The organism is Bradyrhizobium sp. S69, from assembly GCF_009766005.1.
Lineage (GTDB): Bacteria > Pseudomonadota > Alphaproteobacteria > Rhizobiales > Xanthobacteraceae > Bradyrhizobium.
Genome location: NZ_LMUK01000050.1, coordinates 46,144 through 88,952 on the forward strand (window position 1 = coordinate 46,144; position 42,809 = coordinate 88,952).

The 42,809-nt window shown below is 62.7% G+C and carries 44 protein-coding genes and 2 tRNA genes; 26 read left to right on the plus strand and 20 right to left on the minus strand.

From position 1 onward, the window contains the following. The 3 genes from pheS to rpmI form a co-directional block, all read right to left on the minus strand. On the minus strand, positions 1-971 hold a 971-nt coding region (gene pheS, locus GSQ88_RS28675; RefSeq protein WP_159011162.1), incomplete at its 3' end, for a phenylalanine--tRNA ligase subunit alpha. 178 nt (positions 972-1,149) lie between these two features. Then, positions 1,150-1,509, minus strand: coding sequence for a 50S ribosomal protein L20 (gene rplT, locus GSQ88_RS28680; RefSeq protein ID WP_159011163.1), 360 nt, complete (start codon positions 1,507-1,509; stop codon positions 1,150-1,152). 79 nt (positions 1,510-1,588) lie between these two features. Continuing rightward, the gene (rpmI, locus tag GSQ88_RS28685) at positions 1,589-1,789 is read right to left on the minus strand and encodes a 50S ribosomal protein L35 (protein WP_159011164.1); all 201 of its coding nucleotides are present in this window, start codon (positions 1,787-1,789) and stop codon (positions 1,589-1,591) included. Positions 1,790-2,070: 281 nt separating this feature from the next. Here rpmI and GSQ88_RS28690 point away from each other — a divergent pair, with 281 nt between their 5' ends. Then, positions 2,071-2,481 (plus strand): hypothetical protein, encoded by a 411-nt coding sequence (locus tag GSQ88_RS28690; RefSeq protein WP_174248142.1) that lies wholly within the window; start codon positions 2,071-2,073, stop codon positions 2,479-2,481. A 168-nt stretch (positions 2,482-2,649) separates the two neighbouring features. Here the strand turns inward: GSQ88_RS28690 and infC are convergent, their stop codons facing one another. Then, positions 2,650-3,189 (minus strand): translation initiation factor IF-3, encoded by a 540-nt coding sequence (gene infC / locus GSQ88_RS28695; protein WP_159011203.1) that lies wholly within the window; start codon positions 3,187-3,189, stop codon positions 2,650-2,652. A gap of 302 nt (positions 3,190-3,491) precedes the next feature. Here infC and GSQ88_RS28700 point away from each other — a divergent pair, with 302 nt between their 5' ends. Both GSQ88_RS28700 and GSQ88_RS28705 read left to right on the plus strand, forming a co-directional pair. After that, entirely contained in the window at positions 3,492-4,289 is a 798-nt protein-coding gene (locus GSQ88_RS28700) for an alpha/beta hydrolase (protein WP_159011165.1), read from the plus strand. Between the two features lie 54 nt (positions 4,290-4,343). Continuing rightward, on the plus strand, positions 4,344-4,814 hold the full coding sequence (locus tag GSQ88_RS28705; protein WP_159011166.1) for a nuclear transport factor 2 family protein: 471 nt from the start codon (positions 4,344-4,346) through the stop codon (positions 4,812-4,814). Positions 4,815-4,821: 7 nt separating this feature from the next. On the opposite strand, the gene GSQ88_RS28710 is transcribed toward GSQ88_RS28705, so the two are convergent. The 3 genes from GSQ88_RS28710 to GSQ88_RS28720 all read right to left on the minus strand — a co-directional run bounded on the left by GSQ88_RS28710 (position 4,822) and on the right by GSQ88_RS28720 (position 7,682). Next, on the minus strand, positions 4,822-5,619 hold the full coding sequence (locus GSQ88_RS28710) for an acyl-CoA thioesterase domain-containing protein (RefSeq protein WP_159011167.1): 798 nt from the start codon (positions 5,617-5,619) through the stop codon (positions 4,822-4,824). A 58-nt stretch (positions 5,620-5,677) separates the two neighbouring features. Then, positions 5,678-6,817: a tRNA epoxyqueuosine(34) reductase QueG gene (queG, locus tag GSQ88_RS28715; protein ID WP_159011168.1), complete on the minus strand. Its 1,140-nt coding sequence runs from the start codon at positions 6,815-6,817 to the stop codon at positions 5,678-5,680. Between the two features lie 172 nt (positions 6,818-6,989). After that, positions 6,990-7,682: a glutathione S-transferase family protein gene (locus tag GSQ88_RS28720; protein ID WP_159011169.1), complete on the minus strand. Its 693-nt coding sequence runs from the start codon at positions 7,680-7,682 to the stop codon at positions 6,990-6,992. Between the two features lie 191 nt (positions 7,683-7,873). Between GSQ88_RS28720 and GSQ88_RS28725 the strand changes: the two genes are divergently transcribed. After that, a complete protein-coding gene (locus GSQ88_RS28725; protein WP_174248139.1) occupies positions 7,874-8,680 on the plus strand; it encodes an undecaprenyl-diphosphate phosphatase in 807 nt (268 codons plus the stop codon). A 157-nt stretch (positions 8,681-8,837) separates the two neighbouring features. Here the strand turns inward: GSQ88_RS28725 and GSQ88_RS28730 are convergent, their stop codons facing one another. Then, entirely contained in the window at positions 8,838-9,806 is a 969-nt protein-coding gene (locus tag GSQ88_RS28730) for a complex I NDUFA9 subunit family protein (RefSeq protein ID WP_159011170.1), read from the minus strand. A 146-nt stretch (positions 9,807-9,952) separates the two neighbouring features. Between GSQ88_RS28730 and GSQ88_RS28735 the strand changes: the two genes are divergently transcribed. The 3 genes from GSQ88_RS28735 to GSQ88_RS28745 all read left to right on the plus strand — a co-directional run bounded on the left by GSQ88_RS28735 (position 9,953) and on the right by GSQ88_RS28745 (position 12,838). Then, positions 9,953-10,039 (plus strand) — tRNA-Leu (locus GSQ88_RS28735). A 303-nt stretch (positions 10,040-10,342) separates the two neighbouring features. Continuing rightward, positions 10,343-10,702, plus strand: a complete 360-nt coding sequence (locus GSQ88_RS28740; protein WP_159011171.1) for a hypothetical protein — start codon at positions 10,343-10,345, stop codon at positions 10,700-10,702. Positions 10,703-11,095: 393 nt separating this feature from the next. Further along, positions 11,096-12,838 (plus strand): M23 family metallopeptidase, encoded by a 1,743-nt coding sequence (locus tag GSQ88_RS28745; RefSeq protein WP_159011172.1) that lies wholly within the window; start codon positions 11,096-11,098, stop codon positions 12,836-12,838. Positions 12,839-12,843: 5 nt separating this feature from the next. Here GSQ88_RS28745 and GSQ88_RS28750 read toward each other — a convergent pair whose 3' ends face one another. Then, positions 12,844-14,124, minus strand: a complete 1,281-nt coding sequence (locus tag GSQ88_RS28750) for an MFS transporter (RefSeq protein ID WP_159011173.1) — start codon at positions 14,122-14,124, stop codon at positions 12,844-12,846. A 441-nt stretch (positions 14,125-14,565) separates the two neighbouring features. Between GSQ88_RS28750 and GSQ88_RS28755 the strand changes: the two genes are divergently transcribed. The 8 genes from GSQ88_RS28755 to ptsN all read left to right on the plus strand — a co-directional run bounded on the left by GSQ88_RS28755 (position 14,566) and on the right by ptsN (position 22,156). Then, entirely contained in the window at positions 14,566-15,180 is a 615-nt protein-coding gene (locus GSQ88_RS28755) for a ribonuclease D (RefSeq protein WP_159011174.1), read from the plus strand. A 277-nt stretch (positions 15,181-15,457) separates the two neighbouring features. Continuing rightward, on the plus strand, positions 15,458-16,237 hold the full coding sequence (lptC, locus tag GSQ88_RS28760; RefSeq protein ID WP_159011175.1) for an LPS export ABC transporter periplasmic protein LptC: 780 nt from the start codon (positions 15,458-15,460) through the stop codon (positions 16,235-16,237). 5 nt (positions 16,238-16,242) lie between these two features. Then, positions 16,243-16,980 carry an LptA/OstA family protein gene (locus GSQ88_RS28765; RefSeq protein WP_502706776.1) on the plus strand — a complete coding sequence of 246 codons (738 nt, stop codon included), beginning with the start codon at positions 16,243-16,245 and terminating at the stop codon, positions 16,978-16,980. 90 nt (positions 16,981-17,070) lie between these two features. Then, positions 17,071-17,760 carry an LptA/OstA family protein gene (locus GSQ88_RS28770; protein ID WP_159011205.1) on the plus strand — a complete coding sequence of 230 codons (690 nt, stop codon included), beginning with the start codon at positions 17,071-17,073 and terminating at the stop codon, positions 17,758-17,760. 209 nt (positions 17,761-17,969) lie between these two features. Then, positions 17,970-18,992, plus strand: a complete 1,023-nt coding sequence (gene lptB, locus GSQ88_RS28775; protein ID WP_159011177.1) for an LPS export ABC transporter ATP-binding protein — start codon at positions 17,970-17,972, stop codon at positions 18,990-18,992. Positions 18,993-19,083: 91 nt separating this feature from the next. Then, entirely contained in the window at positions 19,084-20,769 is a 1,686-nt protein-coding gene (gene rpoN / locus GSQ88_RS28780) for an RNA polymerase factor sigma-54 (protein WP_159011178.1), read from the plus strand. Positions 20,770-20,846: 77 nt separating this feature from the next. Next, positions 20,847-21,458, plus strand: coding sequence for a ribosome hibernation-promoting factor, HPF/YfiA family (hpf, locus tag GSQ88_RS28785; protein WP_159011179.1), 612 nt, complete (start codon positions 20,847-20,849; stop codon positions 21,456-21,458). 236 nt (positions 21,459-21,694) lie between these two features. Next, positions 21,695-22,156: a PTS IIA-like nitrogen regulatory protein PtsN gene (gene ptsN, locus GSQ88_RS28790; protein WP_159011180.1), complete on the plus strand. Its 462-nt coding sequence runs from the start codon at positions 21,695-21,697 to the stop codon at positions 22,154-22,156. Positions 22,157-22,289: 133 nt separating this feature from the next. On the opposite strand, the gene ilvD is transcribed toward ptsN, so the two are convergent. From ilvD to GSQ88_RS28835, 9 genes are all read right to left on the minus strand, one after another. Further along, positions 22,290-24,131 carry a dihydroxy-acid dehydratase gene (ilvD, locus tag GSQ88_RS28795; protein ID WP_159011181.1) on the minus strand — a complete coding sequence of 614 codons (1,842 nt, stop codon included), beginning with the start codon at positions 24,129-24,131 and terminating at the stop codon, positions 22,290-22,292. A 537-nt stretch (positions 24,132-24,668) separates the two neighbouring features. Next, positions 24,669-24,935, minus strand: a complete 267-nt coding sequence (locus GSQ88_RS28800) for a BQ00720 family protein (RefSeq protein WP_159011182.1) — start codon at positions 24,933-24,935, stop codon at positions 24,669-24,671. Between the two features lie 51 nt (positions 24,936-24,986). Further along, entirely contained in the window at positions 24,987-25,412 is a 426-nt protein-coding gene (locus GSQ88_RS28805) for an Hsp20 family protein (protein WP_159011206.1), read from the minus strand. A gap of 271 nt (positions 25,413-25,683) precedes the next feature. After that, positions 25,684-26,769: a sn-glycerol-3-phosphate import ATP-binding protein UgpC gene (locus GSQ88_RS28810; RefSeq protein WP_159011183.1), complete on the minus strand. Its 1,086-nt coding sequence runs from the start codon at positions 26,767-26,769 to the stop codon at positions 25,684-25,686. A gap of 111 nt (positions 26,770-26,880) precedes the next feature. Continuing rightward, on the minus strand, positions 26,881-27,729 hold the full coding sequence (gene ugpE / locus GSQ88_RS28815) for a sn-glycerol-3-phosphate ABC transporter permease UgpE (RefSeq protein WP_159011184.1): 849 nt from the start codon (positions 27,727-27,729) through the stop codon (positions 26,881-26,883). A gap of 5 nt (positions 27,730-27,734) precedes the next feature. Next, the gene (gene ugpA / locus GSQ88_RS28820) at positions 27,735-28,616 is read right to left on the minus strand and encodes a sn-glycerol-3-phosphate ABC transporter permease UgpA (protein ID WP_159011185.1); all 882 of its coding nucleotides are present in this window, start codon (positions 28,614-28,616) and stop codon (positions 27,735-27,737) included. Positions 28,617-28,698: 82 nt separating this feature from the next. Further along, positions 28,699-30,009 carry a sn-glycerol-3-phosphate ABC transporter substrate-binding protein UgpB gene (gene ugpB / locus GSQ88_RS28825; protein ID WP_159011186.1) on the minus strand — a complete coding sequence of 437 codons (1,311 nt, stop codon included), beginning with the start codon at positions 30,007-30,009 and terminating at the stop codon, positions 28,699-28,701. A 224-nt stretch (positions 30,010-30,233) separates the two neighbouring features. Further along, positions 30,234-31,439: a CaiB/BaiF CoA transferase family protein gene (locus GSQ88_RS28830; protein ID WP_159011187.1), complete on the minus strand. Its 1,206-nt coding sequence runs from the start codon at positions 31,437-31,439 to the stop codon at positions 30,234-30,236. 162 nt (positions 31,440-31,601) lie between these two features. Then, positions 31,602-32,027 (minus strand): organic hydroperoxide resistance protein, encoded by a 426-nt coding sequence (locus GSQ88_RS28835; protein ID WP_159011188.1) that lies wholly within the window; start codon positions 32,025-32,027, stop codon positions 31,602-31,604. A gap of 156 nt (positions 32,028-32,183) precedes the next feature. Between GSQ88_RS28835 and GSQ88_RS28840 the strand changes: the two genes are divergently transcribed. Then, positions 32,184-32,642, plus strand: a complete 459-nt coding sequence (locus tag GSQ88_RS28840) for a MarR family winged helix-turn-helix transcriptional regulator (RefSeq protein WP_159011189.1) — start codon at positions 32,184-32,186, stop codon at positions 32,640-32,642. A 127-nt stretch (positions 32,643-32,769) separates the two neighbouring features. Here GSQ88_RS28840 and GSQ88_RS28845 read toward each other — a convergent pair. Both GSQ88_RS28845 and GSQ88_RS28850 read right to left on the minus strand, forming a co-directional pair. Beyond that, positions 32,770-32,845: transfer RNA gene (locus GSQ88_RS28845), tRNA-Ala, on the minus strand. 71 nt (positions 32,846-32,916) lie between these two features. After that, entirely contained in the window at positions 32,917-33,342 is a 426-nt protein-coding gene (locus tag GSQ88_RS28850) for a TIGR02300 family protein (RefSeq protein WP_159011190.1), read from the minus strand. A gap of 156 nt (positions 33,343-33,498) precedes the next feature. On the opposite strand from GSQ88_RS28850, the gene aroA reads away from it, so the two are divergent. The 10 genes from aroA to trpB all read left to right on the plus strand — a co-directional run bounded on the left by aroA (position 33,499) and on the right by trpB (position 42,774). Next, the gene (gene aroA, locus GSQ88_RS28855) at positions 33,499-34,836 is read left to right on the plus strand and encodes a 3-phosphoshikimate 1-carboxyvinyltransferase (protein WP_159011191.1); all 1,338 of its coding nucleotides are present in this window, start codon (positions 33,499-33,501) and stop codon (positions 34,834-34,836) included. Positions 34,837-34,846: 10 nt separating this feature from the next. After that, complete coding sequence (locus GSQ88_RS28860) at positions 34,847-35,452, plus strand: hypothetical protein (protein WP_159011192.1); 606 nt, start codon at positions 34,847-34,849, stop codon at positions 35,450-35,452. Next, positions 35,430-35,837: a hypothetical protein gene (locus tag GSQ88_RS28865; RefSeq protein WP_159011193.1), complete on the plus strand. Its 408-nt coding sequence runs from the start codon at positions 35,430-35,432 to the stop codon at positions 35,835-35,837. The genes GSQ88_RS28860 and GSQ88_RS28865 overlap by 23 nt, the downstream gene beginning before the upstream one ends. A 5-nt stretch (positions 35,838-35,842) precedes the next feature. Next, entirely contained in the window at positions 35,843-36,481 is a 639-nt protein-coding gene (gene cmk, locus GSQ88_RS28870; RefSeq protein WP_159011194.1) for a (d)CMP kinase, read from the plus strand. A 249-nt stretch (positions 36,482-36,730) separates the two neighbouring features. Further along, positions 36,731-38,431: a 30S ribosomal protein S1 gene (rpsA, locus tag GSQ88_RS28875; protein ID WP_159011195.1), complete on the plus strand. Its 1,701-nt coding sequence runs from the start codon at positions 36,731-36,733 to the stop codon at positions 38,429-38,431. A gap of 417 nt (positions 38,432-38,848) precedes the next feature. Then, a complete protein-coding gene (sppA, locus tag GSQ88_RS28880) occupies positions 38,849-39,817 on the plus strand; it encodes a signal peptide peptidase SppA (RefSeq protein WP_159011196.1) in 969 nt (322 codons plus the stop codon). Between the two features lie 180 nt (positions 39,818-39,997). Then, positions 39,998-40,303: an integration host factor subunit beta gene (locus GSQ88_RS28885; RefSeq protein ID WP_159011197.1), complete on the plus strand. Its 306-nt coding sequence runs from the start codon at positions 39,998-40,000 to the stop codon at positions 40,301-40,303. A 107-nt stretch (positions 40,304-40,410) separates the two neighbouring features. Further along, on the plus strand, positions 40,411-40,773 hold the full coding sequence (locus tag GSQ88_RS28890; RefSeq protein ID WP_174248140.1) for a lipopolysaccharide assembly protein LapA domain-containing protein: 363 nt from the start codon (positions 40,411-40,413) through the stop codon (positions 40,771-40,773). Between the two features lie 130 nt (positions 40,774-40,903). Further along, positions 40,904-41,563, plus strand: coding sequence for a phosphoribosylanthranilate isomerase (locus tag GSQ88_RS28895; protein WP_159011199.1), 660 nt, complete (start codon positions 40,904-40,906; stop codon positions 41,561-41,563). Further along, positions 41,560-42,774: a tryptophan synthase subunit beta gene (gene trpB / locus GSQ88_RS28900; protein ID WP_159011200.1), complete on the plus strand. Its 1,215-nt coding sequence runs from the start codon at positions 41,560-41,562 to the stop codon at positions 42,772-42,774. The genes GSQ88_RS28895 and trpB overlap by 4 nt, the downstream gene beginning before the upstream one ends. The last annotated feature ends 35 nt before the right edge of the window (positions 42,775-42,809 follow it).

The following is a 42,809-nucleotide window of genomic DNA, read 5'->3' on the forward strand; positions in this document are numbered from 1 at the left end:
TTCAGCATCGCGATACGGTCGATGCCCATGCCCCAGGCGAAACCCTGGTAGATTTCGGGATCGATGCCGCAGGCCCGCAGCACGTTGGGGTGCACCATGCCGCAGCCGAGAATCTCCAGCCAGTCCTCGCCCTCGCCAAAGCGAATCTCGCCCTTGTCGCGCCGGCACTGGATGTCGACTTCGAGCGAGGGCTCGGTGAACGGAAAGAACGACGGCCGGAACCGCATGTTGATGTTGTCGACCTCGAAGAACGCCTTGCAGAACTCGTGCAGGATCCATTTGAGGTGGCCAAGGTGCGACCCCTTGTCGATGACGAGGCCCTCGACCTGGTGAAACTGCGGCGTGTGCGTGGCGTCGGAGTCGATCCGATAGGTGCGGCCCGGGCAGATGATGCGGATCGGCGGCTGTTGCGTCAGCATGGTGCGGACCTGCACCGGCGAGGTGTGGGTGCGCAACAGCATGCGCGAGCCGTCTTCCTTCGGATTGAAGAAGAACGTGTCGTGCATCTCCCGCGCCGGATGGCCCTCTGGGAAATTCAGCTTTGTAAAGTTGTAGTCGTCGGTCTCGATGTCGGGACCTTCGGCGACGGCAAAGCCCATGTCGGCAAAGATAGTCGTCAGCTCATCCATCACCTGGCTGAGCGGATGGATGCGGCCGGCTTCCGCGGGCGCCTCGCGCAGCGGCAGCGTGACGTCGATGGTCTCGGAGGCCAGCCGTGCATCGAGCGCGGCCGATTTCAGGATATCGCGACGCGCGGTCAGCGCCTGCGTAACACTGTCCTTGGCGAGGTTGATGGCCGCGCCCTGCGTCTTGCGTTCGTCGGGCGACATCTTGCCGAGCGTCGAAAGCAATGCCGAGATCGAGCCCTTCTTGCCGAGGGCCGCGACCCGCACCGCTTCAAGCGTGGCTTCGTCGCTCGCGGCGGCGATATCAGCGAGGACTTGGGATTCGAGTTGAGCGAGGTCGGTCATGGCAACGGCCACCTTTTGGGAGCGCACTTGCGGTCCGGCAAAACGAGGCCGTCATCATCCGCGAAAGCGGATGATCCAGTAACCCCCGGGGTCAAGATGTAGCTCGGTGGTTACTGGATGCCCCGCTTTCGCGGGGCATGACACCGGAATTGTCAGACGTGGGGCAGCGATCGGAAGCTTACGCCGCGAGTGCGGCCTTGGCCTTTTCAGCGATCGCCTGGAACGCCACCGGTTCGGTGATGGCGAGATCCGACAGCACCTTGCGGTCCACGGTGATGCCGGACTTGGAGAGACCGTTGATGAAGACGCTGTAGGTCATGCCGAACGGGCGGATCGCGGCGTTGATGCGCTGGATCCAGAGCGCGCGGAAGGTGCGCTTCTTGCGCTTGCGGTCGCGGAAGGCATATTGGCCGGCCTTGTCGACCGCGGCCTTGGCGGCGCGAATGGTGTTCTTGCGGCGGCCGGAGAAACCCTTGGCGGCCTTGTAGACTTTCTTGTGCTTGGCGTGAGAGGTCACACCGCGTTTAACGCGAGACATGACTGGTCTCCTTTATGAAAAAATGGGTGACAGATCGCCGCGCGGACGCGGCTCGGCTAAAGTGGAAACGCGACCGCGATCAGGCGTTCGGCAAGAAATACTTCTTGACGTTATCGCCGTCGGTCTTGAACAGCACGCGGGTGCCGCGAAGCTGACGAATCTGCTTCTTCGTCCGCTTGATCATGCCGTGGCGTTTGCCGGCGTGGGCGGACATCACTTTGCCGGTGCCAGTCACCTTGAAGCGCTTCTTAGCGCCTGACTTCGTCTTCAGCTTGGGCATTTGGCTCTCCTATGGCCGCAGGAAAACGCGCCCAAAGGGGCGCTTTTGCGGCTAAAATGCTCGTTAGAGCGTTGAAAGTGCTAGGATATTTCCGAAATGAAATAACCCGCACGGACATCGACACGGCAGCCCTTGATCAGCCGGGCGATGAAGCTGGGGCTTATGACAGAGACAAATGAAATTGGCAACGCTGAACCGCGGAACCGAATCCCCCGACACATCGTCGGCCGCTGATCGCGGCGTAGCCCGAAAACGAGGGAAAAATGTCAATTTCAGCCCGAATGACGGCCGTTTTGGCCGATTCCAGCCGCTTCCGTGGGTCCAAGCGTATTTTGCTCGCAGGCCTTGCCGTTGCCATGGCCGCCGCGTCGCCGGGCGCCCATGCCAGGCCGGCCGTGACGGCCGGGGCCTATGATGGCACCTGGAACGTGGTGTTCTTCACCCAGGCGGGCAGTTGCAGCTCGACCAACAGCGTTCCGTTCGCGGTGGCCGGCCGAAGCGTCTCGTCGGCGGGCGGCGGCAAGGTCACTGGCGGCATCAGCCGCGGCGGTGTCGTCGCGGTCAACATCTCGGTCGGTGCATCGCACGCCAGCGGTAGCGGCCGGCTCGCCGGCAATTCAGGCACCGGCCGCTGGAGCGGTATCATCACCGGCGATAAATGCAGCGGCAGCTGGCAGGCGACGCGAAGCTGAATTCGTGGCGGCCCACGAAAACGGCCCGCCAGATCGTTCTGACGGGCCACATTCAAATTCGCGCAAATTCTCGAACCAAATTCAGATAGCGATCCTGCTCCATAGCGTTTTTCGAGCGAAGTGGATGCCGGTTCGCGTCAAGAAAACGCGTCAAAACAGGAATCCGGATCAACGCGGCGCCAGCACCATCACGACCTGACGTCCCTCGAACCGCGCATCCTGTTCGACCTTGGCGAACTCGGCGACGTCGGCCTTGACCTTGTCGAGCAGCTTGGTGCCGATCTCCTGGTGGGCCATTTCGCGGCCACGGTAGCGCAAGGTGATCTTGACCTTGTCGCCTTCCTCGAAGAAACGCTGCATCGCCCGCATCTTCACGTCGTAATCGTGATCGTCGATCATCGGCCGCAGCTTGATCTCCTTGATCTCGACGACCTTCTGTTTCTTGCGGGCTTCGGCGGCTTTCTTCTGCGCCGAATATTTGAACTTCCCGTAGTCCATGATCTTGCAGACGGGAGGACTGGTGTTCGGCGAAATCTCGACCAGATCCATGCCGGCCTCGGCGGCCATCTTGATGGCGGCCACGGTCTCGACCGTGCCGTGATTCAGGCCGGTCTGATCGATCAGCTGGATTTGTGCGTTGCGGATTTCATCGTTGGTGCGCGGCCCGTCTTTGGCGGCGGCGGGCGGGGCTCTGTTGGGACGGCGAATGGGTAACTCTCCAAGGTTGTGAACGAAGGCGATAGTTTGAAGGAATAAGGCTCAGCGAGCAAGCAAACTCGCACGTAGATGCTCGAAAACCGTCAAATGCGAGACATTTTGGTCACGGCGGACAACGCCGGCCGGTGCGAAATGTTCAGATCAGCCCACATAGAGCGCAAGCGCCCGCTCCGCAAGCGCGACCGCAAGCCGCGATCTGGTCTCCGTTGACGGCTGCAGCGGGCTCGACCAAACAGCAACCGACCGGCAAGACGTTCAAGAGATGAAAGATTCCTGCAAGTGATGAAAGATTCATGACCCAGCCATCGGCGTCCCCATCTGATCCGGAACCGGCTTTTATCGAGGTTGGCCAGGATGATTCCCGCCGCCGCATTGCGGTTCGTGCCCGGGACGGCGGCGGTCCGGGACTGTTCTGGCTGGGTGGCTTCCACTCGGACATGCAGGGCACCAAGGCGCTGGCGCTGGACCAATGGGCCGCCGCGCATCATCGCGCCTGCGTCCGGTTCGATTATTCCGGCCATGGCGAATCCGGCGGCACATTCGCCGACGGCACCATTGGGCGCTGGCTCGAGGAGGGCCTCGCGGTGTTCGACCGGTTTTGCGTCGGCCCGCAGGTCGTTGTCGGCTCCTCGATGGGCGGCTGGATGGCGCTGTTGCTGGCGCGCGCGATTATCCGGCGGGCGGAAAATCGCGCGGCGTTGGCCGGATTGGTGCTGATCGCGCCGGCGCCGGATTTCACCGAAGCGTTGATGTGGAAAGGCTTTTCGCCTGAGATTCGCCAGGAAATCGAGACCAAGGGAATGTGGCTGCGGCCCTCGGCCTATGGCGACGAGCCCTATCCGATCACGCGCGCACTGATCGAAGAGGGCCGTCACCATCTGCTGCTGGGCAGCGCCATCGAGGTCGGGTGCCCGGTGCGCATCCTCCAGGGCGCGCAGGATCCGGACGTACCATGGCAGCATGCCTTTGCGCTGGCGCAGCGGCTGCCGGCCGACGACGTGGTGCTGACCATGATCCAGGACGGCGATCACCGGCTGTCGCGGCCGCAGGACATCGCCCGCATCATCGCTGCGGTGGCGGAGATGGGGTGAGTTTTGTCATCGTCCGCGAACGCGGAGCATGACGGCGTCAAAGGAGAAACACGCATGAACCCTTCAACCATGCTCCGCACGTTCTGCGATGCGGTCGAACGGCGTAACGGCGCGGCGTTCGCGGCGCTGTTCGCCGAGGATGGCGTCTATCACGATGTGTTCTATGGCGCCTTCGCCGGCCGCGCGAACATCGCCGCGATGATCGACGACTGGTTTTATCGCACCGCTGAGGATTTTCGCTGGGACATGCATGCGCCCGTCAGCGACGGCGAAACGCTCTACGCGCGCTACACCTTCAGCTACCGATCGACGCTGCCTGAGGCGAACGGAGCGCGCGTCATGTTCGAGGGCGTCGCGATCATGAAGCTGCGCGATGGCGAGATCACCGAGTATCACGAGGTCGCCAACACCGCGCCGGGCTTCGTCGACATGAATTTCGCGCCCGAGCGCATCGCCAAGATCGCCGCCAGACAAGGCGCGGCATTAAGGGCACGCCCCGAGATGAAGCGGCATCTGGCGGAGTGATCGCCCGCTACGGCGGCGGCTTTGCCATCGGCTTGCGCTGCGCCAGCGCGGCCACCGTCGAGGTCCCGATCGGGCCCTGCTCGTCGTAGAGGGTGCACTCGCCGATCGCGACGCCGTTGGTGGCTTGATGGTTGGCGACCTCGAAGCCGATCCATGGCGTGACCGGAAGGCGATGCAGATACAGCGTCACGTCGCTGTTGATATAGCCAAGGCCATGATCGCCGGCATTGGCGAAGGGGCTGGCGAAATCCGCGGCGACCGCGACCCGCACGAACGGCGTTAGCGGCGCGCCCTCGACCAGGTCGCGGACTTCGCTCATCCATAGCCGGCGCGGGCCGATGGTACCCATCGCACCTACGATCGGCCGGGTGGTCCATTTGCCATTCATGCCGAGGCGCGGATCGGTGGGCGCGGGAATATCCGCCGGCGCCGGGACATCCCAGTTCGGCGTGGTCCAGACCACGCCTTCGGGATTTTGCGTCTGGCGCAATAATTGGCAGGAGCCGCGCGCCATGCTGACGCCGCCCGAGAAAAATTCAGCCTCGACCACCCGGATACGCAGGCCGTCGCGGACGATGCGCGACTTGATCTCGATCGGCGCGAAGCCCGGCAGGCGAAACATGTCCACCGTGAGCCGCGCCGGCACGAAATCGTCGGCGCCGTGGCGCTGTTCGATGACGAAAGCGATCAGCCCGATGACGACGCGCCCGTGCAGCGATTTCGGATCCCACGGGCCATTCGACGCTGGAGTCGGCAGATAGGCGTCGTGGACGGGATCGTGGGTAAAGAACGGTTGATTTGTCATGGCGCGGAACCATGGCGGATTCCACGCGATGAAATCAAGGGCCGCTTCGCGAAGGTCCTCATGATGAGGATGCAACATCCGCCTGAGAGAGCTGCCATTCCGCGCGCACGCTCTCGTTGGTCTCGGCGCCGATCGCATCGGATGCGAGCGCCGCAAATTCATCCGGCGCCATCAATTGCGACAGCGCCCAAACCGCGGCGCCACGAACCAGCGGGCTCTCGTCATCGAGCAGGCGTCGCGCCTCGTCCGCTAAAGCTGCATCATCGGCATTGCCGATCGCCGTCAGCACATTGCGGATAAATCGGTCGCGGCCGATCCGCTTTACTGGCGACTTGGTGAACAGGCTGCGAAAGGCCGCATCGTCGAGCCGGGCCAGTTCGGCCAACGGCGGTGCGCGCAAGGCGTCGCGCGCGGCGAGTTTTATCTCGCGGCCTTGTTGGGCGAACTTGTTCCACGGGCAGGCGGCAAGGCAATCGTCGCAGCCATAGATGTGGTTGCCGATGGCTTTGCGGAACTGGTGTGGGATAGGTCCCTTGTTCTCGATCGTGAGGTAGGAAATGCAACGCCGCGCATCCAGTCTGTAGGGCGCGGGAAACGCCGCGGTCGGGCAGATATCGAGGCAGGCACGGCAGGAGCCGCAATGATCGGTCTCAGGCGCGTCGCGCGGCAGATCCGCCGCGGTGAAGATCGCGCCGAGAAACAGCCAGGACCCGAACTCACGCGAGACAAGGTTGGTGTGCTTGCCCTGCCAGCCCAGCCCCGCCGCCTGTGCCAACGGCTTTTCCATCACCGCCGCGGTATCGACGAACACCTTGACCTCGGAGCCGGATTGCGCGGCCAGCCAGCGTGCCAGCGCCTTCAGCCGCTTCTTGATCACGTCATGATAATCGTCGCCTTGCGCATAGACCGAGATCGCGCCGCTGGTGCGGTGTTGCAGGATATCAAGCGGATTTTCGTCGGGCCCGTAATTGACGCCGAGCATGATCACCGAGCGCACGCCGGGCCACAACACGCGCGGATCCATGCGGCGTTCCGGCGAAGCCGCGAGCCAGTCCATGTCGCCATGGGCGCCTTCGTCGATAAAGGCGCGGAAATGCCGCGCCACCTCCGCGATCGCATCGGGATCGGTGACGCCGGCGCAGTCGAAACCGAGCGCGCGCGCTTCGTGGGTGAGAGCTTGTTTGAGAGGCAATGTCATGACGTCGGTGGTGCTTCACCTCTCCCATAGGGAGAGGTCGGCACGCGAAGCGTGACGGGTGAGGGGTTTTTGCCCAACGATAGTTCGTAACCCCTCACCCCAACCCTCTCCCAACGGGAGAGGGAGCCTGCCGTCATCGTTGAAAGTCCAATGCCTAATTGGAGAGATTGATTCAGAAGTCGAGATCCACGTAGGTGCGCGACGCCGGCACGCCCGCCAGCCATTCGCTCAGCAACGGACGGAACGACGGGCGGGATTTCACCCGCGCGTACCACGCCTTTGCCGCGTCGTCCTCGATCCATGGCACGTCGCCCAGATAGTCGATCGCCGAAAGATGCGCCGCGGCGGCGAGATCCGCATAGGTCAATTGATCGCCGGCGAGATAATTTCGCGTCTTCGCCAGCCAGCCGATATAGGCCAGATGATAGCGCACATTTGCCTTGGCGGCGCGGATCACATCCGCGGCCGGCGCGCCGCCGCCATCATCCTCGCTCATGAAGCGCTTGTAGATGCGCTCGGTGACCAATGGATTGGAGGCTTCCTCGAAGAACTTCTCGTTGAACCAGGCCATCAGCCGGCGCACCTCGATACGTTCGATCGACGTCGTCGGCATCAGCCGGCGATTGTCCATCTCGCCGCCATAGGTCTCATCGAGATATTCGGTGATCACCCCGGCACCGGGGACCGGTGGTATTCCTTCCGCGATCAATACCGGCGTGGTGCCGGCCGGATTGAGCGCCAGGAAAGCCTCGCGCCGCTCCCACACCCGCTCTTCCACCAATCTCAGGTCGAGGCCATGCTCGCCCAGCGCCAGGCGGATGAAGCGCGAATGCGGACAGAAGGGGTGGTGGAATAGCGTGAACATGAGCCCTTGATAATTTTGTGGTGCTTAACAAACCATCACCGCCTGACACGGCGCGTGTGACGCAAGTTGCGCGCCAAACTACCTAAGCGGTGGAACGAGGCAACCCGTGTTTTCGCATTTTGACGTTGCGGCGGACAAGCGAATAAGCGAGAAGAACCCGGCCTTTTTGCCTCATATAACGGACCTAAACCATGATGTCTGATACGTTGAGGGCGGTGATACTCGGCATTATCGAGGGCGTCACCGAGTTCCTTCCGGTGTCTTCGACGGGCCATCTGCTGCTGGCGGAACGGTTCTTCAATCTCGGCGAGGGCAGTTTCTGGAACAGCTTCACGGTGCTGATTCAGCTCGGCGCGATCCTGGCCATTCTCGTCATCTATTTCGTCAAATTGTGGCGGATTGCGCTTGGCGTATTTTCCAATCCCGATGATCGGCGATTTGTCATCGGCGTGCTGGTGGCGTTTCTGCCCGCGGTGGTGATCGGCCTGATCGCCGGAAAATACATCAAGGAATTCCTGTTCAACCCGTGGGTTGTGTGCTTTTCGCTGATCGTCGGCGGTGCGATCCTGCTGTGGGTCGATCAACTCGATCATAACCCGACCGAACATGACGCCACCAAATTTCCGTTGCCGATGTATCTCACCATCGGGTTCGCGCAGTGCCTGGCGATGATCCCCGGCGTGTCGCGTTCCGGCGCCAGCATCGTCGCGGCGATGATGCTGGGGGCCGACAAGCGCGCGGCGGCGGAGTTCTCGTTCTTCCTGGCGATCCCGACCATGGTCGGCGCGTTCGCCTATGACTTCTACAAGAATCGCGGCGAAATGAATGCCGATCATCTCGGCCTCGTCGCGATCGGATTCGTGGTCTCCTTCGTCACCGCGATCGTCGTGGTGAACACGTTCCTGAGCTACGTCACCCGCAACGGCTTTACGCTGTTCGCCTGGTGGCGCGTGATCGTCGGCACACTGGGCCTGATCGCGCTGGCGATGGGAAGGTAAAACACGCGACGCCCTGACGGCTGTCGTCCCCGCGAAGGCGGGGACCCATAACCCCTACCGTTGGTAGGAGCAGAAGGCCCTTGCTCCAGCGACACAACGGGAGTCCTCGCCGTATGGGTCCCGGCGTTCGCCGGGACGACGTGAGTATCTTTCTTACTTACGCGCTCTTCTTCTGGAACTGGCCCGTCGCGCGGAAGCGCCAGAGGTATTGCGGGGCGATCGCTTCCAGCGAATCGGCCGTGATGCCGAGGCCGTCCAGGGTCAGGCCAGCGGCCTTCGCGGCCTCTGACACGATGTTGTCGGATCGCAGCAGGGCCACCTGATCCGGCGTCAATTTCAGCGCGCCGGGTGCGAATTGCAGGAACATCGCCTGCAGTTTCGCCAGTCCGAACGGCAACGAGACCAGCAAACGATCGCGGTAGGTGGTGGCCAGGATGATCTCCATGATCTCGCGCATCGTCAGTACTTCCGGGCCGCCAAGTTCGTAGGTCGCGCCCGCTCTGGCCTTGCCATCGACGGCGTCCGCGACCGCGGTCGCGACATCGCCGACATAGACCGGCTGCATTTTTGCCAAGCCGCCGCCGATCAGCGGCAGCATCGGTGAAATTCGACCGAGCGCCGCGAAGCGGTTGGTGAATTGATCCTCCGGCCCGAATATCGTCGAAGGCCGCATGATGGTGGCCGAGGGCGTGGCCGCCAGCACCGCCTTTTCGCCGGCGGCCTTGGCCCGGGCGTAGCGCGCGGGCGAATTCTCGTCGGCGCCGATCGCCGAGACATGCACGACCCGGGCGCCGACGGCGCTGGCTGCCTGTGCCACCGTGCCGGCGCCCTTGCCCTGCACCGCGTCGAAGGTCTGGGCGCCGCCCTCGGCCAGGATACCGACCAGGTTGATCGCGACGTGGGACTCGCGCATCGCGGCCTCCACCGAGGCGGGATAGCGCAAATTGGCCTGCACGGCGTGGATCTGGCCGACCTTGCCGAGCGGTTGCAGGAATCCGGCCAGCTCCGGCCGCCGCACCGCGACCCGGATCCGGTAGTCGCGCCGGGCCAGCGCCCGAACCACGCTGCGCCCCAGAAAGCCCGATCCGCCGAAAACCGTGACCAGTGTGTCCTGATTCGATGCCATATCGCGTTCCTGCAAGCCAAAGGCGGGAGATTCACGAGGTGTTTAGCGCTTTCGCGCCGCGCCGTCATGCCCCCGCGTGCAGCATATTTTGGCGTCGGGTTCATCAATTTGACAAGCGCGCGACCGATCAATACTAACCGGCCCGGGCCCAGGTGGCGGAATTGGTAGACGCGCTGGCTTCAGGTGCCAGTGGCTTAACGGCCGTGAAGGTTCGAGTCCTTTCCTGGGCACCATTTTGCGTGGATTTTGCGCAAAATGGTGCCGATCCAACAGATCGATCAGTATGCGTCGCCGCCCGGCGACGATTGCCTTTCGCCCTCGATGGCGTCCTGGCTGCGGTGGCGAGTTCAACGCGCAGCGGTTGAGAGAGGCTGTTTCTTCGAAATTAGCGAGTCGCGTTGAAGCCTTTCACCAGCTTGCGACGGAGTCGAGCAGTGGCAAAGCCGGCATGGTATCGTGTCCTCGCGGCGGTCGTCTCCCTATGCTGGCTAACGGGCCTCGTTTTCCCTGCGCTCGGTACATGCCGCGATAGTAGCGTGACGTATTTTGACAACGCGACCATTGTTTTCTTCGGGGCCTTAGGACCGATGTTCGGAACGTTTGCGTGGTACGCAAACGTCTTCCTCTTCGTTGCCACCGTCCGTTTGGCGCTCGGACGTGCGCCGTGGCTATTGAGCGATCTTGCAGGCCTTGCATTGGCTCTTACGTCTTTTCGCATTGTGGAGTTGATGCACAATGAAGCCTTCAGTGAGCCGGTTTGCGCTTGGGGTATTGGGTTTTGGCTATGGCTTGCATGTTTTGTAATTGTTTTGGGAATATCCCTCGGCAATGCAATCGCTTGGGCGTTCAGGCCGTCACCTACACCGCTGCGCCACGATGAGGCGACTATTGAATAGCGCAGGTTTAAAAGACGGTGTGTGTTGCCGCCTCGCATCAGGGAGCCTGCAATCGGTTCGTCGCGATGTCGGCGCCTCAATGCTGCCTCGCTTTGCCGCGCAATAACACACCGTCGATTCTCTTCAGCTGTATCCCCCGAACCCCTGCCTTTCTCAAATCCTGCCACACTCCCGTAGAGCCGCCGACAGGGGCCATCGGGCCGCGACGGAGCGAAGCGTGCGGAATGCCTATCTCGAATCGGGCTGCGACCTGTCGCGACCGGCGGCGCGGGCGATTACGGCACCATGATCCTGCGATCGAGAAAGCAGAACGGCGCCGCAGACGGGGCTCCGCTGAACGCGAACTTTGCGCCCGATCTGGCCACACCTCCCGGTTTTGATTCCGATGCTCGCTTGGCATCCGATCCGCATCTCGCGCGCCGTGCCGTCGACACCAAGTGGCTGACCGCGCTGCTCTCGCTGGCAACCGTCGCGATCCTGATGCTGGGGGCGGTGGGGGTGTCGCTTCACTCCGGATTGTCGGTCGCGATGGCTCCGGTATTCCGGCACGCCACGACCGCCAGCAATTTGCAGCGGGCCGACCGGTTGCCGCCGGTCAAGGTCTCGCGCGAGGGCGACGTGATCCGCAGCCGCATCGAACAGCTCGCTGATGATGGCCACGGCACAACACCCTTCACCCATGTGATGGTGCGGCTGGCGCGGGCGTCCGGCGATCCGCGTGCGCGCGAGACCTCGGTCAATAAAGGTACTGCAGAGGCCACGATCAGTGCGGCGGCTGTGCCTGTGGCGCCTGACCGCGCGTCCATCGCGGTTGCGGCATCCGCCGCCGGCGAGACGCTGCCGCCCGAAATTCGTTTCGGCACATCGCAGCTGGCGCCGTCGGCGCAGGCCAGCGCTTTCGTCTCCGAAGCGGCGCCCGACTCGTTCGCGCTGCCCGGCGAGCCGATCAATCTCACGGTGATCGCGAAAGCCGCTGGTGCCATCGGCACCGAGCGACGCATCATCGTGGCGCGCTCCGGCGATACGCTGGACGGGATGCTCACCGCGCTCGGCGTCACCGTGCAGGACGCCGGCGCCATCACCAAGCTGCTCAAACCTCACTCATGGTTCGGCCGCGCCGCCTTCGCCGGTGGCGAGGTCGTCACCGTGCTGCAGGATCGTGCGCAAGATCCCGCGCAAGACCGCGCGCGGCCGCAGCAGGTCAGTCTTGCGCGCGAGGGCAAGCCGGAACGCGCCGCGGCGCTTTCGGACAACGGCACTTACGTCGCGGTCGCCCCGCAGCCGGATGCGGCGGCCGTTGCGCCGAACGCCGCGAAGGACGACGTAGCGCTCGATCGCAGCGCGCCCGGTGTCAAGCTGCGCGAGAGCCTCGACCGGCTGGCGCAGGACAACCGTGTTCCGCCGTCGCTGGTCGACGACATCGTCCGGCTCTGCGGCAGGGATGTCGATCTCGAGGCCATGACCTCCGCGCTCGATACGGCGGAGCTGCTGTACAGCCCGAACGCCGAGGGCGAGCCCGAACTGGCTTTCGCGGCACTCACGCTCGACGGCCACCATCACCGCTACTATCGCTTCACGGCGCCCGACGATGGCGGTATCGACTATTACGATGCCGACGGCCACTCGGTCACCGCATCGCTGATCCACAAGCCGGTTGCCAACGGCCGCCTCGGCGATGGTTTTGGCTGGCGGGTGCATCCGATCCTGCAGGATCGCCGTTTCCACGAAGGCGTCGATTACGCCGCTCCCTTCGGCTCACCGATCGCGGCGGCCGGCGCCGGGGTGGTGGAGAAGATCGATCAGGAGGCGGGCTACGGCAAATATGTCCGCATCCGCCACGACTTCGGTTATGAGACGACGTATGCCCACATCTCCGGCATGCCGCGCGGCCTCAAGGTTGGCACGCGAATCCGCCGCGGACAGACCATCGGTTATGTCGGCTCAACCGGCCTGTCGACCGGACCGCATCTCTATTATGAACTGCGGGTCAACGGCCATTACGCCGATCCGCTGCTGACTCATCTGCCCGCCGGACGGGTGCTCGACGGCGATGCGCTCACGGCGTTCCAGCAGGCGCGCACCGGTACCGACCTGCTGCTGCAGGCCAGCGCACGAAGCGCTGGTTCCAGCCGATAAGGCTCTCACACCACGCGTTTGCCGGCCCGTTTCGCGATCGGCTTCTGCACCAGATACATCAGCAGCAGCGAGAGCAGCGACGTCGCCACCACGATGTAGCCCAGCCGGTCGAAGTGCCGGAGCGTGCCGTCGGCATTTTGCGCGATGATGGCGGCGGCCAGCACCGAGCCAAGCCCACCGGAGAGCTGCTGCAGCGAAGCGCTGACCGCGCTAAAGGAGCCGCGCTGGCTGGCTTCGGGGATCGCCGAAATCAAAGCCTGCGACGGGATCATGCGCGAGAAGATGCCGAGAAACATCAGCACGTTGACCACGATGGCAGTCGTCAGCGCGACATGGCCGAGATAGTCGAGATGGGTGTAGATCAGCACCATCACGATCGAGACGAAGCTGCCGAACGCGAAGGTTGGAAATTTGCCGAACGCATCGCTGGCGCGGCCCACCAGCGGGCCGATGAAGATGGTGAACAGACCCGAGACCAGATAGATCGTCGGCAAATGTGTGATGTCGATGCCGAGATTGCTGACGGTGTAGGCGCTGCCGAACGGCATCAGCATGTATCCGCCGGTCGCGAGCAATGTCGTCACCGCGAACGCCATCGTATAGCGCGGCTGTCCGACGGTCGCGATCAAATGATGAAACGCGTTGGTGTCCTGCTTGAGCAGCAGGTGGCCATTCACCGGTTTCATCACGAGCAGCACCGCGGCCATCCCGGCGATCGACAGGCCCACCAGCGCGCCGAACGAGACGTGCCAGTTCCAGTGGTTGGAGAGATAAAGCCCGGCCGGGATTCCGAGCACCTGGCTCGCCGCGAACGCCGTTTGCACAAAGCCCATGACGCGGCCGCGCAAATTCAATGCAAACAGGTCGGTGATGATGGCGAGAACGACGGAACCCATCACGCCGCCGAACAGCCCGGTGACGATGCGGCCCACGAGCAGCACATGAAAGGTCGGCGCCAGCGCGCACAGCGTCGTGCCCAGCGTGAAGCCGACGTAAAAGAACAACAACAGCTTCTTGCGATCGAAGCGATCGGCAAAGCCCGCGGCGAGAATCCCCGAAAAGCCCGCGCTGAACGCATAGGCCGAAACCGCTATGCCGAATTGCGCTGCGGTGATGTTCAGCGCCGGCATGATGATGGCGCCGAGCGGCGACATGATCATGAAGTCGAGAATGATCGTGAACTGGATAAAGGCCAATAGCGCGATCAGCGCCGACTGATACCGCGAAAAGCCGGACGCGATTTCCGGTTGATCGGCAATCGGCGCGACGAGGGTTTGTTCGGTCATGACACTCATTCGAAAGAAAGCAGGATAGCGGTACCCAGCGGCGGCAGACGTCGCACGGGCCGGCCATAGATGGGGGTTGATCGGACGCGATTCCACGGCGATGACGTGCGGCGGAAGCCGAGTGTTGCCTTCAGGCACCGCAAAACAGGCGAGAAAAATTGGCCAACCGCGAGGGTGCGGGATCCAGGGCGCGGCAGCGGATTCGATGCTTGCGGCAGCTCGCGAAACAGCCTGGCTGCCGCCATCAGAATTTATCCTTTATAATCAATTATCTATGATGCCTTCAAAAGGATCGCTTGGATGATCGCAGGCGGCTATCGTGCGCCTGTAAAATCGCGGATCAGGCCTTATTTCATGGACTGAACCGCGTGCTGCCGCTCGCCTCTTGAGGGTTTGGGCGGTAGTTTGGCCGGCATCGATTCGACGAGGTTGACACAGCACATGACCATCCGCCTGCATCGCGGCGACCTGCCCGATCTCGCCCGCTATACCGATTCAGTGGCGATCGATACCGAGACCATGGGGCTGCATCCGCACCGCGACCGGCTTTGCGTGGTGCAGATGTCGAACGGCGACGGCAGCGCCGATGTCGTGCAAATTCCGAAAGATCACGCCGATGCCCCTAATCTGAAGGCATTGCTGGCCAACCCGAAGATCACGAAAATCTTCCACTTCGCCCGGTTCGATCTTGCCGCCCTCTACAACGCCCTCGGGGTGATGCCGCAGCCGGTCTACTGCACCAAGATCGCATCGCGGCTCTGCCGCACCTATACCGATCGCCATGGCCTGAAGGATCTGGTGCGCGAGGTGCTCAACATCGATCTGTCGAAACAGCAGCAATCGAGCGATTGGGGCGCGCAGGCCCTGAGCGAGGCCCAGTTGGCCTACGCCGCCTCCGACGTGCTGCATTTGCATGCCTTGCGCGACCGGCTCAATGGGATGCTCGCCCGCGAGGGCCGCCTGGAGCTTACCCAATCCTGCTTCGATTTCCTGCCGACCCGCGCCAGGCTCGACCTGGAGGGCTGGGATACCGAGGACATTTTCGCCCATTCCTGAGCCGGCGGAACGCCGCTCGCGCATTCTACCGCACCCTGCCGCCCCGTTTCGGTCACACTCATGATACGAGTGGTCAGGGCAAGGTCCGGGCTGCGCCGGCGGGCGATCCGGGGTACAATGAGACAGATTGGTCAGTGAAAGCGGACACCGGCTTGGCCGGCCTTAGGTCTCTTTCGATCGGACCTTAAACAGTTGACGGCGTGCCTGATTTTTTCCGCCAACGCGCTTTAAAGGCTGGCGGGTCATGCGCTAGCGGCGCCAGCGCTTCGGAGCAGCGGTGAATTCGGTTCAGACCCCGGTCTATCAAGCGGCCATGGACGCGCGCTTCGCGGTGGCGGCGCGCCATAGCCGGCTGGTGCGAATCCTGCGCATCGCGGTGCCGGCGGCCGTGCTGCTGTCGATGGCGACGATCGTCCTGGTGTCGGTCTTCAATCCGTTCCGGATGCTGTTGCCCAAGCTGCCGATCGACATGGGAAACCTCGTCGTCTCCGGCACCAAGATCACGATGGAATCGCCGCATATGTCCGGCTACACCGCGACCGACCGGAGACCCTATGAGGTCTGGGCGAAAACCGCGACCCAGGACGTGACCGATCCGGATCACCTCGATCTCAAGACCTTGCGCGCCAAGGTCCTGAACCAGGACCAGACCACGGTGACGCTGGATGCGCGCGAAGGCATGATGAACACCAAGGACCAGTTGCTGGACCTGCACCACGATATCTTTTTGCAAACCTCTTCCGGTTATGAAGCGCGGCTGGATCAGGCATTTGTCGACATGGGCAAGGGCACGGTGTCGTCGGACAGCCATGTCGACGTCAAACTGACCAACGGAACGCTGACATCCGACCGGCTTCGAATCACCGGTGGCGGCGAAGTCATCAGGTTTGAGGGCAATGTCGTGATGCACCTGGACAACATGAATATGGGCGGGACCCCCGACCCGTCGGCCACGGGGTCGGCGGCGCCGGCGGAAACCACACCCGCACCCGCGCCCACGCCGGCCCATGCCGGCAAGGCGCGATCTTCGTCCAGCAAGTCCGCCAACTCGAAATGATGTTCATGATGAGGCCTTCTGCGCGCAGCACCACGACCGGGCGGATCGCGCATGGCGTCCGTGGGCTTGCCGTTCTGCTGGCGCTGTTCGCTGCCCGTGAGGCGGCCGCGCAGAGCACGGTCCAGGGCGTGCCCAACGCCATGCAGGGCTTTTCGCAGAATCGCGACCAGCCGATCCAGATCGAAGCGGCCACGCTCGAGATGCGCGACAAGAAAAAGGAAGCGACGTTCTCCGGCAATGTGAAGGTGATCCAGGGCGACACCACGATGACCTCCAAGACGCTGGTGGTGTTCTATGAATCGAGCAGCGCCACGCCTGCGGCGGGGACTCCAGCCAATGGGGCTCCGGCCGCGCCACCAGCCAACGCCAAGGCCGCCCCGCCGGCCAAAGGCGCTCCGATCCCGGCCGCCGCGCCCGGTCCCGGCGGGGCGTCGTCGATCAAGCGGCTGGAAGCCCGCGGCAATGTCGTGGTCACCCAGAAAGATCAGGTCGTGACTGGTGAAACCGCCGTGTTCGACACCAAGACCAATCTGGTCACCATGCTCGGCGGCGTGGTTTTGACCCAGGGCAAGAACGTGCTGCGCGGTGACCGGCTGATGGTCGATATGACGACTGGGGTGTCCCGGGTCGAATCCGACAGCGGGCGCGTGCAGGGTCTGTTTCAATCGTCCGGCCAGCCTGGCGCGGGACCTCTCGGCCTGACGCCAGCCCCAGCGGCTTCCGCCGGTTCAAAACCGAAATAGCGTCACTGTTCTGAACGGCGCACGACGCCGGCTCGTCATCGGCAAGACGCGTCTGGTTCCACCGATAGCGATAATCCGGGTGATTTCATGATGATGTCCTCACCGAATAACCCGATCGGGCGGTTCGCGCGCGCGGTTGGAATGGCCGCATGCTGCGCACTTAACGTGAGCGCTGTCGGCGAAGCGGTCGCGCAAAGCGCGGGGTCGAGCGTGCCCAACGCCATGCAGGGCTTTTCGCAGAATCACGACCAGCCAATCCAGATCGAAGCCGCCACGCTCGAAATGCGCGACAGGAAAAAGGAAGCGACGTTCTCTGGCAATGTGAAGGTGGTGCAGGGCGATACCACCATGACATCGAGAACCCTCGTGGTGTTTTACGATTCGGCGACTGCCCCGGGAGCGGCGCCGGCCGCGGCCAATCCGAAGGCCCCGGTAAAATCGGCTCCTCCGATCCAGTCCGCGACTCCCGGTCCCGGAGGCAGCTCGTCGATCCGAAAGCTCGAGGCGAGAGGCAGAGTGGTCGTCACCCAGAAAGATCAGGTCGTAACCGGCGAAACGGCCGTGTTCGACACCAAGACCAACCTGATAACCATGCTGGGCGGGGTGGTGTTGACCCAATGCAAAAACGTGTTGCGTGGCGACCGCCTGCTGGTCGATATGACGACCGGCGTGTCGCGGGTCGAGTCCAACGACGGTAAGGTCCAGGCCCTGTTCCCCCAGTCGGGCCAAGGCTGCGATTCGCTCGGCGCGGGGCCCGGTGCCCCAAATAAACCGAAATAATATCAATTACTTGTATTCAATCTGCTGGTCGTGCGGTTGAAGCTTGCCGTGCCAGCCTGTATCTACGCTTAAACCGGCGACGGGGGTCGGCGCCTCGAAATCGAGGCGTCACGCTGGGCAAGGGACATCCCTTCATTCATGCTCGGTGCGCGAATCGAAAAGCCGCGGGCGTGTCGCGGGATTACCGTGAAAGGCTAAGCAAAGCGGCGATGGTGGATTTACTCGGCATGTTCCGTCGACGCCCGGCGAAGCGCGCAGGATTTGCGCGCTCGCGCGATGACATCACCGCGCTCGCGGATTCCTTCGGCGATATGCTGGCCAGCCCGGTGCGCGATGCGCCGCCGATCGCCCGCGAAGCTCCGGTGCCGCGAATTGATCCGGCGTCGTCTCCGGCGTACGCCGAACAGCCGGCTGCGGCCGAAACGCCGCGCCCGCGGCCCAAAGCCGACAAGCCCGAGAAAAAAGCCAAGACCAACGGCGCCGCCGCTGCGCCGCGGATGGCGACCCGGGCCGGTTATCTGGCTGTGCATAGCGTGGAAAAGAGCTTCGGCAAGCGCCAGGTGGTGCGCGGCGTCAGCATCTATGTGCGCCGCGGCGAAGCGGTGGGTTTGCTCGGCCCCAACGGCGCCGGCAAGACTACGGTGTTCTACATGATCACGGGTCTTATTCCGGCCGATCGCGGCGCCATCGAACTTGACGGCCACGACGTCACCAAGCTGCCGATGTATCAGCGCGCCCGGCTCGGGATCGGATATTTGCCGCAGGAAGCCTCGATCTTCCGCGGTCTCACCGTGGAACAGAATATCCGCGCGGTGCTGGAAGTCGTCGAACCCTCGAAGAAAAAGCGCGAGATCGAACTCGACTCGCTGCTGGATGAATTCAATATCACGCGGCTGCGCAAGACGCCGTCGATCGCGCTCTCCGGCGGTGAGCGGCGTCGCGTCGAGATCGCACGCGCGCTGGCGACGCGGCCGAACTACATGCTGCTCGACGAGCCGTTTGCCGGCATCGATCCGATCGCGGTGGGCGACATTCAGGATCTGGTCCGCCACCTCACCAATCGCGGCATTGGGGTGCTGATCACCGACCACAACGTCCGGGAAACGCTCGGACTGACCGACCGTGCGTATATCGTCTATGCCGGTGAGATCTTGACAGAAGGCAGTCCGGACGAGATCGTCAACAATCCGGATGTACGCCGCCTTTACCTTGGCGAGGAATTCCGCCTCTAGCCCATTTTTAGGTTTCGTCAAGCCGTGTACATCGGCCGTGGACTAGTTTAAGCAAGAATCGGACCAACTTTCAGGAACGGTTCTTGCCTTCATGGCGCTAACGCAGAGATTAGAGTTCCGCCAGTCCCAGTCGCTGGTGATGACGCCGCAGCTGATGCAGGCGATCAAGCTGCTGCAGCTGTCCAATCTCGACCTCTCGGCCTTTGTCGAGGAGGAGCTCGAACGAAATCCGCTGCTTGAGCGCACCAACGACAGCGCCGAGCCGCCGGTGGCGGGCGAACCCGTGCCGGAACGGGCCGAATTTTCCGGTTCGGACGAATCCGGCTATGGCGAGGATGCGGGCGGCGACCGTGCTGAGGCGGGTAGCGGGGCGACCGGCGACAATTTTGAGCCAGGCCAGTTTGAGCAAAGCCAGTTCGAGCCGGGCCAGGAAGAATGGCTGAACCACGATCTCGGCACCCGCACCGAGATCGAGCAAACCCTCGACACCGGCCTCGACAACGTCTTTTCCGAAGAGCCTGCCGAGGCCGCGGCGCGGACCGCGCAGGACGCCGCACCTACCGCCTATACCGAATGGGGCGGCGGCGCTTCCAACGACGACGCGTATAATCTCGAGGCCTTCGTTGCCGCCGAAATCACGCTCGGCAGCCATCTCGCCGAGCAATTGGCGGTCGCGTTCACCGCGCCGGCGCAGCGCATGATCGGGCAATATCTGATCGACCTGGTGGACGATGCGGGCTATCTGCCGCCGGATCTCGGACAGGCGGCCGAGCGGCTCGGGGCGTCGCAACAGGACGTCGACGCGGTTCTCGCGGTGCTGCAGAAATTCGATCCGCCCGGCGTGTGCGCGCGAAATCTGAGCGAGTGCCTTGCGATCCAGCTGCGTGAACTCAATCGCTACGACCCGGCGATGCAGGCCTTGGTCGAGCATCTCGATCTGCTGGCCAAGCGCGATATCACCGCGCTGCGCAAACTGTGCGGCGTCGATGATGACGACATCACCGAGATGATCGGCGAAATCCGCCGGCTCGATCCGAAGCCCGGCCTGAAGTTCGGCGCGACGCGGATGCAGACCGTGGTGCCCGATGTCTATGTGCGGCCGGGGCCCGATGGCGGCTGGCACGTCGAGCTCAACAGCGACACGCTGCCGCGCGTGCTGGTCAATCAGGTCTATTACACCAAATTGTCGAAGACGATCCGCAAGGATGGCGACAAATCCTATTTCACCGATTGTCTGCAGAACGCGACGTGGCTGGTGCGCGCGCTGGATCAGCGCGCTCGCACCATCCTGAAAGTCGCGACCGAGATCGTGCGCCAGCAGGACGGCTTCTTCACCCACGGCGTGGCGCATCTGCGGCCGCTCAATCTCAAGGCGGTGGCCGACGCGATCCAGATGCATGAATCGACGGTGTCGCGGGTGACCGCCAACAAGTACATGGCGACCAATCGCGGCAGTTTTGAATTGAAGTATTTTTTCACCGCGTCGATCGCATCGGCCGACGGCGGCGAAGCGCATTCGGCGGAAGCCGTCCGTCACCACATCAAGCAATTGATCGATGCGGAAGATCCGACGGCGATCCTTTCCGACGACACCATCGTGGAACGATTGCGCTCGACGGGAATTGATATCGCCCGCCGCACCGTGGCGAAATACCGCGAGGCGATGCGAATCCCATCCTCGGTGCAGCGCCGCCGGGACAAACAGAGCATGCTCGGCAATGCCCTTTCAGCGCCCGCTGCGTCATCCGACCGCTCCCGCGATCCCGCGCCTGCCTGATTGCGTGCGGATTTGTTCGAAATAACTTGCAAATCGGGATAGTCTCGGCTCCGTCCAGAACCCAGCGAGGCCTAACCATGACCCTTCGCATCTCCGGAAAAAGCATCAGCATCGGCGAGGCGCTGCGCGACCGCGTCAGCGACCGCACCGAGGAAGTGCTGCGCAAATATTTTGACGGCAATTATTCCGGCCACATCACGCTGAGCAAGGACGGCTTCGGTTTCCGAACCGATTGCGCGCTGCATCTGGATTCCGGGATCACGCTGGAAGCCGACTCCAACGCCGCCGATGCCTATGCCAGTGCCGACCAGGCGTTGCTGATGATGGAAAAGCGTCTGCGCCGCTACAAGAGCCGGCTGAAGGATCGCTCGGCCCGCAAGGCCTATGTGGCGTCCGCTGCGCTCGCGGAGATGGACGCGCCGACGCTGGATGCGCCGAGCTATATCATCGAGGCGCCGGCCGCCGACGGCGAAGACGATGTCGACGGCTACAACGCCGTGATCATCGCCGAAGCGACGACATCGCTGAAGCGGTTCTCGGTCAGCGAGGCCGTGATGGAACTCGATCTGACCGGCGCGGCCTGCATGGTTTTTCAGCACGGTTCCAGCGGCCGGGTGAACATCATTTACCGGCGGGCCGACGGCAATGTCGGCTGGATCGACCCGCCTTCGGTTAACGCCGGGGGATAGCAGCCAATCCGTGGTTACCCCGGGATTGACGGCTTTTGGACCCCTCCCTATGGTCCGCCGCTTCTTAAGGATAGGGGTGGGAACGGCTTTGCGGCAGTTGGCACCGGTCAAACGTTGGAGTAGAAGCGCCCCCATCGGGACCCGGACATAAAACCGCCTCCCGTCTTATCTTCTTGACGATGCGGCTTTAAAACCTATTTCGCACCCTTGACGGTTAATTCACCTCGGAACGCCCAATGACGATTACCGACCTGGTCGCACCCGAGGCGATCCTCCCGGCGTTGAAAGTCAACAGCAAGAAGCAGGCGCTGCAGGAGCTGGCGGCGCGTGCCTCGCTGCTGACCGGGCAGAACGAACGCACGGTGTTCGAGGTGCTGTTGCAACGGGAGAAGCTTGGAACCACCGCGGTGGGCTATGGCGTCGCCATCCCGCACGGCAAGCTGCCGAAGCTGGAAAAGCTGTTCGGGCTTTTCGCCCGCCTCGAGCGGCCGATCGATTTCGAAGCGATGGACGGCCAGCCGGTCGATCTGGTGTTCCTGCTGCTGGCGCCGGAGGGCGCGGGCGCCGATCATTTGAAAGCGCTGGCGCGGATCGCGCGGCTGTTGCGCGATCAGGACGTCGCCAAGAAGCTGCGCGCCTCGCGCGACGCGCAAGCGATCTATTCGGTGCTGGCGCTGCCGCCCGCGAGCGCGGCTTAAGTTTCCGATTAGAGCGAGATGACTTATCTTCGAATCGTCATCCCGCTCTATCTATTTATTTGAGCATGATCTCCGGGCAAACGCTTCGCGTTGTCCCGAGGGAAAACCGGTATCCACTTTTCCGGATCATGCTCTAATCCTCGACAATGCGAACCGCGCCACGGGCAGCACTGGTCGTCAGCGCGGCATAGGCCTTGAGCGCCGTCGATACCTTGCGATCGCGCTTGGCGGGCTTCCAGGCTTTCGAGCCCAGCGCGAGCATGGCGGCGCGACGCTGCGATAACTCCGCTTCATCCACCGCCAGCCTGATCGAGCGGTTTGGAATATCGAGTTCGATGATGTCGCCGTCCTTCACGAGGCCGATCAGGCCGCCTTCCGCCGCCTCGGGCGAGACGTGCCCGATCGACAGGCCCGACGAGCCGCCGGAAAACCGGCCATCGGTGATCAGCGCGCAGACTTTGCCGAGGCCCTTCGATTTCAGATAACTGGTCGGGTACAGCATTTCCTGCATGCCGGGGCCGCCCTTCGGGCCTTCATAAACGACCACGACGACATCGCCCGCCTTCACCTTGTTGCCGAGGATGCCGGCAACAGCCGCGTCCTGGCTTTGGTAGACCCGCGCCGGTCCGGAGAATTTCAGGATGCTGTCGTCGACTCCAGCGGTTTTGACGATGCAGCCGTCGAGCGCGAGATTGCCCGACAACACCGCGAGGCCGCCATCCCTGGAAAATGCGTGGGCGACGTCGCGAATGGCGCCCTTGGCGCGATCGACATCCAGTTCGTCGTAGCGTTGCTTCTGGCTGAACGCGGTTTGCGTCGGGACCCCACCGGGTGCTGCGCGATAAAAGCCCATGACCTTTTCGTTCGAGGTCTGCGCGATGTCCCAGGATGCGAGCGCCGACGCCAAGGTTTCGCTGTGCACGACCGGCAAATCGGTCGTCAGCAGGCCGCCGCGGTTGAGCTCGCCGAGGATCGCCATGACGCCGCCGGCGCGGTGGACGTCCTCGAGATGCACGTCGGCGACGCTGGGCGCGACCTTGCACAGCACCGGCACCTTGCGCGAGAGACGGTCGATGTCGGCCATCGTGAACGGCACCTCGCCCTCATACGCCGCGGCCAGCAGATGCAGCACGGTGTTGGTCGATCCGCCCATCGCGATGTCGAGCGTCATCGCGTTTTCAAACGCCTTGAAGCTCGCGATCTCGCGCGGCAGCGCGCGCTTGTCGTCTTTCTCGTAGTAGCGGCGCGCGAGGTCCACGATCAGATGGCCGGCCTTGACGAACAGGTCGCGCCGGTCGGCATGGGTTGCGACGATGGAGCCGTTGCCGGGCAGCGCGAGGCCAAGGGCTTCGGTCAGGCAGTTCATCGAATTGGCCGTGAACATGCCCGAGCATGAACCGCAGGTCGGACATGCCGAGCGCTCGATCTCTTCGACTTCGGCTTCGCTGACAGAGCTGTCGGCGGCAGCGACCATGGCGTCGATCAGGTCGACCGAGCGGGTCTTGCCTTTAATCGTGACCTTGCCGGCCTCCATCGGTCCACCAGAAACGAACACGGTCGGGATGTTGATGCGCAGCGCGGCCATCAGCATGCCCGGCGTGATCTTGTCGCAGTTGGAGATGCAGACCATGGCGTCGGCGCAATGCGCGTTGACCATGTACTCCACGCTATCGGCGATCAGCTCGCGCGAAGGCAGACTGTAGAGCATGCCGTCATGGCCCATCGCGATGCCGTCATCGACCGCGATGGTATTGAACTCCTTCGCCACGCCACCAGCGAGTTCGATCTCACGCGCGACCAGCTGACCAAGATGCTGCAAATGCACATGGCCGGGCACGAACTGCGTGAACGAGTTCACCACGGCGATGATCGGCTTGCCGAAATCCTCGTTCTTCATGCCGGTGGCGCGCCACAGCCCGCGCGCGCCTGCCATGTTACGGCCGTGGGTCGTGGTGCGTGAGCGATAGGCGGGCATGGGAAATCCTCTCCTTGAACGGCTTCAGGTGAGGTCCGCCGGGAAGGCTGCGGATAATAAAAAGCCCGCCTGGGGCGGGCCTTCAACACTCACCATTTGCCGGATGTCTATCGCCCGGGCCTGGCTTGGTCAAATACGCTGGAAACATTCCTGACCCGCGAATCGGAGCCGAAAACAGCGCGGGCGCTTGTTCCGGCATGGCCGGAGACAAACGCCCGTGCGTATAAAATTCGGATGATACCACCGACAGCAGGCAAACGCCGCTGTCAGGGACAACCGCAAAACTCGCGTCAGCGACACGGCAAGGGTGGCGGTGAAGCCATTTCGACGTCATCCTGAGGAGCGGCCGCTTGGCCGCGTCTCGAAGGATGTTGTTCCGCGCCGTGTGTGCAGCCATCCTTCGAGGTTCGCCAACGACGCGAATGCGTCGTCGGCTTCACACCTCACGGGTGAACGCAATTGCGTTCATCCCGGGGATGACGTCAGAGACAGCTCACGGGCTTAAGAGCCGGGTCAGTGACACCGGCAAGCGCCGGGTCAGTGAACGCTGACGGCCTGCAACTCGTTGCTCCAGGCATTCGCAATCGCCGCTTCGCGGCTATCGGTCAGCATGATCGGCGTGCCGTCGGCGGCATGAAGCGCAAACAGCTTGAGCCCCGGCGCGATCTTCGGCGCCTGCGGAAACAGATCCGGCACGTCTTCGGAGCGGACCTGCTTGACGTAGGCGATATGGCCTTCGCCGAGATGGGCCAGCGCCTCGGTGGTGACGCTTTCGGGTTCGAACGTTACAGTCAGTTCACTCATGGTCTCGACTCCTCTGATCAGACTAAGCGGTCGAGTCCGCTCCTCGTTCCATTATTCGTGTTCATTGATAGCGATTGTCTTAACGACCTTCTCCGGCTCAGGCCGGGCCAGATCGATCGACAGCAGCCCGTTTTTCAAATCCGCGCCCAGCACCAGCATCCCCTCCGCCAGCACGAAGGTGCGCTGGAAGTGGCGCGCGGCGATGCCGCGATGGATGTACTGCCGAGCCTTGTCGTCCTGCTGGCGGCCCCGGATCACAAGCTGGTTTTCCTCAGTGGTTACATCGAGTTGGTCACGCGTGAAGCCCGCGACCGCCAGCGTGATGCGCAGGCGTTCGGGCTGCCCGTTGGCACGGTCGCAGCGTTCGATGTTGTAGGGAGGATAGCCGTCGGCGCCCTTGACGACGCGATCGAGCGCACGCTCGATTTCGTCGAACCCAAGCAGGAACGGACTGGATAACGAAGGAACACGAGACATTACAAAGTCCTCTCGAAGCGACTTTGAGGGGCCCTTGCGGCGCCCCATTTAACGGCCGTCCGGCGGATTTGCCGTCCAGTCAATCAGCAATATGGGCACGATTTGGCGGGCGTTCAAGCATCTCTGGAACCACGACAAAAGCCGGAAAACGCAGACCTGGCCTGTCGCCGGAGCCGGGGCACGGGAGCTCCAGGGGAGATCAAGCCGGATTCAAGGATGGTTAACCCAAGTTCCAGATCGAGGCCAAAAAGCGTCCGGCAACGAGCCGAACCTACGGGCCGATCCGCTGACGGCCGTCGGCGCTGAACAGATGCAGCTTTTCCCGCGGCGCCACGGCCCGGATTTTCTCGCCGATATCGGGCGCCACGGCGCCCGGAATCCGCACGATCACCTCGCCCGGCGGCGTCTCGCCGGGATTGGCGGCGATGCTTTGCGCCCCGCGCTGCCGTGTACCGTAGATATAGGTCTCAGCGCCGACGCGCTCGATCGCTTCCACGGTGAGATCGAACGCGATGCCGGAGGTTGCCTCGCTCGACACCACGAGGTCTTCCGGGCGGACACCCAGAATGCCGGCCTCGACGGCGAGGTCGCCGCCCGATTGCGATTTGAACTCGTCGGGCTTGATCGGCAGCAGATTCATGGGAGGCGCGCCGATGAAGGACGCGACAAAGGTCGTCGCCGGCTTTTGATAAATGTCGAGCGGATTGCCGATCTGCTCGACCTGGCCGCCATTCATCACCACCAGGATATCGGCGAGCGTCATGGCTTCGAGCTGGTCGTGGGTCACGTAGATCGAGGTCGTCTTCAACCGCCGCTGCAATTTGCGGATTTCGACCCGCATCGCAATGCGCAGCTTGGCATCGAGATTGGATAGCGGTTCGTCGAACAGAAACACTTTTGGCTGCCGGACAATGGCGCGGCCCATCGCGACGCGCTGGCGCTGGCCGCCGGACAATTGCCCGGGCTTGCGCGTCAGCATGGCGCCAAGCTCGAGAATGCGAGCGGCTTCCTCGACGCGAGTTTTGATCTCGGGCTCGGCCATGCGGCGGTTGCGCAGACCGTAAGCCATGTTGTCGTAGACGGTCATATGCGGATAGAGCGCGTAGTTCTGGAATACCATCGCGATGTCGCGCTCGGCCGGCTCGATCTGGTTGACGATGCGTCCGCCGATGTCGATCTCGCCGTCGGTGATGGTTTCGAGCCCGGCGACCATCCGCAGCAGCGTCGACTTGCCGCAGCCGGAAGGGCCGACCAGCACGCAGAACTGGCCGTCACCGACCGCGAAGTCGATGCCTTTGATGGCCAGAAAGCCGCCGGGATAGGTTTTTTGAACGTTGCGGAGGGTGACGCTAGCCATGGTGGCCACCAGCGAATAGCGAATGGCGAATAGCGAGTAGGGAAGAATGAGGCGCGAGCACGGTGGGGCGGTCCACTCGCCATTCGCTATTCGCCATTCGCATCTTCATTCTCACTTCTCTGTCTCGATCAGGCCTTTGACGAACAGGCGTTGCATCAGCACGACGACGACGACCGGCGGCAGCATGGCGAGCACGGCGGTCGCCATCGCCACCTGCCATTCGGTCAGGGCGTCGTGCACGTCGATGATCTTCTTGATGCCGATCACGATGGTCTGCATGTCGTCGCGCGTCGTGATCAACAGCGGCCAGAGATATTGATTCCAGCCATAGATGAAGAGGATCACGAACAGCGCCGCGATGTTGGTGACCGACAGCGGCAGCAAGGTATCGAAGAAAAACCGGATCGGGCCGGCGCCGTCGATCTTCGAGGCCTCGACCAGTTCCTTCGGGATCGTCATGAAGAACTGACGGAACAATAGCGTCGCGGTCGCCGACGCGATCAAGGGCAGGATCAGCCCCGCGTAGGAATCCAGCATATGCAGGTCGCTGGTGATCTTGTAGGTCGGGAAGATGCGCACCTCGACCGGCAGCATCAGCGTGATGAAGATGGTCCAGAACGCCGTCATCCGGAACGGGAACGCGAAGAACACGATCGCATAGGCCGAGATGATCGAGATCGCGATTTTTCCCGCCGCGATGCCGAGCGCCATGATCAGGCTGTTGAGCATCATGCCGCCGACCGGTTGCCGCGTGGTCTTGCCGGCGCCGGCGACGATGGTGTTCCAGTAGGTTTCAAGGCCGTGCGTGCCGGGATAGAGCGGCATCTGGCCGTTGGCGATCACGGCGTTGTCGTGGGTCGAGGCGATCACGGCGAGATACACCGGAAACGCGACGATCACGACGCCGGTCAGCAGGATCAGATGCGGCAGCCAATTTCCAAAGCGGCGATGTTCGACCATGGCGTTCAGTAATGAACTTTCTTTTCGACGTAGCGAAACTGAAATGCGGTCAGTGCAACCACGATCACCATCAGGATCACCGACTGCGCGGCCGAGCCGCCGAGGTCCGTACCGACCTTGCCGTCCTGGAACACCTTGTAGACCAGCGTCTGGGTGGCGCCGCTGGGGCCGCCGCCGGTCGCGGTGTCGATGATGCCAAGCGTGTTGAAGAAGACGTAGGTGATATTGACGATGATCAAAAAGAAAGTCGTCGGCGACAGCAACGGGAAGATGATGGTCCAGAACCGCCGCATCGGCCGCGCACCGTCGATCGCGGCGGCTTCGATCACGCTTTTCGGGATCGCCTGCAGCCCTGCGAGAAAGAACAGGAAATTGTAGCTGATCTGATTCCACACCGCGACGATGACGACCAGGATCATCGCATGCGTTCCGTTCAGCACCGGATTCCAGTCGATGCCGGCGCGCTGCAGCGCGCGTGCGATCATGCCAAGCCCGGGCTGCAACATGAAGATGAAGAGCACGCTGGCGACCGCCGGTGCCACCGCGTAGGGCACGATCAGGAAGGTGCGATAGATCTGGATGCCGCGGATGTTGCGGTTGGCCATCGCCGCGAGCAGCAGGCCGAGGCCGAGCGAGAAAAACGCCACCAGCGCCGAAAACACCAGGGTGACGCCGATCGCGTGATAATATTCGGGGGTTTGCAGCAGATTGACGTAGTTTTCGAACCAGACGAACTCGGTCGAGAGTCCGAACGCATCCTGCACCAGGAACGACTGCCACAGCGCCTGCGCCGCCGGCCAATAGAAAAAGATCAGCGAAATCGCGAGCTGCGGCAGGATCAGCAGGCAGGGTAGCAGTTTGCCTGAAAAGATCGCGCGGTTTTCCATTGGAATCTCGTTAAGGGGCGAATGGTGAGTGGCGAATAGCGAATAGGGAAAAACAACTATTCGCTACTCGCCACTCGCGCGCTTACTTGGCCGTACGCTCGAATTGACGCAGCATCTGGTTGCCGCGGCTTACCGCCGCATCGAGCGCTTCCTTGGCCGTCTTCTTGCCGGCAAGGGCGGCCTCGATCTCTTCGGACCAGACGTCACGCATTTGCACCATGCCGCCAAAGCGCAGGCCGCGCGAATTCTCGGTCGGCTCCTTGTTGGTCAGCTCCTTGAGCGGCACTTCGAGGATCGGATTCTTCTCGTAGAAGCCCGAGGCCTTGGTCTTTTCGTAGGCCGCCTTGGTGATCGGCAGATAGCCCGAAGCCTGGTGCAGATAAATCTGGCGGTCGGTATCCGACAGGAAGGTGAAGAACTTGGCGATGCCTTTGTATTCTTCGGGGCTCTTGCCGCCCATCACCCAGAGCGAAGCGCCGCCGATGATGGAGTTTTGCGGCGCATCCTTGACGTCGGGGAAGTACGGCATCGGCACCGAAATGTAGCTGAACTTGGCGTTGGCCTTGACGCTCGGATAAAAGCCGGACGAGGTCATGTAGAGCGCGCATTCGCCGGACGTAAAGCGTCCTTCGCCGGTGTTGGTGCGGCCCGAATAATCGAAGCTCTTGTCCTTTTGCAGTTCGACAAGGTTCTCGAGCAACTTGGTTTCCAGCGGGGTGTTGAATTCGAGCACGGTGTCGAAGCCATCCAGGCCATTGGCCTTGGTCCCGATCGGCACATTATGCCACGCCGAAAACTGCTCGATCAGGCCCCACGTGATCCACGACAGCGAGAAGCCGCAGGTCGGGTTGGTCGCATGCAGCTTCCTGGCGTCGGCGAACACTTCCGGCCAGGTCTTCGGGGGCGCGTCGATGTCGGCCTTCTTCAGCGCATCGAGATTGACCCACAGCACCATGCTCGACGAGTTGAACGGGAACGACAGCATCTCGCCCTTCGAGGTCGAGTAATATCCTGTTATCGCCGGCAGGTAGGATTTGGGATCGAAGGATTCCTCTTGCTCCTTCATCAGGTCGGAAACCGGCTTGATGGCGCCCTTGGCCGCCATCATGGTTGCGGTTCCGACCTCGAACACCTGCATGATGCCCGGTGCGTTGCCGGCGCGGAACGCCGCGATCCCGGCGTTGAGCGTGTCGGCGTAGCTGCCCTTGAAGGTTGGGACGATCTTGTAGTCGTTTTGCGAGGCGTTGAAATCGTTGGCGAGCTTGACCACGACATCGTTGTTCGGGCCGGTCATCGCGTGCCACCACTGAATCTCGGTCACTGCGTAAGCCGGCGTCGCGAGCGCCAGCGTGGCAGCGATCACCGAGGCGGCGCCGAATTGTCGAAAAACCATCGAATTCCTCCTGTTGGGCCGCCATCATCGTTTTCGCGCGTTAACAGCGCCGGATGACGTGCAAATGACTGTGTAAGTAAGGCAATTTACCGGGGAAGCCCCGCCGAAGGAAACGACAAAATAGGCTAAGAAAACAAGAGGAAAACAACAGAAGAAACTTGCCGAAGCCGTCGTCCCGCAAGGTCAGGTCGCCCCGGGCTTGCCGGGACGACCCATCGCAACGCTTAGCGCTTCCGCTCGGGCCCGCAAACAAAACCCTTCGCGACCAAACCATCGATCTCCGTTTTGGAATAGCCGAACTCCGCCAGCACTTCGGCGCTGTGCTGACTGAACTTGGGTGGCGTGCGGCGCAGGCTGGATTTGGTGCGGGTCATGCGGATCGGCGAGGCGACGCCCTTGTACCAGTCCTTTTCGATGACGTCGCCACGGTGGACGGCGTGGGCGCTGGTGAGCGCCTGGTCGATCGACTGCACCGGCCCGGCGGGCAGTCCTGCGGCCAGCAGGCGGTCGCATAGCGGAGCTGCGTCGTGCTGGCTGAAGACCGCGGCAAGCTCGGCGCGCAATGCATCGCGGTTGGCGATGCGGTCCTTGTTGCGGGCAAAGCGCGGATCGGTGCCGAGTTCGGGTTTGCCGATTTCCTTGGCCAGCTTGCGGAAGGTGCCGTCATTGCCGACGCCGATAAAGATGTTGTCGGTGCGGGTCGGGAAGATCGCATAAGGCACGAGATTGGGGTGTTCGTTGCCGGTGAGCTGCGGCGGCTTGCCGTGCATGAAATAGTTCGCGGCATGCGGGTGCATGACGGAAAGTCCGGTCTCGTACAGCGTGGTCTCGAGAAACTGCCCGAGGCCGGATTTTTGCCGTTCCGACAGCGCCATCAGGATGCCGATCGCGGCGTAAAGCCCGGTTGTGATGTCCACCACCGGAACGCCGATCCGCATCGGGCCGCTTTCCGGCGAGCCCGTTGCCTTGATCATCCCGGTCATGGCCTGGATGATGGCGTCATAGCCTGGATTGCCGCCGCGCGGGCCGTCGCCGCCGAAGCCGGAGATCCGGCAGTGCACGAGCTTGGGGAATTTCGCGCGCAGCACCTCGTTGCCGATGCCCCATTTGTCCAGCGTGCCCGGCTTGAAGTTCTCGATCAGGACGTCGGCGCCTTCCAGCATCTTCATCAGCACGGCGCGTCCGCCCTCGGAAGCGAGGTCGAGGCCGATCGAGCGCTTGTTGCGGTTGATGCCGACGAAATAGGCCGCATCCTCGTCATGGAAGGGAGGGCCCCAGTCACGCACCTCGTCACCGGCCGGCGGTTCGACCTTGATGACGTCGGCGCCGTGATCGGCCAGAATCTGGGTGCAATAGGGTCCGCCGAGAACGCGCGTGAGGTCGATGACGCGCAATCCGGCCATCGCGCCGGGGGCCGCTTCTGAACTCATGAAAAGAACCTTCGCTCAAGCTGAGAATGGAATTCTTGAGCTATCGGTCTTCAGGCGCCGCGGCAATGCCTTCCCGCGCACGGGCATATGCCGTCAGAACGAAAAATGGCCCGCCAGAGCGGCGGGCCATTCCGTATCGCGGATTTAGGTGCCAGCCTCGAATTAGGCCACGCTCAGTTTCACATCGACGTTGCCGCGGGTGGCGTTGGAATAGGGGCACACCTGGTGGGCCTTCTCCACCAGCGCCTCGGCTTCGGCATGGGGGAGGCCGGGCAGGGAGACGGCAAGATCAACGGTGAGGCCGAAGCCGCCGGCCGCTCGCGGGCCAATGCCCACCGTCGAGGTCACCGAGGCGTTGTCCGGCACTTTCGGGCCGCCTTGCGAGGCCACGAACTTCATCGCGCCGATGAAGCAGGCGGCATAGCCGGCCGCGAACAGCTGCTCGGGATTGTTGCCCGCACCGCCACCGCCGCCGAGTTCCTTCGGGGTGGTGAGCTTGACGTCGAGTGCGCCGTCGAGGGTGGCGGCGTGGCCATCGCGGCCCCCGGTTGCCTTGGCGCTGGTCTTGTAGAGCACGTTCACAGACATGGTGATCTCCCTTTGGTTTGAAGCGGATTATGAATTGCATACAATTAGATTGTGTGCAATATAAAATACGTGGTCTCACATTTAATTGTTCGCAATTGAATTGGCGGTCCCGTAGACCCACAACGAACCCGAAGCCGGCATTGGACGAGAACGCAGATGGTCAGGAAACTCACGGCGGAACAGGCCCTGCGGCTCGACAATCAGATCTGCTTTGCGGTCTATTCGGCCTCCCACGCCTTCAACCGCGTCTACAAGCCCCTGCTCGACCGGCTCGGGCTCACCTATCCGCAGTATCTTGTCATGCTGGCGCTGTGGGAGCGTGACAACATTCCACTCAAGGATATCGGCCAGCGCCTGTTCCTCGATTCCGGCACGCTGACGCCGCTCCTGAAGCGGCTGGAGGCGGCGAACCTGATCAAGCGAACCCGCGGCACCGAGGACGAACGCCAGGTGCTGATCGAACTGACGGCCGCGGGCCACGCGCTGCGGGAGCAAGCCAAGGCCGTCCCGCAATCGATCCTCGCGGCGTCCGCCTGTTCGGTCGGCGAACTGGTCGCGATGAAGAACGAGATCGTCGCGCTAAGGGATCGGCTGAATGCGGTGTTGGGGGAGTAGGTGCGTCAGAGGCGCTTCTCACCGGGCCGTCTGCGCCCTTCGGGCTACGACGCGGCAGCCTTTGCTCGCTTCGCGCTTGATAGGTTTCCGGGCTTGCCGAGCCGAAGCTCGCGAAGCGAGCGAAGGCTGGTGGAGCCAGGCGGGATCGAACCGCCGACCTCTTGCATGCCATGCAAGCGCTCTCCCAGCTGAGCTATGGCCCCTTAACCAACCACGCGTCGTGGGCGACGCGCGGGACGAAACCCTGATCACAGATCAGGGCTGATCTCAAGTCTCAAGTCTCTTCGTCGCCGCCGACGTCGCCGATGATGTCGGTGACGTCCTCGTCGCCTTCTTCCTCGTCGGCGATGAAGGTCGAATCGTCGTCATCATCGTCTTCGATCGTGTCGTCGATCTCGATGTCGTCTTCCGATTCGGGAACGACGGCTTTCACCTTGCCCGAATTCTCCTCGGCGTCGGCTTCCTCGAGCGGGACCAATTCTTCGGCCTCGGCGGGCTCCGGCGTGGCTTCCGCGGAGGCGGCAGCGGATGCAGCCGCGGCGCGAGCGGCGGCATCGGCACGGGTACGCGGCGGCGGAATCGGCGCAATCGGCACCACTTCGCCGGTATAAGGTGAGATCACCGGGCTCTTGTTGAGGTCGTAAAATTTCTTACCCGTAGTCGGGCAAATGCGTTTGGTTCCGAGATCGGATTTGGCCACGTGTGGAATCCTGGGGATTTCTGAAAAACGGTGCTTCACTTGGCTAGTTGACGCGCCGGTGTCAATAGCTTTGCGGGATACCGACAGCCGCGTGACGCGACGCGGCCCATATGATACCTGCCGGCGACACCTGCCGTCGGCGCAGAGGACACAATCTTGACTCATTCCGCCCACCCAACGCCGCTTGAGGCCCGTTCCAGCGGTCCTTTGTCCGGAAAAGCCCGGGTACCGGGCGACAAGTCGATTTCGCACCGCGCCCTGATCCTGGGCGCGCTGGCGGTCGGCGAAACCCGGATTTCGGGCCTGCTTGAGGGCGAGGATGTCCTCAATACGGCCAAGGCGATGCGGGCGCTCGGCGCCAAGGTCGAGCGGACCGGCGATTTCGCCTGGTCGGTCCGTGGTGTGGGGGTTGCCGGGTTCGCGCAGCCCGAAATGCCGCTTGATTTCGGCAATTCGGGCACCGGCTGCCGGCTGGTGATGGGGGCGGTCGCGGGTTGCCCGATCACGGCGGTATTTGATGGCGACGCCTCGCTGCGGAGCCGGCCGATGCGGCGGATCCTAGATCCGCTGGAGTTGATGGGGGCGCGAACCGGCGCCAGCGGCGAAGGCGGACGCCTGCCGCTGACCTTGCACGGTGCGCGCGATCCGCTGCCGATCCTGTACCGCACCCCGGTGGCGTCCGCGCAGATCAAATCCGCGGTGTTGCTGGCGGGCCTCGCGGCCCCCGGGGTCACCACCGTGATCGAGACCGAAGCCAGCCGCGACCACACTGAACTGATGATGAAGCATTTTGGCGCCCAGATCGTCTCGGCCTCCGAAGGCGTCCATGGACGCAAGATCGCGCTCACCGGTCAGCCCGAATTGCATGGCGCCGAAGTGGTGGTGCCGGCCGATCCGTCGTCGGCGGCGTTCCCGGTCGTCGCCGCCCTGATCGTGGAAGGCTCCGACATCGTGCTGTCCGACGTCATGACCAACCCGCTGCGCACCGGGCTGTTGACGACGCTGCGCGAGATGGGCGCCTCGATCGAGGAAAGCCATGTCCGAGGCGATGCCGGTGAGCCGATGGCGCAGTTGCGGGTACGCGCCTCGAAATTGCGCGGCGTCGAGGTGCCGCCGGAACGGGCGCCGTCGATGATCGACGAATATCTGGTGCTGGCGGTGGCGGCAGGCTTTGCCGAAGGCACCACCATCATGCGCGGTTTGCAGGAATTGCGGGTCAAGGAATCCGACCGGCTCGAAGCCACCGCCGCCATGCTGCGGGTCAACGGCGTCAAGGTCGAGATTTCAGGCAACGACCTGATCGTCGAAGGCAAGGGTCATGTTCCCGGCGGCGGCCTGGTCGCGACCCATATGGACCACCGCATCGCGATGTCGGCGCTGGTGATGGGACTGGCGTCCGACAAACCGGTGAAGGTCGACGATACCGCCTTCATCGCCACCAGCTTTCCGGATTTCATCCCGATGATGCGCGGTCTTGGCGCGGAGTTTTCATGAGACGGGCTCGATGAGTGCAGCTTTCGGCCGCGACGCGCTGCTCGACGCCTTTGACAGGATTGGGCGGGCGGCTGCGCAGGCCGGAGCCAAGTTGCAGATCGCGGTTTATGGCGGCTCGGCGCTGATGCTCGCAAGCAATTTCCGGTTTGCCACTGAAGACGTCGACGTGTCGGAACTCGAACGGCCGCTGCCCAATTGGCTGGCAGCGGTGGTACGTGAAATCTCCGAGGAAAATCGCTGGCACGAAGATTGGCTCAATGACGGGGTCGCGTTTCACCTCAGCGCGCTTGCCGATCGTGCGCCCGACCATCTTGAATTTGGGACGTTTCCGCGCGATGGCAGCCCGGCGGGGCTTGTGGTTTCCGTCCCCTCGGCGGAATATTTGCTGGCGCTTAAATTGAAAGCATTTCGGATCATGGATCCGTTTCGCGGCGAAACCGAGCGGCTCGATATACTCAATCTGATGCAGGTGACGGGTATCTCGACAGTGGAGGGCGCAATAGCCTTGCTTGGCCGATATTTTCCCGTGAGCGCGGCTTCTTCCGAGAAGCAGCGGTTTTTATTGGAAAACATGAATCGCCAGGGAGCGGCCGATGCGCCCAAATACCCTCGCTGAGGCGGTTGAAAATATTCAAGCCGGGGCCGCGCGAGATGTCATGCTTGCTGAGTTCGTCGATACTTTTGATCTGGCGAAAACCGACCAAGATCGCTACGCCTCGATTGAGGGCGAGCCAAATTTGACGGGAGATGACCGGCTTGACGCGCTGGTTGGCGCCATGGCCGAGTATCTGGCAAAGCAGCGGCGGCTGGGCCGCGTTCCGCCTTGGGTTTGCGATCCAGCCCGCCGCTTAGCCAGCCCGTGGTTCACAACGGCCGACCCGTCGGACGCGATGCGCGAATACCTTACCTTCAGTAGTCCCGCCGAATTCGCGTCCCGCAACATTTTCACTGAGGAACGGCCGCTGCGACGCGCCCGAGGCCCTTGGACAGAGAGAACCTAGCGTACATGATCATCGCCATCGACGGGCCGGCGGCGTCCGGCAAGGGCACGCTCGCCAAGCGGCTCGCGCTTCATTACGGCCTTCGCCACCTCGATACCGGCGTGATCTACCGCGCCGTGGCCAAGGCGCTGCTGGATGCCGGCGCCGAATTGACCGATGAGGCCGCCGCGGTCACGGCCGCAATGGAACTCGACCCCGGAAAGTTCGGCGATCCGGCCTTAAAATCGCAAAAAGTGGGCGACGCCGCTTCGGTGGTCTCGGCCTTCCCGGGGGTGCGGGACGCTTTGGTGAGTTTTCAGCGGCAATTTGCCGCCCGCCCGCCGGGAGCCGTGCTCGACGGCCGCGATATCGGAACCGTGATCTGCCCGGACGCCGATGTGAAGATTTTCGTCATCGCCGACCCCAAAGTCCGCGCCCAGCGCCGCACCCTGGAAGCCAAGGGCCGGGGCGAGGACGCCGATGAGGCCGTGATCCTGGCCGATATCCTCAAACGCGACGAACGTGACCAGAATCGCGCCGCTGCCCCTTTAAAGGCAGCGCCGGATGCTCACTTGCTCGATAACTCGCATTTGGATATAGAAGGCGGCGTCCGGGCCGCCATCGATATTATCGAGGCCGTCCGAGCGGGCCGGCAGCAGGTTTGAGCCTCTGCCGTCATTGGAGGAAAGCCCGCTCCAGGTCTAGATCGTCGGTATCTCGAACTCGCTTTCTTGAGATCGATAAGCTTCAGGTCCCGGACAAAATCAACGTATCGAACGTGCAGGCATGCTGCCGGCCCGCTTTCGCGATTTTCCGTCGCGATGAGCGGTCGTTAGGGTTTGCGGAACCCTGACACTTCACGCGCGATACGCCCTTAACCCGAATGGCCGGCGATACCCGCATCTGGAGAACAAATGGCTGCGACTGCTACTTCTTATAATCCTTCCCGCGACGATTTCGCCGCGATGCTCGACGAGTCCTTTGCCGGTGGCAACCTGCAGGAAAGCTCCGTCATCAAGGGCATCGTCGTTGCGATTGAAAAGGACATGGCCGTCATCGACGTCGGCCTGAAGACCGAAGGCCGTGTGGCGCTGCGTGAATTCAATGGGCCCGGCCGCGAAAGCGATCTCAAGGTTGGCGACGAAGTCGAGGTGTTCCTCGACCGCATCGAGAACGCGCTCGGCGAAGCGGTGCTGTCGCGCGACAAGGCGCGCCGCGAGGAAAGCTGGGGCAAGCTCGAGAAGGCCTTCAACAACAACGAGAAGGTTCACGGCGTCATCTTCAACCAGGTCAAGGGTGGCTTCACCGTCGACCTCGACGGCGCGGTCGCCTTCCTGCCGCGCTCGCAGGTCGACATCCGTCCGATCCGCGACGTCGCTCCGCTGATGAACAATTCGCAGCCGTTCCAGATCCTCAAGATGGATCGCCGCCGCGGCAACATCGTGGTGTCGCGCCGGACCGTGCTGGAAGAGACCCGCGCCGAGCAGCGCCAGGAACTGGTGCAGAACCTCGAAGAGGGTCAGGTGATCGACGGCGTCGTCAAGAACATCACCGATTACGGTGCGTTCGTCGACCTCGGCGGCATCGACGGCCTGCTGCACGTCACCGATATCGCCTGGCGCCGGGTCAATCACCCGACCGAAGTGCTCACCATCGGCCAGACCGTGAAGGTCAAGATCATCAAGATCAACCACGAGACCCACCGCATTTCGCTCGGCATGAAGCAGTTGCTGGACGATCCGTGGCAGGGCATCGAGGGCAAGTATCCGCTCAACGCGCGCTTCACCGGCCGCGTCACCAACATCACCGACTACGGCGCGTTCGTCGAACTGGAGCCGGGCATCGAAGGCCTGATCCACGTCTCGGAGATGTCGTGGACCAAGAAGAACATGCACCCCGGCAAGATCGTTTCGACCTCGCAGGAAGTCGAAGTGCAGGTCTTGGAAGTCGATTCGGTCAAGCGCCGGATCTCGCTCGGTCTCAAGCAGACCATGCGCAATCCCTGGGAAGTGTTCATCGAGAAGTTCCCGGTCGGTTCGACCGTCGAGGGCGAGGTCAAGAACAAGACCGAGTTCGGGCTGTTCCTGGGTCTCGAAGGCGACGTCGACGGCATGGTCCATCTGTCCGACCTCGACTGGAAGCTTCCGGGCGAGCAGGTGATCGACAACTTCAAGAAGGGCGACATGGTCAAGGCCGTGGTGCTCGACGTCGATGTCGAAAAGGAGCGCATCTCGCTCGGCGTCAAGCAGCTCGAAGGCGACCCGTTCGCCGAGCCGGGCGACGTCAAGAAGGGCGCGGTCGTGACCTGCGAAGTGCTCGAAGTGAAGGAAAGCGGCATCGAGGTTAAGATCTCGGGCACCGACTTCACCACCTTCATCAAGCGGTCCGAACTGGCGCGTGAGCGCTCCGATCAGCGCGCCGAGCGTTTCGCCGTCGGCGAAAAGGTCGATGCGCGGGTGATCCAGTTCGACAAGAAGGCCCGCAAGGTGCAGGTCTCGATCAAGGCGCTCGAAGTCGCCGAGGAAAAGGAAGCCATCGAGCAGTACGGGTCTTCGAACTCGGGTGCGACGCTGGGCGATATTCTCGGCACCGCGCTGAAGAACCGCGAGAAGTAAGCGTCCGCTTTCTTCGCGTAATCGATCAGGCCCCGGTTTCGACCGGGGCCTTTTTTGTCGTCCCGACGCACGAGGCTGTGAAGCCATCTCGGACGTCATCCTGAGGAGCGGCGTCTTCGCCGCGTCTCGAAGGATGGCCGCGAGTCCATGCGTTGCGGCCATCCTTCGAGGCTCGCAAGGGCTCGCACCTCAGGATGACGTCCAGAATAGTTTCACAGCCTCGTTCGCCGGGACGACGGCCTGCCGAGCCTTGTTTTCTTCAAATTGCACTGCAATTGATGTAATCAGGTAATCCGATGGTCAGCTTGCGAATGCAAAACGCGCGGATCGTTTCGGAAGAATTCCCAAAAGAACTTCCAAGAGACCTCCAAAAGAACTTGCAAGAGAACTTTCACGAAAGCTTCCAGGAGAACTTCGATGTCGCTTGATTCGGACGTGATCGTCGATCGCCGCAGGATACGCCGCAAGCTGACGTTCTGGCGCGTGGCGGCGGCATTGATCGCGATCGCGGCGATCGCAGGCGTCGGCATAATGGTGACGCCAGGCACGCGCGGGTCGCTGGCGGCCTCGGGCTCGATTGCCCGCGTCAATATCGAAGGCCTGATCCGCAGCGACCAGGACCGTGTCGAGGCGCTGGAGCGGCTGGCGGATTCGAACGCGCCGGCGGTCATCGTGCATATCAATTCGCCGGGCGGCACCACCGCCGGCTCCGAGCAGTTATACGATGCGCTGACGCGGCTGAAGGCGAAGAAGCCGCTGGTCGTGGTCGTTGAAGGCTTGGCCGCGTCCGGCGGTTACATCACGGCCATCGCCGCCGATCACATCATTGCCCAGCAGACCTCGCTGGTCGGTTCGATCGGCGTGCTGTTTCAGTTTCCGAATTTTACCGATCTCTTGAAGACCGTCGGGGTCAAGGTCGAGGAGGTGAAGTCCTCGCCGCTGAAGGCAGCCCCCAACGGGTTCGAGCCGACCAGTCCGGAAGCGCGCGCGGCGCTCGATGCGCTGGTGAAGGATTCCTACGCATGGTTTCGCGGATTGGTGAAAGAACGGCGCGGCATGGACGACCAATTGCTCGACAAGGTCGCGGACGGACGGGTCTTCACCGGCCATCAGGCGGTCGATCTCAAACTGATCGATCAACTCGGCGACGAAAGAACCGCGGTGGCCTGGCTGGTGGCGCAGAAAGGCGTCAAGGCCGATCTGCCGGTGCGCGATTACAAGCTGGCACCACGCTTTGGCGACCTGACGTTTTTGCGGGCGGCGGCCTCGATTACGCTCGACGCGCTCGGTTTCGGCGGCGTTGCGCGACAGCTCGAGCAAGCCGGCGTCGATCGCCTCGGCCTCGATGGCATGCTGGCATTGTGGCAACCGGCCGGATCGAATTGATCGGCGCAAGTCCGCCTTCGGCGCGCTTCCGAGCATCCTGCCGCGTTGCGGGGTGCTGTCACAATCCCGGATTGGAGCCTTTGTCACGCCTTTTCGCAGCATCCATATTTCATTTAGCGTCTTGACAGTTCAAGGCATTTTCACGGAAATGCATGTCAGCACTTTCCGGGCCCCACCTCGATGATCAAATCCGAACTCGTTCAACGCATCGCCGAGCACAACCCGCATCTCTACCAGCGGGATGTGGAGAACATCGTGAACGCGATTCTCGATGAGATCGTCGCGGCGTTGGCGCGCGGCGACCGGGTCGAACTGCGCGGTTTCGGCGCATTTTCGGTGAAGCATCGTCCGGCCCGCGCCGGACGCAATCCGCGCACCGGCGCGCATGTGCCGGTGGATCAGAAGAGCGTTCCGTTCTTCAAGACGGGCAAGGAAATGCGCGAACGGCTGAACCGGGATGACGGCGCGCCGGAAGCCGGCGCCTAAGCGTTCCAGGTCGTACATCTTCCGGTTGCAGGCGATTTCCGGTAGCAGGTGATGCCATGCCGCGGAACTCAAATTTCCGCCGATCTCTATCGATATGAGAGATGGTCATGCGAAAATTCTTCAATACCGTGGTCGTCATTCTACTGGGCGCGATCTTCGTCGTGTTCGCGGTCGCCAATCGTCACCTGGTGACGGTATCGTTCGACCCGTTCGGTTCCAGCGACCCGTTCTTTGATTTGCCTCCACTCCCGCTATTCGTGGTCATCATTGTCGCGGTGATTTCGGGCGTGCTCGCAGGCGGCCTCGCAACCTGGTTCCGGCAGCGCCGCTGGCGTCGCGCGGCGCGCCAGCATGAAGCCGATGCGCGGCAGGCGCGGGCGCAACTGGCCGATTTGCGCGCCGCCACCGCCACCACCGCCCAGCAGGGCAGCGTACCGCCCTTTCCGGCGTTGTCGCAGGGCGGTCGATAGAGCCCCGCCAATAGGGCCCCCGCCGGGCGAGACAAGCCGGGCGCGACGTTGTAGAAGGCGGCTAAATCGCCTTGGTTCTGTCATCCCGGGTTCACGGTTCGCCGTTCGCTCCCCAGCTCGTATTTCGAACATGTCCCTGATCGTCAAAATCTGTGGCCTGTCCACACCGGAGACGTTGGATGTCGCGCTGCAGGCTGGCGCGGACATGGTGGGATTCGTGTTCTTTCCGGCCTCGCCCCGTCATATCGGCCTGGAGACAGCGCGGGAACTCGGCCGGCAGGCCAAGGGCCGCGCCGGGAAAGTCGCGCTGACGGTCGATGCCGACGACGCGACGCTCGCCAACATCGTCGAGACCTTGCGGCCGGATATGCTGCAACTCCATGGCAGGGAAACCACAGCCCGGCTGCGCGACATCAAGCAGAGTTTCGGCTTGCCGGTGATGAAGGCCATCGCGGTTGAGACCACGGCCGATCTGGTACCATTAGCCGGCTACGCGGCGGTCGCCGATCGCATCCTGTTCGATGCGCGGGCCCCGAAAGGCGCCACGCGGCCTGGCGGCCTCGGGGCGGTATTCGACTGGCATGTGCTGGAAAATCTCGATCTCAAGCTGCCCTTCATGGTTTCGGGCGGCCTCAATGCCGGCAACGTCGCGGAAGCCGTTCACGTCACCCGCGCCGGCGGGGTCGATGTGTCCTCCGGCGTCGAGCGCGCCGCAGGTCACAAGGATCCCGACATGATCCGCGACTTCATCCGCGCCGCGCGCGCCACCGAAGAGTTGATGACGAGATGAATCCAAACCTGCCCAATTCATTCCGCAGCGGACCCGACGAGCGGGGGCATTTCGGCATTTTCGGCGGCCGCTTCGTTGCGGAAACGCTGATGCCGCTGATCCTCGATCTGGAGAAGGCCTACGCTGATGCCAAGGCCGATCCGGCGTTCCAGACCGAGATGAACGGCTATCTCAAGAACTATGTCGGGCGGCCGTCGCCGCTCTATCTCGCCGAGCGTCTCACCGCACATCTCGGCGGCGCGAAGATTTACTTCAAGCGCGAGGAGCTCAATCATACCGGCTCGCACAAGGTCAACAACGTGCTCGGCCAGATCATGGTGGCGCGGCGGATGGGCAAGCAGCGCATCATCGCCGAGACCGGCGCCGGCCAGCATGGCGTGGCCACCGCGACGTTGTGCGCGCGGTTCGGGCTCGACTGCGTGGTCTATATGGGCGCGGTCGACGTCGAACGGCAGCAGCCCAACGTCATTCGCATGGAAATGCTCGGCGCCAAGGTGATCCCGGTGCAATCGGGTTCGCGCACGCTGAAAGATGCGATGAACGAGGCGCTGCGCGACTGGGTCACCAATGTGCACGACACGTTCTACTGCATCGGCACCGTCGCGGGCCCGCATCCCTATCCGATGATGGTGCGCGATTTCCAGTCGATCATCGGCACTGAGACCCGCGCCCAGATGCAGGAAGTCGAGGGCCGCCTGCCGGACTCGCTGGTTGCCTGTATCGGCGGCGGCTCCAATGCAATGGGACTGTTTCATCCCTTCCTCGATGATCCCACTGTCGAGATTTTCGGGGTCGAAGCCGCGGGTCACGGGCTGACGCAACTGCACGCCGCGTCGATCGCCGGCGGCCGGCCGGGCGTGCTGCATGGCAACCGCACCTATTTGCTGATGGACGAGGACGGCCAGATCCAGGACGCGCATTCGATCTCGGCGGGGCTGGATTATCCCGGCATCGGTCCCGAACACTCCTGGCTGCACGAAATCGGCCGGGTGAATTATTTGTCCGCCACCGATGACGAAGCGCTGGCGGCGTTTCAACTGCTGTCGCGGCTCGAAGGCATCATCCCGGCGCTGGAACCGGCGCACGCCATCGCCAAAGTGATGGAACTGGCGCCGAAGCGGCCGAGGGATCATCTGATGGTGGTCAATCTCTCCGGCCGCGGCGACAAGGACGTACCGCAAGTCGGCGATATCCTGCGGGGGAAGAAGTGAATTCCGATCGAGGCCGCTTGCTTCACCTCTCCCCG

What these genes read in the sequence shown, in the direction of transcription:
- rplT (WP_159011163.1), bottom strand. Translation starts at nt 1,509, where the DNA reads ATGTCTCGCGTTAAACGCGGTGTGACCTCTCACGCCAAGCACAAGAAA.
- rpmI (WP_159011164.1), bottom strand. Translation starts at nt 1,789, where the DNA reads ATGCCCAAGCTGAAGACGAAGTCAGGCGCTAAGAAGCGCTTCAAGGTG.
- GSQ88_RS28690 (WP_174248142.1), top strand. Translation starts at nt 2,071, where the DNA reads ATGACGGCCGTTTTGGCCGATTCCAGCCGCTTCCGTGGGTCCAAGCGT.
- GSQ88_RS28700 (WP_159011165.1), top strand. Translation starts at nt 3,492, where the DNA reads ATGACCCAGCCATCGGCGTCCCCATCTGATCCGGAACCGGCTTTTATC.
- GSQ88_RS28705 (WP_159011166.1), top strand. Translation starts at nt 4,344, where the DNA reads ATGAACCCTTCAACCATGCTCCGCACGTTCTGCGATGCGGTCGAACGG.
- GSQ88_RS28710 (WP_159011167.1), bottom strand. Translation starts at nt 5,619, where the DNA reads ATGACAAATCAACCGTTCTTTACCCACGATCCCGTCCACGACGCCTAT.
- queG (WP_159011168.1), bottom strand. Translation starts at nt 6,817, where the DNA reads ATGACATTGCCTCTCAAACAAGCTCTCACCCACGAAGCGCGCGCGCTC.
- GSQ88_RS28720 (WP_159011169.1), bottom strand. Translation starts at nt 7,682, where the DNA reads ATGTTCACGCTATTCCACCACCCCTTCTGTCCGCATTCGCGCTTCATC.
- GSQ88_RS28725 (WP_174248139.1), top strand. Translation starts at nt 7,874, where the DNA reads ATGATGTCTGATACGTTGAGGGCGGTGATACTCGGCATTATCGAGGGC.
- GSQ88_RS28730 (WP_159011170.1), bottom strand. Translation starts at nt 9,806, where the DNA reads ATGGCATCGAATCAGGACACACTGGTCACGGTTTTCGGCGGATCGGGC.
- GSQ88_RS28750 (WP_159011173.1), bottom strand. Translation starts at nt 14,124, where the DNA reads ATGACCGAACAAACCCTCGTCGCGCCGATTGCCGATCAACCGGAAATC.
- GSQ88_RS28755 (WP_159011174.1), top strand. Translation starts at nt 14,566, where the DNA reads ATGACCATCCGCCTGCATCGCGGCGACCTGCCCGATCTCGCCCGCTAT.
- GSQ88_RS28765 (WP_502706776.1), top strand. Translation starts at nt 16,243, where the DNA reads ATGATGAGGCCTTCTGCGCGCAGCACCACGACCGGGCGGATCGCGCAT.
- GSQ88_RS28770 (WP_159011205.1), top strand. Translation starts at nt 17,071, where the DNA reads ATGATGTCCTCACCGAATAACCCGATCGGGCGGTTCGCGCGCGCGGTT.
- lptB (WP_159011177.1), top strand. Translation starts at nt 17,970, where the DNA reads ATGGTGGATTTACTCGGCATGTTCCGTCGACGCCCGGCGAAGCGCGCA.
- rpoN (WP_159011178.1), top strand. Translation starts at nt 19,084, where the DNA reads ATGGCGCTAACGCAGAGATTAGAGTTCCGCCAGTCCCAGTCGCTGGTG.
- hpf (WP_159011179.1), top strand. Translation starts at nt 20,847, where the DNA reads ATGACCCTTCGCATCTCCGGAAAAAGCATCAGCATCGGCGAGGCGCTG.
- ptsN (WP_159011180.1), top strand. Translation starts at nt 21,695, where the DNA reads ATGACGATTACCGACCTGGTCGCACCCGAGGCGATCCTCCCGGCGTTG.
- ilvD (WP_159011181.1), bottom strand. Translation starts at nt 24,131, where the DNA reads ATGCCCGCCTATCGCTCACGCACCACGACCCACGGCCGTAACATGGCA.
- GSQ88_RS28800 (WP_159011182.1), bottom strand. Translation starts at nt 24,935, where the DNA reads ATGAGTGAACTGACTGTAACGTTCGAACCCGAAAGCGTCACCACCGAG.
- GSQ88_RS28805 (WP_159011206.1), bottom strand. Translation starts at nt 25,412, where the DNA reads ATGTCTCGTGTTCCTTCGTTATCCAGTCCGTTCCTGCTTGGGTTCGAC.
- GSQ88_RS28810 (WP_159011183.1), bottom strand. Translation starts at nt 26,769, where the DNA reads ATGGCTAGCGTCACCCTCCGCAACGTTCAAAAAACCTATCCCGGCGGC.
- ugpE (WP_159011184.1), bottom strand. Translation starts at nt 27,729, where the DNA reads ATGGTCGAACATCGCCGCTTTGGAAATTGGCTGCCGCATCTGATCCTG.
- ugpA (WP_159011185.1), bottom strand. Translation starts at nt 28,616, where the DNA reads ATGGAAAACCGCGCGATCTTTTCAGGCAAACTGCTACCCTGCCTGCTG.
- ugpB (WP_159011186.1), bottom strand. Translation starts at nt 30,009, where the DNA reads ATGGTTTTTCGACAATTCGGCGCCGCCTCGGTGATCGCTGCCACGCTG.
- GSQ88_RS28830 (WP_159011187.1), bottom strand. Translation starts at nt 31,439, where the DNA reads ATGAGTTCAGAAGCGGCCCCCGGCGCGATGGCCGGATTGCGCGTCATC.
- GSQ88_RS28835 (WP_159011188.1), bottom strand. Translation starts at nt 32,027, where the DNA reads ATGTCTGTGAACGTGCTCTACAAGACCAGCGCCAAGGCAACCGGGGGC.
- GSQ88_RS28840 (WP_159011189.1), top strand. Translation starts at nt 32,184, where the DNA reads ATGGTCAGGAAACTCACGGCGGAACAGGCCCTGCGGCTCGACAATCAG.
- GSQ88_RS28860 (WP_159011192.1), top strand. Translation starts at nt 34,847, where the DNA reads ATGAGTGCAGCTTTCGGCCGCGACGCGCTGCTCGACGCCTTTGACAGG.
- GSQ88_RS28865 (WP_159011193.1), top strand. Translation starts at nt 35,430, where the DNA reads ATGCGCCCAAATACCCTCGCTGAGGCGGTTGAAAATATTCAAGCCGGG.
- cmk (WP_159011194.1), top strand. Translation starts at nt 35,843, where the DNA reads ATGATCATCGCCATCGACGGGCCGGCGGCGTCCGGCAAGGGCACGCTC.
- rpsA (WP_159011195.1), top strand. Translation starts at nt 36,731, where the DNA reads ATGGCTGCGACTGCTACTTCTTATAATCCTTCCCGCGACGATTTCGCC.
- sppA (WP_159011196.1), top strand. Translation starts at nt 38,849, where the DNA reads ATGTCGCTTGATTCGGACGTGATCGTCGATCGCCGCAGGATACGCCGC.
- GSQ88_RS28885 (WP_159011197.1), top strand. Translation starts at nt 39,998, where the DNA reads ATGATCAAATCCGAACTCGTTCAACGCATCGCCGAGCACAACCCGCAT.
- GSQ88_RS28890 (WP_174248140.1), top strand. Translation starts at nt 40,411, where the DNA reads ATGCGAAAATTCTTCAATACCGTGGTCGTCATTCTACTGGGCGCGATC.
- GSQ88_RS28895 (WP_159011199.1), top strand. Translation starts at nt 40,904, where the DNA reads ATGTCCCTGATCGTCAAAATCTGTGGCCTGTCCACACCGGAGACGTTG.
- trpB (WP_159011200.1), top strand. Translation starts at nt 41,560, where the DNA reads ATGAATCCAAACCTGCCCAATTCATTCCGCAGCGGACCCGACGAGCGG.